Raw genomic sequence first — 55,680 nt, 5'->3', positions numbered from 1 at the left:
TCAATCTCTTCGACGGTCACCCCGGCCTGGCGAAGGGCGGTTTCCATGGCCCGACGCGCGCCGTTACCGTCTTCCGGGCCTGCGGTCAGGTGATAAGCATCTGCGCTGGTGCCGTAGCCCACCAGCTCGGCCAGCGGCGTGGCGCCGCGCGCCAGTGCGTGCTCCAGTGACTCGATCACGATAAGCCCCGCGCCTTCTCCCATCACAAAACCATCGCGGTCACGGTCAAAGGGGCGGGAAGCGGCTTCCGGCTGGTCGCTGGAGGCGCTGGACAGCGCCCGCGCTGCGGCAAAACCGGCCAGACTAACGCGATGAATTGCCGCTTCCGCGCCGCCGCAGAGGGCGATATCCGCCTCGCCGCTGCGGATCATCCGCGCCGCGTCGCCAATGGCCTGGGCGCCTGCCGCACAGGCGGTGACCGGCGCGCCGATGGGGCCCCGGAAGCCGTGGGCGATAGACACATGTCCGGCGGCCAGGTTGGCCAGAAAAGAGGGGATGGTGAACGGCGAGAGGCGACGCGGCCCGCGTTCATCAGTGGTATGTACCGCATTGGCGATCTCGCTGAACCCGCCGATCCCGGTGGCGATCACTGTGGCGGTGCGTTCCTGTTCGGCCTCGGATGCTGGCGACCAACCGGCCTGGGCCAGCGCTTCGCGGGCGGCGACCAGCGCAAACTCAATAAAGCGATCCATCTTTTTGCGCTCTTTCGCCGGGATGGTCGCCAGCGGGTCGAAGCCGTGCAGTGGATCGCTGTCAATGGACGGCACCTGGCCGGCCACTTTGCAGGGAATATCCGCGACCAGCTGCTCGCTGAGTCGGGTGATCCCTGATTTACCTGCCAGCAGCGACTGCCAGACGTGCTGTACGCCGCAGCCCAGCGGGCTGACAATCCCCATCCCGGTGACGACAATGCGTTTAACGGAAACGCCCATAGTTAACTCTCCTGTAGTATCAGTGTGCCGGCGGCTTTTTCATCAAGGGAACCAGCAGCGCGGCAAGCAAAAAACCCATCATGATGAGGTAGAAAGCATCGGAAAATGCCTGGGTTCGCGCCTCCCGCAGCGTCAGTGCGGAAAGATTTTTCAGTGCCGCCGTCTGCGCGGCATCCGGCGAGATCCCCTGGACGGCGAAGTTTGCCGCGCTGCGCTGAACAAAATCGCTCATTGCCAGGTTGGCGTTATTCAGATGGTCCGCCAGGCGGCTGTAGTGCAAATTGGTTCTGTCATTAAGCACCGTCCCGCACAGGGCGATGCCGATGGCGCCCCCGAGGTTGCGCATCAGATTAAACAGCCCGGAGGCCAGCTTCAGGCGCGCGGGCGGCAGGCTGCCCAGCGTCAGGGTCACCGTTGGCGCGACGGCAAACTGCTGCGCCAGTCCGCGAAACGCCTGTGGGAGCAGCAACTGGTCCGCCCCCCAGTCGTGGGTGATCGGGACAAAGCTATACATCGACACCGCAAAGCCGATCAGCCCGGCCATCAACAGCCAGCGCAGGTCGACGCGGTTGGCGAGCCACGAATAAAACGGAATAGACATGACCTGGAACAGGCCGGTGGAAAATACCGCCAGGCCGATCTCCAGCGCGCTGAAACCTCGCACGCTACCGAGATACAGCGGGGTTAAATAGATGGTGGCGAAGATGCCGACGCCGGCCATAAACGAGAAATAGCAGCCGAGGCTAAAGGTTCGGTCCTGCAGGGCCCGGAGATCCATCACCGGCTGCGGATGGCGCAGGGTGCGGATCACAAAGGCCACGCCGCAGAGTAGGGCGACCCAGGCGGTGGTCGTCAGGGTCGCGTCATCAAACCAGCCCCAGCGCGGACCTTCTTCGAGGGTATATTCCAGGCAGCCGAGGGACAAGGCCAGCAGCAGAATACTGAGATAGTCGGCGCCGCGCAGCAGAGTGGGGTCGGCGCTGTCTACTTTCACCAGCAGCGGTACCGCTACCGCGATGTAAATTCCCGGAACAACGTTGATAAAGAACAGCCAGTGCCAGTTGTAGTTTTCGGTGATCCAGCCGCCCACCGTCGGACCCAGCGTGGGGGCGAGGGAGGCCAGGCCGCCGATCGTCGCCGCGGCGATGACCCGCTGTTTGCCCTGGAAAAAGGCGAAGGCGGTGGTGAACACCAGGGGGATCATCGACCCGCCCGCCAGTCCCTGCAGGGCGCGGAAGGCGATCATACTCTGGATGTTCCACGCCCAGCCGCACAGCAGGCTCATCAGCGTGAAGCCCGCCGCGGAAGCGGCGAACAGCCAGCGGGTCGACATGACCCGGGCCAGCCAGCCGGAAAGCGGGATAATAATGATCTCGGCGATCAGGTAGCTGGTTTGTACCCAGACGGTTTCATCGTCGCCCGCCGACAGGCCGCCGCCGATATCCCGCAGCGAGGCGGAGACGATCTGGATATCGATAAGCGCGATAAACATCCCCACGCACATGCTGGCGAAGGCGAAGATCTTCTTTGCCGTCGGCATCGACAGTCCCTGCGGGGCAGACAGCGCCTGAACGGTGCTCATCGAGGGCTCTTCTCGTTCACGGTGACGATCACCGACAGTCCCGGGCGCAGGACGTCAAGCTTTGCCCCGTCACCTTCCAGCGCAATGCGGACCGGTACCCGCTGCACGATTTTAGTGAAATTGCCCGTCGCGTTCTCTGCGGGCAGAATGCTGAAGCGTGAGCCGGTCGCCGGCGCCAGGCTGGCGACATGCCCCTTAAAGGTATGGTTCGGCAGCACATCGGCGACGATGGTCACCGGCTGACCGGCACGCATATGCGCCAGCTGGTTTTCCTTGAAGTTGGCGTCAATCCACAGGCCGTGCGCGGGTACCAGGGAGAGCAGCTGCGTACCGCTGCTGACGAACGAGCCGGACCACGCGCGGCGGTTGCCAATCACCCCATCGAACGGTGCGCGAATGTCGGTATAGCTGAGGTTCAGCCTGGCCATCTCGAGGTTAGCCTGGGCCTGTGCCAGGGCAGCCAGGGTTTGCTGCTGGCGAGCATCCAGCACCGCCAGCTGACGTTCGGCCACGGTTTTATCCGCTTTGGCCTTCTCCTGCTCGGCGTGCGCCCGGCGGTAATCGGCGGAGGCGTTATCGCGGATCTGTGCGGAAATCGCGCTCGACGCGGCCAGGGCGTTATAGCGTCGGTTGTCGTTAGCCAGTTTTTCGGTTGCCGCCGTGGCGGCGAGTAACGAGGCCGCAGAGCCGGCAATCGTTGCCTGCTGTAGCTGGCGGGTGGCCAGGATATCGGCCAGCGCGGCCTGCTGCGCCGCCACTTCTCCGACGGCTTTAGCCAGCGAGGCGCGATAATCGCGGTCGTCAATGCGGATCAACAGGTCGCCTTTTTTCACCGCCATGTTGTCCTGCACCGCCAGCTGCTGGATATAGCCAGAGACTTTGCTGGAAATGGCGCTAATGTCGCCACCAACATAGGCATCATCGGTGGTCTGCATAAAGCGCCCGGTATGCCACCAGTAAGCGCCGTAGCTCGCTGCCGCCAGGGCGGCGACGCCGAGTGCCGCCAGGACGAGGACGCTTTTCTTACTGGCCGGATTCATTGCTGGCATCTCTGTAGGGTTCAGGCTGGAATTTTTGCCCGCTATCGCCTTCGCGTTTGCGCAGCAGATATTCATGACGGTATTTCATCATCGGCGAGGCGGCGGGCCCCGGTACCATGGTGTATTTACCCGGGATAATCTCTTCCCCGGTTGCTTTATCGACCATGATCGGATCTACCCGCCGCTGGGTGGCCGTTTCCACCAGCTGCATCTGACGGCCTTCGGGAGCGAAGTGGCGATTACCCCATTCCGCCAGCGCCAGCAATACCATGCGAAAATCGCGGCCGCTTTGTGTGAGATGGTATTCGTAGCGCGGCGGGGTGCTGCTGTAGCAAACCTTCTCCAGCAGCCCGTCGTCGACCAGCGCCTTCAGGCGGCGCGACAGAATATTGGGCGCGACGTTGCTGCTTTTCTGGAACTCGTCAAAGCGGGTAAAGCCCGCGAAGGCATCGCGCAGGATCATGATGCTCCAGCTGTCGCCGATGCGGCCAAGGCTGCGGGCAATGGGGCAGGGAGCGTGGCAAAGCGGTTCATTTTTCATGGGCTGTCCAGTAACCAGGTGGCTTTTGCCAGCAAATTGACATAGTCACTATCAAAATGCAAGTTACTATTCATGGTACCCAGGGGAGAAGCCGCTCCCTAACATTCTCATAACTTTTTAAGGTCAAATAAATAAGTTACGGTTATCCGGGGAAAGCACTCGCTCGCTGACGGTTAAGACAAATGTTTAACGAAGCGCTTGCGGACCTCCTTGTAGCCGTTATTTTCATAAAATTGATGCGCTCTGATTCTTTTTTCACTGCTTGAAAGCTCGATCTGAGTGCATTGTTTATCGCGGGCGAGGCGCTCTGCGGCATGGAGAAGTTGCTGGCCTATCCCTGATCCACGTGACGATTCCTCTATGACCAGCGCGGAAATTAATGCCCATAAACGGTTTTCATGTACCGGTAAAATAAAATTGATAACGATTACGCCACACACGGCGTTTTCTGTTTCTGCCACCAGCGCACTCATCATATTCTGCGGGGCAGTGATGCGTTGTTCTAAGATCGCCGTCTCCGTCTGATAGCCCAGCTGCAGAAATAGCGTTTTCAGCGAGGGGATATCTTTTGATTCAGCAGCTCTGATGTACACCATGATCTTCGACTCCAAATAGCATGTTATCGGACCGGGAGCGGGCCGGTGGATACCTTATTCCCCCGGTCCGCTCCCGTATACGCCACTCAGTCCATCAGACTGACCTGCGCGGCGACAATCCGCCAGCCATAGGGGAAGCGTACCCAGGTCTGCTGCTGGCGGCCAAGGCGCGCGCTGCCTTCGCGGGTGAACTCGGTGCTGCACACCGCCATATCCGCGCCAAAGGTGGTAATGGTGGTATGGCGCAGATCGCGGGCCAGACCGGCGGCGGGGCGGGCGGCGCGAAAGGCGCGGATCGCCTCGATGCCATACAGATTTTCGCCGGCTCCCAGCCGTACGGTGCGCGGGTCGTGCCAGAACAGCGCATCCAGCGCCTCGATATTATTGCTGACCAGCGCCTCTTCATACTGATAAAACGCCGCCGTCACCTCGGCGAGGATCGCCGGGCGGTCTACATTATCCAGATTGATCATGCTGCACTCTCCGCCACTCGGGCATCGGTAATGCCCATCGCTTCCAGCGCCCGCGCGGCGCGAAGACAGGCTTGTTCGTTAAACGGCGCGGCAATCAGCTGCAGGCCAATCGGCTTGCCGCTGGCGGTGCGCAGGGGGACGGTCACCACCGGCAGGCCGAGGAAGGAGATCGGTTGCGTTAGCATTCCCATGCTGGCACGCACCGGCAGCGGCTGGCCGTTAATCACCATCTCCGCCGCGCCTATCGGCGTGGCGCTGCATGGGGTCGCGGGGGCGATCAGCACGTCGGCCTGGCTGAACAGGGATTTCATCGCCTGGCGAGCATGACGGCGGAAACGCTGCGCCTGCAGATACCATGCGGAGGGGATCATCGCCCCGGCCAGCAGCCGCTCGCGGGAGTGGGGTTCAAAACGCTCTGGCGAGTGACGAAGATCCGCCAGGTACTGATTGCCGCCTTCGCTGGCGCTGATGATAAAGGCCGCCGAGCGGGCCAGCGCGGCATCCGCGAACTGCAGCTCGCTGTCGGCGCCCAGCGCGTGGGCGACCCGATCCACGGCCGCCCGGGCGTCGTCATCGCACCAGGTGGTGAAATAGCCGCCCAGACGCGCGCAGCGCAGCCCCTCCAGCCCCCGCTCCAGCAGATTGCCGGTGCGCTCGCTGGCTTTATCAGCCTGAAAGTCATCGGCCGGGTCGCGCCCCTGCAAGGCGTCATACACCGCGGCGAGGTCGGCCACCCGGCGGGCAAAGGGACCAATATGATCCAGACTGGCGACAAACGGATGGCTGCCGGAGCGCGAAAGGCGGCCGAAAGTGGGTTTCAGGCCAAAGATCCCGCACAGCGACGCGGGGACGCGGATCGAGCCGTTGGTGTCGCTGCCGAGGCTGAAATGAACCAGCCCGGCCGCCACCGCCGCGGCCGAACCGCCGGACGATCCGCCGGCGATCCGCGACAGATCGTGCGGATTGCGCGTCGCGCCATAGTGGCTGTTTTCAGTGGTAAAGCCGTAGGCGTAGGCGTCCATATTGAGCATCCCGCTGAGCAGGGCGCCGGCGCTGTGCAGCTGGCGCACCGCCCAGCTGTCACTGGTTGCTGGCGGCCGGTCGCTCAGCAGTTCCGCCCCGGCGAGGGTGGTATGCCCGGCGACATCAAACAGATTCTTTACCGCATAGGGAATGCCTGCCAGCGGCGGCAGGGGGCGCTTTTCCCGGCGCAGGGCGTCAATGCTGTCGGCCTCCGCCAGCATGCGTTGGACGGTGACCTCGGTCCAGGCGTTGATCTGCGGATTCACGCGGGCGATATCGTCCAGCGTCTGGCGGGCGATCTCCCGGGCGCTGAGTTCGCCATCGTGCAGCGCACGCTGGAGCTCGGCAATGGTGAAGTGATGAAGAGTCATGCTTTATACACCCCCGCAATCTCCTCGCGCGGCCCGAGGGGATAGTCCATCAGCGGCTGCGCCATGGCGGCGATGCGGGCAAACTGGCGCTCCAGCTCCTCACGACGGGATGCATCCAGCTCCAGGTGCAACAGGTGAGTCATCTGCGTCAGATACTCGCTCCAGTCTGGCTGTGTGGTCATGGTCTGCTCCTTAGTATCCGGCGGCGGCGCCGTTGCTGCGTGGATCGGTAGCCCCTTCAAGCAGGCCGTTGGGATGGCGGACAATGGCGCCGGCGTGGCCCATCGCTTCGCTGAAATCGGCCAGCACTTCCACTTCGTGCCCCAGCTCGCGCAGGCGAGCGATACAGGCAGGGGCAAAGCGTCCCTCCAGCTTCAGTGAGTCGGAGGACTGGCCCCAGGTGCGGCCCAGCAGCCAGCGCGGACGGGAGATGCTCTCCTGTAGCGGTACCCCCTGCAGGATATAGCGAGTAAACAGCGCCGCCTGAGTTTGCGGCTGACCGTCGCCGCCCATCGAGCCATAGACCATCACCCGGCCATCGTTCAGGCGGGCGGCGGCAGGGTTGAGGGTATGGAATGGCTGTTTGCCAGGGGCCAGCGCCAGGAGATGCTGCGGATCGAGGCTGAAGGCCGCCCCGCGGTTTTGCCAGACGATCCCGGTGTCCGGGAGCACCACGCCGCTGCCGAACTCGTGATAAATACTCTGAATAAATGACACTGCCAGTCCGCTGTTATCCACGACGCCCATCCAGACGGTATCGCCCGGGCCTTTGCCGCGGCCCCAGGGGGAAGCGCTGGCGTCGTCGATGCTGTCGGCCAGCGGCTGCAGGGCTTCCGGGGTGAGCAACTGCTGTACATCCACATCCAGATGGCGTGGATCGGTGATATGCGCATCGCGCAGGGCAAATGCCCGCTTGGTGGCTTCGACAATACGGTGCACCGTTTGCGCGTCGTCGGCATCGGCCATGTTCAGGCGGTCGGTGATGCCAAGGATCGCCAGCGACACCAGTCCCTGCGTCGGCGGCGCAAGATTCCACAGCGTGCCCTGCTGGTGCTGGAGCGTCAGCGGCGCCGGACGCCGGGCGCGGTGGGCCTGCAGGTCGCCGAGGGTGATCGGCATCCCCAGCGCGGCAATACCCTGCGCGAGACGCTCGGCCAGCGGCCCGCGATAGAAACTGTCGAGACCGTCGCTGGCCAGCATGCGCAGGGTACCGGCGAGGGCGGGCTGGCGAAAGCGGCTGCCGGGCCGCGGGGCCTCGCCCGATACCAGCCAGGTTTCGCTGAAGCCCGGCTGATGGCGTAACTCTTCCAGTTTGCTGGCGGTGGCGTGGGCTTGCGAGGCGGTGACCGGAATACCGTCTTCGGCATACCCGATCGCATCGGCCAGCAGGCGGGCCACCGGCAGCGCGCGGCCGGTTAAGTCCCGTGAAATACGCAGCGCCTCGTCCCAGCCGCTGACGGTGCCGGCGACGGTCAGCGCGGCCTGCGGTCCCCGGTGGGGAATATGCTGCTGTCCGGCGTAGGCCTCGAGGGTCGCCAGCGATCCGGCCGCCCCGCTGGCGTCAATGGCGATGGGGTCTCCCTCAGGCGGTACGATCAGCCAGAAGCCATCGCCGCCGAGGCCATTCATATGGGGATAGACGACGGCGATGGCCGCGGCGGCAGCCACCATCGCTTCAATGGCGCTGCCGCCCTCGCGCAGGATCGCCAGCGCGCTCTGACTGGCGAGGTGATGGGGGGCCACCGCCATGCCGTGGGTCGAAACGTTGCTACTGTGCATAAATTATCCTTTCTGAACGAATCACCCGCAGAACACTGCAAAAGCTGTTCCATCTCTGAACGTTTCGTTTCATTGATAAAAACAATGACCAGAATTTTCCCACTGGCACGCTATGTGTAAGGCATAGCAGATACAGTATGATGAGGGATGGATGATGAAACGAAAGTTACAGGGGCGCTATGCAACAACTCGATGAACGACTGAAAGGGCAATACGCCTCGCTGTCGCCGCAGGAGCAGCGGGTGGCGGATTTCATCTTTGACCACTTTGACGACCTGATAAGCTACAACAGCGCCGAGCTGGCGCAGCTGAGCGGCGTGTCGAAAGCCACTGTCAGCCGGCTGTTCAAGCGCCTCGGTTATGACAAATATAAGGATATGCGCGATGAACTGCGCACCCTGCGCCAGAGCGGTATGCCGCTGACCGACCAGCGCGACGCGGTGCAGGGTAACACGCTGCTGGCGCGCCATTATAAGCAGGAGATGGCGAACCTCACCCAATGGGTCAACGCGCTCGACGCCCGCCAGTTCGCCGAGGCGCTGACGGCGATGGTGGCCGCCCGCCGCATCGTGGTGGTGGGGATGCGTAATGCCTATCCGGCGGCGCTGCATCTGCGCCAGCAGCTGCTGCAGGCCCGCGGCCAGGTGCTGGTGCTGCCCCAGCCGGGTCAGAGTCTCAGCGAAGAGCTGGTCGATCTGACTGCCGATGATCTGGTGGTGATGATGGCCTTTCGCCGCCGGCCGCGAATAGTACGCCCATTGCTGCAGCAGTTGCAGCGCGACGGGGTGCCGGTCCTGTTAATGTGCGAGCCGCAGGCCCATAGCCTGTTTCCGCTCTCCCGCTGGCAGCTCTGCGCGCCGCTGGACAGCGTCTCGGCCTACGACAGCTATGCCTCGGTCAACAGCCTGATCAATCTGCTGGCCAATGCCTTTCTCCATGAAACGCTCGACAGCGGTCGTCCGCGCATCCACGATATCGCCACGCTTTATCAGCAGCTGGACGAGCTGGAACAACGCTGATGGGGCGCCAGCGTGGTGCTGTGCATCATTATGGTGCAATAAAAACCACGTGATGGCGCCGCCGCTCTCTGAATACTTTCCCGTTAACGCTTGTCCTTTCTCACTTTTTGTTTTAATTCCTCGCCAACTCTCGCCTCGTCTGTATCTGGCACATTAGTTGCAGAATCAGATTCAAAGAATCTTTTGTTTCATGCTAACGTAACGGGTAAACATCATGAAGAAACTGTTGATTGCACTGGCCGGGGCCGCTTGTCTCCTTTCGTCTGTTTCTGCCGCGCAGGCTGACCAGCTCCAGGATATTGAAAAACGCGGCGTCATTCGTATTGCCGTGCCTCAGGATTTTCCGCCGTTCGGCTCGGTGGGGACCGACCTGCAGCCGCAGGGGTATGACATCGATATGGCGCGCTATCTGGCGAAATCGATGAAGCTCAAGCTGCAGCTGGTCCCGGTGACCAGCGCCAACCGCGTGCCGTATCTGCAGACGGATAAGGTGGACCTGGTGATCTCCAGCCTCGGCAAGAACGCCGAGCGCGAGAAGGTGATCGACTTCAGCCGCGCCTACGCGCCATTCTTCCTCGGCGTGTTTGGCCCGAAAGGGGCGGAGCTGAAGGACGCGGCCGCGCTGAGCGGTAAAAGCATCGGGGTGACCCGTGGGGCGGTGGAAGATATGGTGCTGACCAGCGTGGCGCCGCAGGCAGCGCAGATTAAGCGCTACGAGGACAATAACACCACGCTGTCGGCTTACCTGTCCGGTCAGGTGGAGTATGTCGCGACCGGAAACCTGGTGGTGGCGGCCATCTCCCGGCAGAACGCCGGCAAAGCGCCGGTGCCGAGCTTTATGCTGAAGGACTCGCCGTGCTTTATCGGTCTGAAAAAGAACGAACCGGCGCTGAAGGCGAAAGTGGATACCCTCATCGAGCAGGGCATTAAGGACGGCACCCTCAACGGTCTGTCTGAGAAGTGGCTGAAAGCGCCACTGCCTGCCAGCCTCGGCGCGTAAGGTCTGGGGATGACGGAGCAACTTCATTTCTCTGAGCTCTGGCCGCACTGGCCGGAGCTGCTGGCCGGCCTGTGGGTGACGGTGCAGTTGACGGTGCTGGCGACGATCGGCGGACTGGCGATCGGCATCCTCGGGGCGGCGATCCGCAGCGGGCGCCCGGGAATGCTCAGCCGGGTATGGGGCGGATATGTGGAAATCATCCGTAACACGCCGTTTGTGGTGCAGCTCTTTTTTATCGTCTTTGGTTTACCGAACCTTGGACTGAAGATGACCGCCGGTGAAGCGGCGCTGCTGGCGATGGTGGTTAACCTCGGCGCCTATAGCACCGAGATCGTCCGCGCCGGTATTCAGGTGACGCCGAAGGGCCAGTGGGAAGCCGGTCGCGTGCTCGGGCTTAGCCGGACGCAAACCTTCGTTCGCGTCGTACTGCCCCCGGCGCTGCAGCGGATTTACCCGGCGCTGGTCAGCCAGTGCATCATTGTGATGCTCGGCTCGTCAGTGGTGTCGCAGGTCTCCTATGAGGAGCTGACCTTCGCCGCCAACCTGATCCAGTCGCGGACATTTTTGAGCTTTGAGGTCTATCTGGTGACCACCGGGATCTACTTAGCGTTATCGATAGCGATGCGCCAGCTGCTGATGGCGGCGGGGCGTAAATGGCTGGGGGTACAGGCCTGATGACCACTTTTACTGACTGGGACATTATCCGCAACCTGCTGCTGGCCGGTCGCTGGACGGTGCTGCTGTCGCTGGTCGCGTTCACCGGCGGGGCGCTGGTGACCTTACCGTTACTGCTGCTGCGTCTCACCGGCGGACGCCAGGTGAAACGGCTGATCCGCGGCTACATCGAGCTGTTTCAGGGGACGCCGCTGCTGATGCAGCTGTTTCTGGCATTCTTTGGCGTGGCGTTGTTCGGCATTGACGTCTCGGCGTGGACCGCCGCCTCGGTCGCTCTGACGCTCTACACCAGCGCCTTTTTGCTGGATATCTGGTTCGGCAGCATTCGCGCGCTGCCCAAAGGCCAGTGGGAAGCCTCGCGGTGTCTCGGGCTGAGCTTCGGCCAGACCCTGTACCGCGTGGTGGCGCCGCAGGCACTGCGCATTGCCATCGCGCCGACGGTGGGCTTTGCCGTACAGGTGATCAAAGGCACGGCGCTGGCATCGATTATCGGCTTTGTGGAACTGACCAAGGCCGGGACGATGCTGACCAACGTCACTTACCAGCCGTTTAAAGTGTTTGCCCTGGTGGCGCTGGGCTATTTCATTCTGTGTTATCCGCTGTCCCGCTACAGCCGCTATCTGGAGAACAAATTCAATGCCTCTCATCACCATTAATCAGATGCAGAAGTACTACGGCGACAACCATGTGCTGAAGGGCGTCGATCTGGATATCGACATGGGGGAAGTGATCTCGATCATCGGCCGCAGCGGCTCGGGTAAAAGCACGCTGCTGCGCTGTATCAATGGTCTGGAGGGCTACCAGGAGGGCAGTATCAAGCTCGGGGGCATGACCATCACCGACCGCGATTCACAGGCCCGGGAGATCAGCCGCTCCATCGGCATGGTGTTCCAGAATTTTAACCTGTTCCCGCACATGACGGCGCTGGAGAACGTCATGCTGGCCCCGCGGCGGGTGCTGAAGAAGTCCCAGACCGAATGCCGGGAACTGGCGCAGCGGATGCTGGAGAAGGTCGGTCTTGGCGACCGTCTGGATTACTATCCGGCCAATCTCTCCGGCGGCCAGCAGCAGCGCGTGGCCATTGCCCGGGCGCTGGCCATGTCGCCGAAAGTTTTACTCTGTGACGAAATCACCTCGGCACTCGACCCGGAACTGGTGGGTGAAGTGCTGAAGGTGCTGGAGCAACTGGCGGCGGAAGGTATGACGCTGATCCTCGTCACCCATGAAATGAATTTTGCCCGCGAAGTGGGCGACCGCGTGGTGTTTATGCATCAGGGACGCGTCTGGGAGCAGGGCGACAGCAAAACGCTGTTCGCCAATCCGCAGACCAGCGAACTGAAACAGTTTATCTCCTCGGTGCGCGGTCTTAACTAACGTAAGGAATGGCAGATGGATATCACTCAGTTTTCGCAAATTAACCCGCCGCAGCGCCTGCTGATGGGGCCGGGGCCGATCAATGCCGACCCGCGCGTGCTGCGCGCCATGTCGAGCCAGCTGGTTGGCCAGTACGATCCGGCGATGACCCACTATATGAATGAAGTCATGGCGCTCTACCGCGGCGTGTTTCGCACCGAAAACCGCTGGACGATGCTGGTCGACGGCACCTCGCGCGCCGGGATCGAAGCGATTCTGGTGTCGGCGATCCGTCCGGGTGACAAAGTGCTGGTGCCGGTGTTCGGCCGGTTTGGTCATCTGCTGTGCGAGATCGCGCGTCGCTGTCGGGCAGAGGTGCACACCATCGAGGTGCCGTGGGGCGAGGTCTTTACCCCGGATCAGGTTGAGGACGCGATCAAGCGCGTGCGCCCGCGCCTGCTGCTCACCGTGCAGGGCGATACTTCCACCACCATGCTGCAGCCGCTGGCGGAGCTGGGGGAGATTTGCCGTCGTCACGATGTGCTGTTCTATACCGACGCCACCGCGTCGCTCGGCGGCAACCCGCTGGAAACCGACGCCTGGCAGCTGGACGCGGTGTCCGCCGGGATGCAGAAGTGCCTGGGCGGTCCTTCCGGCACCTCGCCCATCACCCTCAGCCCGCGGATGGAAGAGGTCATCCGCCGCCGTCGTTGCATTGAGCAGGGGATCCGCACCGACGCCCACCACGATGGCGTCGACGAGATGATCTACTCCAACTATTTAGATCTCGGCATGGTGATGGATTACTGGGGGCCGGAGCGCCTTAACCACCATACCGAAGCGACCTCGGCGCTGTTTGCCGCCCGGGAGTGCGCGCGCCTGATCCTCCAGGAGGGACTCGACAACGGCATCGCCCGCCACAAACTGCACGGCGATGCGCTGCTGAAGGGTATCCAGGCGATGGGGCTCGAGACCTTTGGCGATCTGCGGCACAAAATGAATAACGTGCTGGGGGTGGTGATCCCCAACAGGGTCAACGGCGATCAGGTACGCAAGCTGATGCTGGAAGATTTCGGCATTGAAATTGGCACCTCGTTTGGCCCGCTGCACGGTAAAGTCTGGCGCATTGGCACCATGGGCTATAACGCGCGAAAAGACTGCGTGATGCAGACGCTCAGCGCGCTGGAAGCGGTCCTGAACTACCTCAAGTTCACCACCACTCAGGGCGCGGCGATGCAGGCGGCCTGGGATCACTACCGCACCGAGGCCACCCTATGAGTGATACCGCCCGCCAGCAGGCGGAGAGAGAAGCGGTTGCCAGCCGGGTGTTGGCCCGCGCCGATCGGCTGGCCACCCTCAGCGAAACCGCCGATGCCCTGACCCGGGTCTATCTGTCACCCGAACATCTGCAGGCCAACCAGCTGGTGGGCCAGTGGATGCAGGCTGCCGGCATGATGGTGTGGCAGGACAGCGTCGGCAACATCTGCGGACGCTATGAAGGACAACAGGAGGGGGCGCCGGCGGTGCTGCTGGGCTCTCATCTTGATACCGTGCGCAACGCCGGGCGCTACGACGGCATGCTCGGCGTGCTGGCGGCGATTGAGGTGGTCCAGCGTCTGCACCAGCAGGGGCGACGGCTGACAAAGGCTATCGAGATCGTCGGCTTTGGCGATGAAGAGGGCACCCGCTTTGGCATCACCCTGCTCGGCAGCCGCGGCGTCACCGGCACCTGGCCTGAAAGCTGGCTGTCACAGTGCGATACCGACGGCGTGAGCGTCGCCCAGGCGCTGGTGAATGCCGGACTCGATCCGGCGCGGATCGGCCACGCGGCCCGTCATCCGCAGGACATCGCCGCCTATCTGGAACTGCATATCGAGCAGGGACCGTGCCTGGAGCAGGCGGGGTTGGCGCTCGGCGTGGTGGAGGCGATTAACGGCGCCCGACGGCTGAACTGCCGTTTTACCGGCGAAGCTGGCCATGCCGGCACGGTGCCGATGCTCCATCGCAAGGACGCCCTCGCCGCGGCGGCGGAATGGATGGTGCAGGTGGAAAACCTGACCCGGCAGCGCGGCGGTAACCTGGTGGCGACGGTCGGCACCCTGCGCTGTGCGCCGGGCGCGGTGAACGTGATACCGGGCGAGGTGCAGTTGACGCTGGATATTCGCGGCCCGCAGGATGCGCCGCTGACGGCGCTGCTGGATGAGCTGCTGGGGGAGGCGCAGGCCATTGCCGGGCGTCGCCAGCTGAGTTTCGCCGCCGAGGAGTATTATCGCATCGCCGCCACCGCCTGCGACAGTCACCTGCAGGCGGTGCTGAGCGAGGCGGTAGTGGCGGTGCAGGGGCGTTCGCTGACGCTGCCGAGCGGCGCAGGGCATGACGCCATCGCTATCGCCGAGCGCTGGCCTTCGGCCATGTTGTTTGTGCGCTGCCTGGGGGGCGTCAGCCATCACCCGGCGGAGTCGGTCACCGCTGCCGACGTCGGGCTGGCTATCGACGCTTTCTCCCGGGCGGTAGAGAAGGTGGCCGACGCCTGATTGCGCCAGTTGCCGTGCCCCGGCTGGCGGCTTCACACCGCCAGCTGGTTGACCACCTCGGCGACGGAGGTGATGGCATGGATGTTGCCGATCCCCGCGCCCACCGAGATATAACCCTCATCAGTATTCCCCTCCAGCATGCCCAGCCGCATCCCGCGCAGACCGCCCATCGCCTGGGCCAGCTCGGCCTTTGAGGCGCCGGCACGATCCATGGCTACCAGTGTGTCGCTCAGTTTGCCGGGCAGCGCGCGGTAGTAGTCCGGCAGGGTACGGAACAGGCGCAGATCCAGACCGTTGGCGGCCACAATTTTCGCTTTCACCGAGTCGGGAACCCGACTTTCGATGGTGCTGATGAATACCGAACCGGCGAAGACGCCTTCCGCTCCCAAAGCATGAACGGCGCGCGCGCCCCGGGCGTCGGTGATCCCTCCGGCGGCCATCACTGGAACCCGCTGTACCGCGTCAACGATCAGCGGGACGATGGTGAAGGTCCCGAGGGCGGTACCCGGCAGCGTGCCGCCTTCGTCAAAGCCGGTGGCGACAATAATATCCGCTCCGGCCTGCTCCGCGCGGCGGCTGTTCTCCGGCGTCGGGTTGATGTCACGATAGATAATGGTGATCCCGGCGGCTTTCAGTTCGTCGAACAGCGCCGGTTTTAATGAACCGTCGCCGTAGCCGGTGTAGACCACCACCTTAACCCCTTCCTCTTTGATCACCGGCAGGATCGCCGGCGTCCAGATGTCGTTTTCCGCCGTCGGGATCAGGTTGACGCCAAAGGGTTTCTCCGTCAGCTGTTTAGTTTTGCGGATCTCTTCGCGCATTTTCTCGGCGGTGGCCTCCGGGGTGGAGACGGCGGTTGCCGCCGTCAGTCCGGCGTTCGGGCCCAGCACGCCAAGCCCACCGGCGTTGCCGACGGCCGCCACCAGACGAGCATCGGTTAGCCAGGAGAGCGGCCCTTGGACCACCGGTTTTTCAATACCCAGAATGCGGGCGACGCGGTTAGGTTGCATGATATTTTTCCTTGTATGTTAATAAGTTATAAATTTCTTCGCCCCAGCGGTGCGGCAATGAGGGTAGTGTAGGCGTCTTTATTGTTTTAAAAAATGAGCAAAAACTTTCATCACTGTTATTAAATTAGTAATAATGTGGGCAGGCGATGAGGCGGGAGACGGGCCGTTATGCAAATGAATCTGTTTGAAAATATTAAAATATTTATTGAAATCGTCGATGCCGGCAGCTTTGCCCAGGCGGCGGAAAATTTGCAGGTCCACCGACCGGCGGTGACCAAGGCGCTGCAGCAGCTGGAGCAGGAGAGCGGGGTCCGGCTGCTGCAGCGCACCACCCGGCGTCTGTATCTCACGCCGGAGGGGGAAGAGTTTTATCGCCGCAGCAAACCGTTGCTCTCCCAGGCCGACGATCTGCTGGAGTCGTTCGCGCCGGACCGGCCGATCCGCGGTCAGCTGCGCGTTGATATGCCGATCGCCTTTGCCCGGCTGCTGGTGATCCCGCATCTGCCAGATTTTTATCAGGCCCATCCGGAGGTGGAAATTGTCCTCAGCAGCTCCGACGTACGCCGGGATATGCTGCGCGATGGTCTGGATTGCCTGCTGCGGGTGGGGGATCTTGAGGATGGCGACTATGTGGCGCGTTCGCTGGGGGAGGTGGCGTTAACCACCTGCGCCAGTCCGGGCTATCTGGCGCGCTATGGGGCGCCCGCGACGCTGGAGGACCTGCAGTCGCATCTGGCGGTGAACTGGGTGAACAGCAGCAGCCGGCAGATTATGCCCTGGCGATTCCAGACCCCGGAGGGCATCAGGCAGATCGCCATTCCCGGTAAACTGGTGCTGGACAACTCTGAAGTCTTTACTGCCGCCGGGCTGGCGGGGCTGGGGATGCTGCAGGGGATGCGTTTCTTTTTGCAACCTTATATCGACAGCGGGCAGCTGGTGGAAATTTTGCCGGACTTTCCGGCGCCGCGTCGACCGTTGTCGCTGCTCTATCCGCACCGGCATCTGTCGCATAAGGTGCGAGTCTTTGCCGACTGGCTGCAGGGGCTGGTGGCAACGCTGGATCGATCGGTGTCGGCTTGACTCTGCCGACTGAGCGATTATATATAAAATGTGAATGCTATTAAGGCAATGAATCACAAAGCTGGATAACGACTTAACCTGTAAGGGAATGCTGATGAAACTCTGGAATAAAACACTGCTTGCTTCCGCCCTGTGTCTGACCCTGTTTGGCTGCGACGATGCGTCGAAAGTGGATAACAAACTGGATAAGGCCAAAGATAATGCGGAGCAGATGAAGGATGCCGCGGCGGACAAAGCGCAGGCGATTAAACAGGATGCGGATAAGCAAATCGATACGCTGAAAAGCCAGGCCGACGCCGAGGCCGACCGCCTGAAGGATCAGGCCAGCGCCATCAAGGCGGAGGCGGACAAGAAAGCGGATGCCATCGCCCAGCAGGCGAAAGCCCAGGCCGATGCCGTGAAGCAGAACGCTAAGCAGGAAAGTGACCGCATAGTCAAAGAGGCGGGTCAGATCAAAGACAACGCCATCGGCGACGCCAATCAGCTCTCGGCGGAAGCGGCGAGCAAAACCAAAGCCATCCAGGACAGTATCGCGGCGGACAAACAGAACACCACGCCACCGCCCGCCCAGCAGTAACTCACGGTGTTTGCCTGATCCGCCGCCCGGAAATATAGGGAGCGGAGCCTGATAGATTGCCCGGCGGCGCTGCGCTTGCGCGGGCCTACGCAGGGAGCGGGTTGGCTGCGCAATGACCGGGTATCACCCTTTTGTAGGCCGGGCAAGGCGCCGCCGCCGCCCGGCACGTGGACCGCAATAACTTCCTGCTCAGGGGTATCTTACGATACCCCTTTTTTATACCCGCCGCGGGTTCAACGGTTTGGCAGCAGGGTGCCTTTCAGGCCGTGTGGCTCGGAGCGCAGGTACTGCGAAGGGACGCGAACCTGGGCGCTGAGGCTGGCCGCGGCGTGCCACGGCCAGTGCGGATCGTAGAGTACCGCGCGGGCGAGGGCGATCAGGTCGGCATCGCCATCCTCCAGAGCCGCTTCTGCCTGCTGCGGGTCGGTGATCAGCCCCACGCCAATTACCGGGATGGCAACCTGCTGGCGAATGTCGTGGGCGAATGGCAACTGATAACCCGGTCCGACGGTGATCGACTGCTGCGGCGACAATCCGCCGCTGGAGACGTGAATATAGTCGCTGCCCAGCGCTTCCAGCTGCTGGCTAAACTGAATGGACTGCTCCACGTCCCAGCCGCCCGCAACCCAGTCGGTAGCCGACAGCCTGACGCCCACCGCCATGGTGTTGCCCACCGCCTTACGGATCGCGTTAAACACTTCCAGCGGATAGCGCAGACGGTTTTCCAGCGAACCGCCGTACTCATCACGGCGCTGATTGCTGAGCGGCGAGAGAAACTGGTGCAGCAGATAGCCGTGGGCGGCGTGCAGTTCAATCAGCTCAAAGCCCAGACGCTGGGCGCGCAACGCGCTGGCGACAAACGCCGCTTTGATGCGCGCCATATCGGCAAGGCTCAGCTCGGCGGGGGCGCGGTCGCCATCGTGAAACGCCACGGCGGAGGGGGCAACGGTTTGCCAGCCCCCCTCGTTGAGGGCCAGCTGATGACCACCCTGCCACGGGGCCGCGCAGGATGCCTTGCGTCCGGCGTGCCCCAGCTGGATCCCCAGGCGGATCGGCGACCAGGCCCGAATATCCTCTACCACCGCGCGCAGCGCGTTTTCGGTTTCATCATCCCACAAACCCAGATCCCCCGGCGAGATACGTCCCGCCGGCTCTACCGCCGTGGCTTCCAGAATTAACAGGCCGGCGCCGGAGAAAGCCAACTGACCAAGATGGATCCGGTGCCAGGAGGTGGCTCTACCCTCGTCGGCAGAGTACTGACACATGGGGGCAATAACGATGCGGTTATCCAGCGCCAGCTGACCAATACGCGTCGCGCTAAAAAGATGGCTCATGAGTACCTCGTAAAAGTTAGACAGGGTCTTGCATGGGGGCGAACAGTCACTGTTTATAGCACGCCTGTTTGCCCTCCTTTATTCGGATATTGCGTTTAAGCAGCCCGCTATTCGATAAACCACAGGCGGCGCCGGCGGCCCGTCGCCTGCTGCGAGACGGCACGGGCCATCGCGCTGCCAATCTCGGCGCTGGCCGTCAGCCCCTGCACAAAGGGACGATCGTGCATCAGCCAGGGAAGGGCGCCGAAAGCGACCCGTCCGCGCAGCGTCTCGGGCGCCTGCAGCGTGTAGTCATCGCCGACGTCCGGAATGTCGTCGCCGCAGGCCAGCAGCTGCTGGCGCAGCGATGGGAAGAGCAGATCCCGGGTTTTCAATGCTTGTTGCCCGCGGGCATCGATAAACACATCGAATTCACAGCGCTGCTGATGATGAACAATCAGCGTTCGGTGAGACTCGCGCTGCAGATCATAATCCTCGCCGAGCGCCACAATACGCAAAATACCGGCCTGGTGCAGGGCCAGCAGCCGGCGAATGGATTCCGGCGGGATGGCGGCATAGTTATCGATAAACACCCGGGCGAGCCCGCGCCGGAATCGGCGGCTGTCCTCGTCGTTGAGCTCCGGCACCACGCTTTCAATCGCCTCGTGCAGGCGGAGAATGGCATAGCGCCAGGGCACCGTGTGGTGTTCGCGCTTATTGCGCTCCACCTCCTGCAGATTGCGTTGCGCCCAGTGGAAAGGATCATGGGTGAGACGGTCGGCAAACCAGGCCTCGGCGATGCTGTCAGGCGTTAGCTGGCGCAGCCCCGTCGCCTCGCACCAGGCCGGGGCGGCATATTCCAGCTCCTGGACGACCAGCTCGAATACCCGATCCAGTAGCCCGTCACTGCCCCGGGCGACAGCTGCCTCAAGGGCGGCAGGGGTGGCGATCTCCAGCGGCTCCCATGGGATCGGACAGTAAAAATCGGCTTCCGGGAGCACCCCGCTGCGCGACATCAGCGTTATCTCCAGTGCCTCGCTGCCGGGGTGGAGGGTAAACTGGGTCGTTTTGTCGTTCTCAGTATGGAAAACACCATGCTGGGCCACCACGGCGATGGCGGCATCAATCGCGCTTAAAGAGGTCCCGAGGATCCCGACCCGACAGGGCGCGATCCGGGCGTCCATCAGGCCGGTCCACGGACTGGGGAAGTACTGTCGACTGGCGCGCTCTTCCTCAGGCCACAGATGGCCGGTGGCAATCGCCACCAGGTCGACGATAACCGGCGCTGCCGCGCTATCGGTGTGGATGGCGATCCCGGCGGGCTGGACGGCAATATCCGTCACTTCACAGGATTCACAAACGCTAACGATGAAGCCGGCGTCCCGGGCCCGCTCAGTGAGATACAGAAAACGGTCGCGATAGTACTCGCCGAGGATCACCCGCGGCAGAAACTGGCGCTCATGCAGCGTGTGCCGCTCGAGGCCGCGCGCCGCCAGCCAGGCGTCGCTGTGCTGCTGCAGCCATTGCAGATAGGTCAGGTCGATAGGGGGGATCTCAATGCTGGCGATGTTGGCCAGCATTTGTGCCGCCGTATTATCATCGCTGTAGGGCATACCCACCCCGGCCTGCGCCTCTTTTTCAAACAGGGTGATCGCCAGCGGCTCACCACGCTTCACCAGTTCATAGAACGTGTAAATCCCCGTCGGCCCCACGCCGACGATGGCAACTCTCTTCATGATTCTCTCCCTTCCTGTGGGCGGATGCGGCATGGACAGCGGTTCATTGACGCCAGCCTGTCTTTAATTCTGGTCGAAAATTGCCGATCCGGTGGGCCGTTACACGCAATTTGAAACAAATTAGCAGGCTAATAAACTTGCCGACGGTCGGGAAAAGGGTGTAATTAACAAAAGAGCAACTTTCTATACAAACAATTTACATAAGCGGTGACACCAGCTTGCTCTGCCGGACGCCGCGCAAGCTCCCGGCAACCCCGTCGGGATAGGGATGACAAGATGCATGGCTGGACTTCACGACAGCGCAACGCGGCGATTGCCAGTTTTTTAAGCTGGACGCTCGATGCTTTCGATTTCTTTCTGTTGGTCTTTTTACTGAGCGATATCGCCCACTCGTTTCACGTCGACCTTGAAGAGGTCACGCTTGCGATTCTGCTTACCCTGGCCGTGCGGCCGATAGGCGCGCTGATTTTCGGCAGGGCGGCGGAAAAGTATGGCCGCAAACCCATCCTGATGCTGAATATCGTCTTCTTCTCCGCCTTTGAGCTGCTCTCCGCCGCCGCGCCGTCATTGATGCTGTTTTTTCTGCTGCGGGTGCTGTATGGCGTGGCGATGGGCGGGATCTGGGGCGTGGCCTCTTCGCTGGCGATGGAGACGATCCCCGACCGCTCGCGTGGCCTGATGTCCGGCCTGTTCCAGGCGGGATATCCCTTCGGCTATTTGCTGGCGGCCGTCGCCTACGGCCTGCTGTTTGAACATCTCGGCTGGCGTGGGATGTTTGTGATTGGCGCCGCGCCGGTGCTGCTGCTGCCGTTTATCTATTTCTGCGTCGAGGAGTCCCCGGTTTGGCTGGCGGCCCGGCAAAGTAAAGCGAGCACGGCGCTGCTGCCGGTATTGCGTAGTCACTGGAAGCTGTGCCTGTACCTGGTGGTGCTGATGGCGGCCTTTAACTTTTTCTCCCACGGGACCCAGGATCTCTACCCGGTCTTTTTGAAAGTCCAGCACGGCTTCGAGCCTAAAACGGTCAGCATTATCGCCGTCTGCTACAACATTGCCTCGATTATTGGTGGCGTGTTCTTCGGTTCGCTGTCGGAAAAAATTGGCCGACGCAAAGCGATTATGATCGCCGCCCTGCTGGCGCTACCGGTCATCCCGCTGTGGGCTTTCGCCAGCGGCTCGCTGGCGCTGGGGGCGGGGGCATTCCTGATGCAGTTTATGGTGCAGGGGGCCTGGGGAGTGATCCCCACCTGGCTCAATGAACTGGTCCCGGCCAACACCCGGGCGGTGCTGCCTGGCTTCGTCTATCAGCTGGGTAATCTGCTGGCTTCGGTGAACGCCACGCTGCAGGCCTCCATTGCTCAACATCATGGGCATAACTATGGTCTGGCGATGGCCCTGGTGGCCGGGACGGTGGCGATTGTCATTACCGTCCTGACCTTCTTTGGTCGCGAGGGACGGGTGATTCAGCCCGCAGGAGCGGGGCATCGTCAGCCGCTCTCCACCAGCCGTTAACTTCTGCTACCGGGTGTCGTCAGGCGCCCGGTAGCGTACGTTAGCCGCGCAGACGAATTGCCGCCGCCTGGCGTTTCTCCAGCGAGCAGATCCCAATCCCCACCATGATAAACAGCGCGCTGAACAGATGCCAGGCATGCGGCTGGGTATGCAGGAAGAGGATGCTCAACACCCCGCCGGAGAGCGGGATGATATGGGTGTAAATTTCTCCCCGGGTGGCGCCAATCGCGGCGATACCTTTGTTCCAGAACAGATAGGCCAGCCACGACGGGAAAATCACCAGATACGCCAGGCCGCTGAGGAAAAACGGCTCGCGCCAGGCGGCCCAGTCCTGCGCCGGGTGGCGCATCAGCCAGAAGATGACGATTGGCAGCAGGATCAGGGCGCCGAGCAGCGAGCTGACGGCGACAAAGCCATTCGCCGGGATCCGGCGGTCCTTCAGACGTAATAGCGAGCAGTAGAGCGCCCAGCTCAGCGCCGACCCCATGGCCCACAGATCGCCGACGGAAAAGGTATGCAGCGAGGTGGCATGCAGTGGGTTCCCCTGGAATAACAGGATCATCACGCCAAGGGTGCTGAAAATGACCCCCAGCCAGTTGCGCGCCGATACCGGGTCACGAAAAATCAGCCGGTTAATCAGCAGCACCATGCTCGGCGTGGCGGACATATAGATGGCGGCATTGAGGGCGGAGGTGGTTTGCAGGCCAATATAGAGCGTAAGCGGGAAGCTGACCTGGCCACAGAGGGTTAACACCAGTACCGCCGGCGCGTTATCCCGTAGCAGGTGGCGGCTGGCGGCAATTTGCCGGTGGTAGAGCAGGCCCAGTAACAGCGCCGTCAACGCCCATCGCGCTTCTGTCATCAGGATCGGATCCACGCCCTGGACCAGCACGTGACCGACCACGTAATTTCCCCCCCAGAACAGGGCGGCCAGCGTCAGTAATAAATAGGGCATGCTGATTCCTTGCGTCGCTTATCACTGTACTAGATGGTAACTTTAATAATTTTATAATATCAATATTTTTATAGTGGTCTTTTTGTTATTTATTAAAAAACCATATTTTACAATGTTATATTCGTTATCCATAAATTTTCGTTGCCGCGTTGTTAACGGTACTATACCGTATAGTCGCCATGCATTTCACAGGGACAAATTCATGCGTAACACAGAAAATGGGGTCATTGGTAGTGACCAGACCGCGGTGATGGCCAAGCTGGCACTGGATGAGTTAATTGACCAGCTTCTGCACAGCAACGCGCTATCGCTGAAGCTGACGGCCAACCCGCTGGTCGCCGACAGAGCCTGGCATCTGACTGAGAATACCTGCATCCGCGCCTTCTCCGCTGACGATCCACAGGCCAAAAAGCGCGCTCATCATGCGCTGTTCATCCTCTATCAGTCCTGGCTTGCCGACCCGCTCTCGCCAGCGGCAGCCAATCAATTTCATCCGCTGCTCTCCGGGATCAGAAATTACATTGAGTCTGAGTGGCTGCGGGCGGAAAGCAAACGTTTCCATCGCCAGAGACCGGTGCTTAATGCCGGCAATATCGTCGACGAACTGCGCGCCTTATGCCAGCAGCACCCGGCGTCTCATCATCCGCTGTTCGATTTCCTTGCCAGCGAGGCCTCCGCGGCGCAAATCGACTATTTCTTCAAAAGCGACAGCGCGCTGAATCTGCTGTTCTTCGATCTTGTGGCGATGGGGTTGGTGGGTTCGCTGCCAGAAACCCGCGCGGAGATTGCGCAAAATCTGTGGGATGAGATAGGTCAGGGCAGCACTGAGATCACCCACGTCAATCTGTATAAGGATTTACTGAAGCGGCGGAATATCGCGTTGCCGGACAATCATTTTGCCCACCTGTACGACTGGCAGGGCCTGGCCGGGTATAACGCCTTTATGCTGGGCGGCGTAAACCGTCAGCATTATTACAAATCGCTGGGGGTCATGGCGATGACCGAGCTGCTCGACCCACCGCAGTATGAAAAACTGGTGGCGGGCTGTCGGCGGATTGGGCTTTCCGATCGCGATGTGCATTACTATGCCGAACATATCACCGTCGATATCGGTCATGCGGATGGCTGGCTGAACAATGTGATTGTGCCGATTGGCAAAAAACATCCGGCGGCGATGGAGGAGGTCTACTTTGGCGCCGCGCTGCGCCTGCAAACCTGCAACGATTACTATGATTGCCTGCTGGCGGCCCTGCAGTCGCTGGACGGCCGCGCATCATCTCACAAGGTACCGCCTTCTGAGTAAATAAGCGCTTTGGCCGCGCTCCAGGCGGTGATCCCCGGTGGGATCTCCCGGCATTCGGCGGACTCGGCCTGCTGGGCGGCGATGGCGCCATCGATGAGCATCACCATCATCATGGCCACCCGCTCGGCAGGTTCCGGTTTTAACACCTGCAGGAGGATATCGCGGAAGAACTGCCAGAGGAGCGACTTGAACCGGGAGCACTGCTCCCGGATCGCTGGCGATGACGCGCCATATTCAAACAGTGCGCGGGTAAACATGCAGCCGTGGAACGTGTCGCAGGTAAACCAGCGATGGTAGTAGTCGAACACGGCAAACAGCTTCTCCCGCGCGCTGGCTTTATCCGCCGTGATCTGCGCCAAATCCTGCATAAATTCGCTCTCTTTCTGCTTGAGGATAGCCAGAATGAGCGCCTCTTTATCGGTGTAATAGCGGTAGAAGGTCATTTTGGAGATGCCGGCATGTTCAGCAATCCGCTCGATGCTGGGCGACTGATATCCTTCGCGATTAAACAGCGCGCTGGCGTGGCGGAGAATGTCCGCTTGTTTTGGCTTCATGCGTTTTCCTGTCGAATGGTTCGCTGTCACGACTGCCGGTGACACGGCCGTCCTGCGACAGCGGTGCATTATGCCGGATCTTGCCGCCAGACGGGCAAAAAGTAAATCAGCCGCGGTTTATGCGGCGTCGGTGTTTTTGAATAAGGTTACAAGGATGAAGAAGAACATTGCCTTTTTTGACTTCGATGGCACGATAACCCACGAAGATACTTTTACCCCTTTCATTTATCAGTCCCTCGATGCGAAAGCCGTTCGTCGGGGCAAGCTGCGTCTGTTACCGCATATTCTCGCCTGGAAAATGGGTTGGCTCTCAGCCTCTGCTATCCGGCAAAAAGTCTTTCATTATGCTTTTGCTGGAAAATCGCAGCCTGAGATCCTGCAACGTGGCAACGATCATAGCCAGGTGTTTATTCCCCGCACGCTGCGGGAGAACGCGATGCAGCGTATAGCCTGGCATCAGGCGCGAGGAGACACCGTGGTGGTGGTCTCAGCCTCGCTGGATGTCTATCTTCGTCCGTGGTGCCAGCAGCACCATCTCGAACTGCTGTGCAGCGAAGTTGAATTTCAAAACGGGGCAGCGACCGGAAAGTATCAGGGCGGAGACTGCAGCGGCCTGGCGAAAAAGGCGCGCATCCTGGCGAGCTACCCCCTGGCCGATTACGAGGAGATCTTCGCCTACGGCGATACGCCGGAAGATTTCGCCATGCTGGCGCTGGCCACCACTAAAATCTATCGCTGGGATGAGGCTCCACCATGAGCCTGGCAGCGTCAGGCTGCGCAGGTTAAGATGGCCCCGCCATTGCCCGTCTCATTAAGAAGAAGAGAAGAGATGATATTACCCCTGACCACGCCCCGGCTGCTGCTGCGCCGGTTCAGAACGGAAGATCTGCCGTCTTTCAGCCATTATCGCAACCTGCCGGAGGTGGCCCGCTTCCAGAGCTGGACCCACTATGGCATGACAGAGGCGACAGCCTTCTATGAACAACAGCGTTCGCTGGCCTTTGCTGAAGAGGAGAGCTGGTTCCAGCTTGCCGTAGAGATCCAGGCCAACGGTGCGCTGGCGGGGGATGTGGGGATCCACTTTTTCGATCAGGGCAGACAGGCCGAGCTGGGGATGACCTTTTCCCCGGCGTATCAACATCAGGGGTATGCCCGGGAAGCCATTCATGCGGTGATGGCCTTACTCTTTGAACAGTTAGCCCATCACCGGCTGATGGCGGTGGTTGATACCCGCAATTCCGGCGCGATCAAACTCTTGGAAGGGCTGGGCTTTCGTCGCGAGGCGCATTACCGGCAGAATATCTTTTTTAAAAGCGAGTGGGGCGATGAGTATCTGTACGCGCTGCTGCGCAGCGAATATCAGTGAAGTGACGGGCGAGCCGTCACTTCTGTCTATGCTCTACAACACCCAATTCGACTGTCTCAAGGGATATGAGCATATAGGAGGTAAAGTCGACTTGTTCTCCATCGATAAGATTGATCATCGACCCTGAACCACAGAATGCAGCTTCGTCACGTATAAGGCAGAATGACAATTTTTTCTTCACTCCCTTCTTTTTTTCTTGTAAGGAAATGTTGTTATCAATGACTGCATATCCATGGGCATTAATTGTCTGAATATTATACAGATGTACAGGCTGCAACTCGCTAAGGTTAACAATGCCATAGACATCCTTAGAGCGCTGGATACTTTCTTTACTCAAAGTGTATTTTTTCTTTTTCCATATTCCTGTTTTTTCATCAAAGAAGACTTTTTCAGGAAGCAACCTGTTTGGGCCGTATCCATCATGGATGACATCGACAGAAAACCAACAAAACCAAGTGTAAAACGGTGGATTCTTTATTTTTAATGATGTGTATTCACTCGGATAATAGTTTTTAAATGAAACTTTATCACATGTGTTATTCCCGCTACCATTAGATATGGCGTTATTATAATTAACAAACCTGTTTTTATTGAAGTCAGAGGGTACATGTATTGCCGGTGTGATGGAGCTTACGGCTTTTTGTGATAAAAATATCAATATTAGTAAAATTATAACTCCCCTCATCATCCTCTCCTCAACTGTTCTGATTCGGGTTCTTCATTAACCAACAAATTATTGCTGTCCGGGAATTTTTGCTCAGTAAGTACGGCTATCGCACTACCGTATGCGCAGCAGCGTTCATTAAAACCATTTAATCCTTGATATTGTTCATTATCAATTTGTGCGGGTAAATTAACGGCAGCACTGGCTTGCCAGAAGGCCTGACTACGATAGTAAATTTTTACCCCGTTTCTTCTGGTATTGACGCTACATCGCTCGAGTATATGTTCGTTATCAGCGTAATATGCCATATTTCTTGACGCCCAGTAAAATCCTGCACTGCTAGTCGCCTCATGGTTATCGCTGCTGACATTATTCCTCCAGCTAATAATGTTCTCAGGAATGTTGTTTTCTGTATCAGATAGGTGATTGTCGGTGTAGCGAATGCCCCGGTGTGAATAAAGACGATTATATTCATTTATCAGAGTATCTTTGATGTTTACAGGATATACTCGTCCTCTGAAGCTAAAATATTCGAAATAATTTAGTGGGCTGGTTAGCTGTAACAGGCCTCGGCCATACCACGGGTAGTACCAAATATTATAGCGACGAACGACCTGATGCGTGCGTGGATCCCTTTCCGTATAGCGATAACCTTCCTCCATTGTTCCCAGCCACCCCGTCTCCTGAATCCCGTTTCCCAGAAAGCAAGCGAGTCGGAGTGGGGTGGTTATCAGGTGTTTCTGCATTGCTCTGTTAATGTGCGTGCGGATATTATCCGCAAGGCTTCCGACGCCATCCCGGTAGATGATGGCTTCCCATCGATAATCATTCTGTCCAGCCATTCTTAACAGATTGCGCGGAACAATTTGCTTCAATTCTGATTTGCTAAGCCAGCAGCACCTGCGAAAATGGGTAATGAAGGCCACTGGATGAAAATGCCATAGTCGATCTGCGCCAAGCGTGCCCGTATCAAAGCACAGTGCTGAAACATGACTTTTCAACCGCTCATAGTCATCATCAGACATAGCCTGAGTATCGTCGTTTTTGTTTTTTAGCCAGGAATAACGCTCATCAAAAGTGTCGGCGTTCCATTCGAGTGGAAAATGACAAACCAGACGGCTGCTCAGATCGCTAAGGTTCCCACTCTCCTGTAATCCCGTGATAAAGTCGGAATTACACTGGCTGTTATTGTCCATGTCATCGTCCACCATTCGCCAGCCCTTCCAGTGCGGGAAGTCGGCATCACTGAATTTTTTGATGTCAGAAGAGGCCAGATTTACAAACCCTGAGCCTCCGGGGAAATTGACAGTACGCCACAACGGGGCGATGGCAGGGATGAGAGTTTCATATTCAGTACTAATGATCCGACCAAAGCGGAGTAGTTCAAAGCCCGCAGAAGGATTCTGCGGGTACAGACGTTTGGCTGTCCAGTATAGATTGTATTCATATTTCAGACCTAATCTTCTTATGTCGTCAATTTGGTTAGCATCTATGTTTACTAGAGGCTCTCCCACCGTATCGAAGTGTGCCCCGATGGTGGTATTCTGCCTGCGAGTAATCATCGAACAGTCACCTTTTTCGAAGGTCATACTGACAAACAGTGGTTCGGCACTGGTATGAACGAGATTTAGGCGGTCGGTATCTGCTGAGGCTGCGTCAGCTACAGATTCGTAAAACCGAGTCCCAGCAGGCAGATAAAAATGAATATCACCATAAACCGTATCGGTTCTGCCATCGCGGGTGACATCCAGTTCGGGTAGCATGCGTCCGGTTAGTTTCAACATGTTTTCATTGTCACAGAAAATCTGAAAGTGAAAGGCATTATTTTCATCCACCATCCCATTCTGTCCTATGCGATCCTTGCGCCAGACTCTGCCTTCCTCCCTTATTGCGGGATTCAGTCGGTCTCTGAGGTGCATATACAGGGAGTAATACAAGACGCTACAACTTTCCCCGATCTCGGTTTTATGCTTTAACAGAACATACCCATCATCAGTTCTGCCATTAATATTCAGCGGAAATGCATCCCGTCTTTCTGTGTTTGATGGCGCCCTGAAAGAGACAACTTCTCCATCTGCAATCGCGCGTACAAATTCGATGCGATTATAACCTTCATCAGGATTGTCGGTGTGGAGAACATGTACACCGCCATGCCATGACGCGGATCTGTTTACAGGAAAACCCCGGTTTAAATCAGTGGGCATCATTCTTTCCACCCATGATGCATCACATTCTCCTTCATTCCGGGGACGTATAAATGGCGGGCTTATTATCATGCTGACTCCCTGTCTGCTTTGTTGAGGCTATAAAAGTACAGAATAGCGCAATTTTATTTAATTAAGTACTGTGCGTTGTTAAATAAAAAATTCACTTGAATGAATTTATTAGCTGACGTTATCAACTCTATGATTTTCATTACCTGAGAACGGAAATAATATTACCGGCAGAATATCTTTTTTAAAGGCGAGTGGGGCGATGAGTATCTGTACGCGCTGCTGCGCAGCGAATATCAGTGAAGTGACGGGCGAGCCGTCACTTCTGTCAGCGCTGCAGTTAGCTATGCTGGCGGATAAAGCGCGCGCGCCACGGTTTTAGCACCCACAGCGCGAGGGCGGCGGTGACAAAATCAAGGCCAATCGCGCAGCTGAAGACGACATGCCAGCCGTGGGTGTACTGATAGAGCAGTGCCGCCAGCGGGCCGCCGAAGATTGACCCGATGCCCTGAGAAATATACAACCAGCCATAGTTGGTGGCGGCATGCTCGCTGCCGAACGTATCGGTGAGTGTCGACGGGAAGAGGGAGAAGATCTCCCCCCAGCCAAAGAACACCACCCCGGAGAGCAGGACAAACAGCAGCGGATCTTCCCGGCACGCCAGCCAGAGCATCATCGCCACGCCTTCCAGCGCAAAGGCGATAAACATGGTTTGCTCGCGGCCGAAGCGGTCGGAAATAAAACCAAACAGCGGCCGGGTTAAGCCGTTGGTGAAGCGGTCTATCGTTAACGCCAGCGGCAGCGCCGCCATGCCAAACACCACCGCCTGGCTAATGCCGAAATCCTCGGCGAACACCGCCATCTGCGAAGTGACCATCAGCCCGGAAGTCGACATCATCGCCATCATGGCGAACATCAGCCAGAACAGCGGCTGGCGCAGCATTTCCCGGGAAGTAAACGATCTGCTGCTCTGCGCCACCGTCTGACTGACGGGCTGGGAGACAGCGGGCGGCGGCAGCTTCAGCCCCTGACTGGCGAGGAAGCCGACGAGGGCGAAAAGGATCCCGAAAGTCGTCATCGTGTGTTCGAGGCCGTTAGTGGTCAGCGACAGGGAGATGGGGAAGGTGGTTATGATGGCCCCCATCCCGTAGCCCGCCGCCACCGCGCCGGCGGCAAACCCCCGCTGCTGTGGGAACCATTTGACCATCAGGCCGACAACGCCGATGTAGACGATCCCGGTCCCGAGCCCGCCCATGCAGCCATAAACCAGCCAGAACGTTGCCAGGCCGTTCACCTGCGCGGAAAGCACCCAGCTCATTCCCGCCATCACCGTGCCAATAGCGATCAGCCGCCGTGGACCAAATTTTTCCACTAACCGCCCCTGAAACGGGGAAAAGAAGGTCTGCAGGATGATCAGCAGGGAGAAGGTGACCTGCAATTCTGGCAGACCCACGCCAAGCTTGGCGGCCAGGGGTTTTGTCAACAGCGTCCAGACATATTGCGGACTGGAAATGGCGGCCATACAGATCAAGCCCAGCACCAGCTGGCGCCATTTGCCATATTTCGGGGTAACCAACGGTTCACTGAGTGTCGTCATGTTGTTCTCCGTTTTCAGTTAGCAGGTTTCCGTGAAACGCATCCACCCTGGATGCCTCACGGAAAGGGGAAGGTGGCGACCGCAGAGTGACGACGTGTTGTGGCCATACGGCATACGATCTTGTCCACATCGCGGTATACAAGCGCAGAGCATTAAACGTGCCACATCAAATAATCATTTATATTCAGCAAGTTAATGTGATGAGGTGGTAACTGACGGGATGCAACGTGGTGAATGGGCGGCACTGAGGCGGTGCAAATGGGTCATCGCGGTGCGTGGGAAACGTTCGTGGCAAATCCGCAGAATGTCGGCGCATGCGCTCTGCGTTTTCCTGCACCAAAGCCATGCAATGCCCCAACATCACTCCCCATTTTTGGGAATCGATGCGTCCGCTGGCGGCGAAACGCGGCTGTGAGCGGCCTCTGGCTCCTGGCATGGTGCTTGCAAGAACATCGGCAGAAAGCAGCGCAACAGACAATTCAGATCACACAATAGCTGGCTAGGGTTCCGGTTCACCGCGGTGAACGTCTGGTCCGAGAGCTGGCGACCTCGGCGAGGTTACACGGCGGGATAAAAGCCCGGGAGACAGCAGCACCGTTGGGTGTCGCGCTGCTCCGTTTCTCGTGCTAACCAGAGGTCCACCATGAAAACATCGCCGCTCCTCCGCTCACTTGTCCTGTCGCTGACGCTGCTGACCAGCGTCCCGTCGTTTGCCGCCGTCAAAAAAGAGTTCAACGTCTGCTGGACCATCTACGCCGGCTGGATGCCCTGGGGAACCATCAGTAACGAAAAGATCATTGATAAATGGGCCAGCAAATACGGCATCAAGATCAATATCGTCCAGCTCAACGATTACATCGAATCCATCAACCAGTACACCGCCGGGCAGTTTGACGGCTGCACGATGACCAACATGGACGCGTTGACGATCCCGGCGGCGGGCGGTGTCGACAGCACGGCGCTGATCACCGGCAGCTACTCCGACGGTAACGACGGGGTGGTCCTGAAGGGGACGGATAAAAAGCTCAGCGACCTGAAAGGGATGTCGGTGTATCTCCCGGAGCTGTCGGTATCCCACTATCTGCTGGTGCGCGGCCTGGAAAAAGCCGGGCTGCAGGAAAAAGACGTCAAGGTGGTGAATACCTCCGATGCCGATATCGTCTCGGCCTTCGGCACCAGCGGCGTGCGGGCGGCGGTGGCCTGGAATCCACAGCTGTCAGTTATCAAAAAGACCCCGCAAACCAGCGAAGTGTTTAGCTCCTCGCAGGTGCCCGGCGAGCTTATCGACATGATGGTGGTGAATACCCAGACCCTGAAAGATAACCCCGCGCTGGGCAAAGCCCTGACCGGCGCCTGGTTTGAAATGATGGCCAAAATGAAGGCCGGGGATACCCAGGCGTTGAGCGCCATGGCCGCCGACTCCGGCACCGATCTTGCCGGCTACCAGGCACAGCTGAAAACAACCCATCTGTTCTGGACACCGGCCGACACCCTGGCGTTTATCTCCTCGCCGGAACTGGCGAAAACGATGCAGCGAGTGGCGCAGTTCTCGTTCGATAAAGGCCTGCTGGGTGAAGGGGCGCAGAGCGCGGACTTTATCGGCATGACCTTCCCGGGAAATGTCACTCTCGGCGATGCCGCCAACCGCAAACTGCGCTTTGACGACAGCTACCTGAAGCTGGCCGCCGCGGGCCAACTGTAATGATTACTGCCGGGAGACCACGCCATGCGCCACATTAACCGTTATCCCCAAAAGGGGATGCGCCTGACGCTGATGCTGCTGCCTTTTGTCGTGCTGATCGCCGCCTGGTTTATTGGATCGGCGGTGCGGCTGGAAGCCAATCCGCAGGACAAGTTGCTGCCAGGCCTGTCGCAGATGGTGGCAGCCATTGACCGGATGGCGTTCACCCCGGACAAACGCAGCGGTGAGTATCTGCTGTGGGCCGATACGCTGATCAGCCTGAGCCGTCTGTTGACGGGCCTGGCCGTCTCGTCGCTGATCGGCCTCGGTATCGGCATCGCCGCCGGCGTCTTCCCGATGTACCGTGCGGCGCTGTCGCCACTGCTGACGGTGGTGTCAATGATCCCACCGCTGGCGATCCTGCCGGTGCTGTTTATCGTCTTCGGCCTGGATGAGCTGTCGAAAGTGATGCTGATCGTCATCGGCATTACGCCAATGCTGGCGCGCGACCTGGAGCAGCGGGCGAAGGAGATCCCGGCGGAGCTGTTTATTAAGGCGCAGACCCTCGGCGCTAATAGCTGGACCCTGGTGCTGCGGGTGGTGCTTCCCCAGCTGCTGTCGCGGCTGATCACCTCTCTGCGCCTGCTGCTGGGCTCAGCATGGCTGTTCTTGATCTCCGCCGAGGCCATCTCCGCTACCGCCGGGCTGGGGTACCGCATTTTCCTGGTGCGGCGCTATATGGCGATGGACGTGATTATTCCCTATGTCATCTGGATCACGTTGCTGGCATGGCTGATGGATCTGGCGCTGCGCCAGCTGCACAAAGCCTGTTTCCCGTGGGCGGAAGGAGGCCGGGGATGAGTTTTATCGACATCAAAAACATCTGGCAGGAGTACGGCGACCACGTGGTGCTGGAGCGCATCAATCTGCAGGTGAAAGAGGGCGAGTTTTGCTCGATGGTCGGCGCGTCCGGTTGTGGTAAATCGACCTTTTTACGCCTGCTGCTCGGTCAGGAAAAACCGACCCGTGGCGACATCCTGCTCGATGGCCAGCCGCTGGCGGCAGAGCCGGATCGCAGCCGCGGCGTGGTCTTCCAGCGCTATTCGGTGTTTCCGCATCTCAACGTGCTGGATAACGTCGCCATCGGCCTGGAGCTGCCGGCGTCCCCGCTGCTGGGGCGCCTGTTTGGCGGCAGAAAACGCGAGGCCCGGCAACAGGCCCAGTACATGCTGGAGAAAGTGGGGCTGGGGCACGCTCTGGATAAATACCCGTCGCAGTTGTCCGGGGGGATGCAACAGCGGCTGGCCATTGCCCAGGCGTTCGTGATGCAGCCTCGGGTGCTGCTGCTCGATGAGCCCTTCGGCGCGCTGGATCCCGGCATACGTAAGGATATGCACGCGCTGCTGCTCCAGCTGTGGAGCGAAACGCGCATGACGGTGTTTATGGTCACCCACGATCTGGCCGAAGGCTTCAACCTGGGCACCCGGCTGCTGGTGTTCGACAAAGTGCGCATCGATCCGCAGGCGCCTAACGCCTGGGGAGCGCGCATTACCTACGATATCCCGCTCAATGAGGCGCGGATGGCGCAGCTGGCCACCGGTAGCGACACCAACGTTTACGCATTAAGGAGATAAATTGATGACCGTACTTTTTCACGCCACTCCCAGCCTGCGCGAAGAGCGGCTTCCCGGCGGGGCGCACACCTCGCTGATTTTGCGCAAAGGGCAGATCCTGCGCCTGACCGATATCGACGGCGGGGCGAACGTCAGCATGATGATGCTCAACCCTCATGAGAAAAGTGAGCGCCTGAACCTGCCGGATACTCTCAAGGGCCAGCATACCGCGCGCCTGACCGCCGGACACTGTTTCTACTCCGATATGGGCCGGGTGCTGGCCGGGATCGTCGCCGACAGCTGCGGCTGGCACGATCCGTTCGGCGGGGTCCTCAACGCCGAAGAGACACACGACAAATATGGCGCTGGCCGCTACCAGGAACTACGTAATGGCTTCTACCGCAACGGCGTCGATAACCTGCTGGTGGAGATGGGCAAATGGGATCTCGGTCTGGAAGACCTGCTGATGGTGGTCAACTTCTTCAGCAAAGTCACCGTCGATGAAGAGGGCCGTTTCCAGTTTGTTGCCGGCAACAGTCGCGCCGGGGATTACGTTGAGCTGTTTGCCCCGATGGACGTCCTGCTGGTGCTCACCGCGCTGCCACATCCCCAGGATCCGGCCACAGAATATGCGCCCCGTCCGGTGCAGCTGAGCTGGTATCAGGCCGACGATGAGGACGCGGCCACCGAGGCGCTCCTGACCCGCGATGAGAATCAGCGTGCGTTCCGCAATACCCAATTTTTTGCCCTGTAAGGAGGCGTTCATGACCGTTATCACCAGTAACCGACGCCCGGAAGAGGCCGTCTATCGCCATGTGATCCCGGCCGGGGAACCCTGGCTGTTTGAGGTTAAAAAAGGGCAGACCCTGCGCCTGCTCGATCTCGAAGGCAATCAGGCGATTGATACCCTGTTTTACAACGCCGACAACCCGCGCGAGCGCTACGATGCGCAGCGCACGCTGCGTCGCCAGGGGAACGCCTACCTGACCGCCGGCAGCGTGCTCTATTCCAACCTCGGCCATCCGCTGATGACCATCGTGGCCGATACCTGCGGGCGGCACGATACCCTCGGCGGCGCTTGCGCCCAAGAGAGCAACACCGTGCGCTACGCCCTCGACAAGCGCTATATGCACAGCTGCCGGGACAATTTTCTCTGCGCCTGTCTGCACGATGGCCGCCTGCATAAGCGCGATATCGGCGCCAACATTAACTTCTTTATGAACGTGCCGGTGACGCCGGAGGGCGGTCTGACCTTTGCGGATGGCATCTCGGCGGCGGGAAAATACGTTGAACTGCGCGCGGAGTGTAACGCCATGGTGCTGATCTCTAACTGTCCGCAGCTCAACAATCCCTGCAACGGCTGGAACCCGACCCCCGCCGAGGTGCTGGTATGGAACTGACCCGCTGGCAGCGCTGGCGTTTGCTGGCCTTTCGGCTGTTCGCCGTTCGCGCCGACCGCCTGAATCACACGCCGACGCGCCACGTTTAAGCGCCGGTTCCCCCGGGGACGACCTCAGGGAAAGACGAATTGTTGCGGGACGACCCGCTACGCTGTGAGTTCCGCTTATGTTTGATACCTTACTGATTGCCAACCGCGGGGCGATAGCCTGCCGCATTTTACGTACCCTGCGCGCCATGCAGGTGAAGGGGGTTGCCGTTTATGCCGAAGCCGACCTGAGCAGTCTGCACGTCCGCGAAGCGGATGAAGCGCTCAGCCTTGGCGAGGGCCCGGCAGCGCAAACTTATCTGGTGGTAGAGAAGATCATTGCCGCCGCGCTGCAGAGCGGCGCCCGCGCTATCCATCCCGGCTACGGCTTTCTGTCGGAAAACGCCGCCTTCGCCGAAGCCTGTGAGGCGGCGGGACTGGCGTTTGTTGGCCCAACCCCGCAACAGCTGCGTACCTTTGGCCTGAAACATACCGCTCGCGCGCTGGCGAAAGCGGAGGGCGTGCCGCTGCTGGAGGGCAGTGAACTGCTGGCCGACAGCGAGGAAGCCTGCCGGGCGGCCGAGGCGGTGGGCTACCCGGTGATGCTCAAGAGTACGGCGGGCGGCGGGGGAATTGGCATGCGCGTCTGCCGCGACGCCCGCGAACTGAGCGAGGCGTTTGCCACGGTGCAGCGGCTGGGGCAAAACAACTTCAGCGATGCCGGGGTGTTTCTCGAAAAATATATCGAACGCGCCCGTCACCTGGAGGTGCAGATCTTCGGCGACGGTGAGGGGGAGGTTATCGCCCTCGGCGTGCGCGACTGCTCGCTGCAGCGGCGTAACCAGAAAGTGATTGAAGAGACCCCGGCGCCGAATCTGCCGGAAGGGATGGCGCAGGCGCTGTGTAGCGCGGCCATTGCCCTCGGGAAAGCGGTGAACTACCGTAGCGCCGGGACGGTGGAGTTTGTCTACGACAGTGCGGCGCAGCGCTTCTATTTCCTTGAGGTCAATACCCGCCTGCAGGTGGAGCACGGCGTTACGGAGCAGGTGTGGGGCGTGGACCTGGTGCGCTGGATGATCGCCCTGGCCGCAGGGGATTTACCGCCGCTGAGCGAGCTGGCCGCCGGGCTACAGCCCCGGGGCCATGCTATTCAGGCGCGAATTTACGCCGAAGATCCTGGCCGCCAGTTTCAGCCTTCGCCTGGACTGTTAACCGACGTCTGGTTTCCGCCAGCGGACGGCGCCACCCTGCGCATCGACCGCTGGGTGGAAGCCGGCTGTGAAGTGCCGCCGTTTTTCGACCCCTTGCTGGCGAAAGCTATCGTCTGGCGCCCCAACCGCGATGAGGCAATTGCCGGCCTGGCGCAGGCCCTGGCGGAGACCCGCCTGTATGGCGTTGAAACCAACCGCTTATACCTGCAGCAGATCCTCGGCTTTGCGCCGTTTACCGCCGGAGAACCCTGGACCCGCTGCCTGGAGCAGTTGCGCTACCGGGCCGATACCGTGGAGGTTCTGAGCGCCGGCACCCAGACCAGCGTCCAGGACTATCCGGGACGTCTGGGGTACTGGGCGGTGGGTGTACCGCCCTCGGGCCCGATGGATGACCGGGCGCTGCGCCTGGGCAACCGTCTGCTGGGCAATGCCGAAGGCGACGCCGCGCTGGAGATCACCCTTAACGGACCCACCCTGAAATTTAATACCGCCGTACAGGCGGCGGTCTGCGGCGCGCCGCTGGCCGTCACGCTCGATGGCGCCGGGCAGGACATGAACTGCGTATTCACTATTCCGGCGGGGGCGACCCTCAGGCTGGGGGCAATAAACGGACCAGGCGTCAGAAGCTATCTCTGCCTGCGCGGCGGTATTCAGGTGCCGGAGTACCTGGGCAGTAAAAGCACCTTTACCCTCGGTCAGTTTGGCGGCCACGGCGGACGGGCGCTACGCGCTGGCGACGTACTGCATCTTGCGCCTTTGGCTGAGACAGGGGAAGGCGCGGCGCTTCCCGCAGGGCTGCGCACCGCGCTGACGGACGTCCGTACGCTGCGGGTGATTTATGGTCCCCACGGCGCACCGGAGTTCTTTGCCCCGGCGTATATGGCGACCTTTTTTGCCACCGACTGGGAAGTGCATTTTAACTCCAGCCGCACCGGCGTGCGCCTGATCGGGCCTAAGCCGGTCTGGACCCGTGACAGCGGCGGCGAAGCCGGGCTGCATCCGTCGAATATTCATGACAACCCCTATGCCGTGGGGGCCGTGGATTTTACCGGCGATATGCCGGTGATCCTCGGGCCGGACGGCCCAAGCCTCGGAGGCTTCGTCTGCCCGGTCACGGTTATCGAAGCCGATCTCTGGCAACTGGGCCAGCTTAAGGCGGGGGATAAAGTGCGCTTTGTGGCGGTGGACGTCCCCACCGCCCGGCGGCTGGCGGCAGGTCGTCGCGCGGAGCTGGCGACCCTGCAGGCGCAGGACGTTGCCTGGCAGCCTGTGCCGCTCACCTCGCCGGTGGTGATGACCTGCGGTGACGCCGACAAACGTCTGGTGGCGCGCCTCTCCGGCGATACCCATCTGCTGCTGGAGGCCGGTGAGGCGGAGCTGGATCTGGTGCTGCGTTTTCGCATCCATGCCCTGATGCAGGCCCTTGAAGGGCAAGCCCGGGAAGGGATCATCGATATCACGCCGGGGATCCGCTCGCTGCAGCTGCATTTCCAACCGGAAACGCTGGCGCTGGAGACCCTGCTGGCGTGGGTCAGCGGGGAGTGGACCACGGTCTGCATCAGCGACGATCTGCAGGTTCCAACGCGGGTCGTGCATCTCCCGCTTTCCTGGGACGATCCGGCCTGCCGCAAGGCGATCGACAAATATATGACCACCGTCCGCCCGGACGCCCCGTGGTGCCCAAGCAACCTCGAGTTTATTCGCCGGATAAACGATCTGCCGGATGAGCAGGCCGTATGGAACACGGTGTTTGACGCCAGCTATCTGGTGATGGGCCTCGGCGATGTCTATCTCGGCGCGCCGGTGGCCACGCCTCTTGATCCGCGCCATCGGCTGGTCACCACCAAGTACAACCCGGCGCGAACCTGGACGGCGGAAAACTCGGTGGGCATCGGCGGGGCGTATCTGTGCGTCTACGGCATGGAAGGCCCGGGCGGCTATCAGTTTGTCGGCCGCACTCTGCAGATGTGGAATCGCTATCACGAGGTGGCCGATTTTGCCGGCAAGCCTTGGCTGCTGCGCTTTTTCGACCAGCTGCGTTTCTATCCGGTTTCGGCGGAAGAACTGCTGGAGATTCGCCGCGATTTCCCGCTCGGTCGCTATCCGCTGCGCATCGAACACAGCACGCTGCGGCTGGCGGAATACCAGCAGTTTCTCGCTCGCGAGGCGCAGAGCATTGACGCATTTCGCGACCATCAGCAGCGGGCGTTTAACGCCGAACGCGATCGCTGGATCGCCAGCGGCCAGGCCCATTTCGACAGTCAGGAGAGCGCGGCAGAAGAAGCGGGCGATGCGCCGCTGCAGCCGGGCGAGCAGGGGGTGGAAAGCCCGGTATCCGGTAATTTGTGGCAGGTACAGACCGAGGCCGGTCGTCTGGTGCGCGCCGGTGATGTGCTGGTGGTGCTTGAGTCGATGAAAATGGAGATCCCGCTGCTGGCGCCGTGCGATGGCAGGGTTCAGCAGGTCAATGTGCAGCCAGGCAGCGCGGTGCGTGCCGGGCAACGGGTGGCAGTGATTATTGAGGAGAAGGCATGATGCAGCAGACGTTTGATTTACGCCTGGCGACCCTGGCGGCGAACTATCGTAACGGCAACACCACCCCGCGGGCGCTGTTGGCGGCGATCCGCCAGCGGGCGGAAGCGCTGAATCCCGAATTTAATCTGTTTATCCATCTCCTGAGCGAAGCGGAGCAGGCGCCGTTTCTCACGGCGCTGGAAGGCCATTCGCCAGAGACGCTCCCGCTGTATGGCGTGCCGTTCGCGATCAAAGATAATATTGACCTTGCGGAGATCCTCACGACCGCTGCCTGCCCGGCGTTTGCATACCGACCGACGCAAAGCGCGACCATTGTCGCGCAGCTGATTGCGCTGGGAGCGGTGCCGGTGGGCAAAACCAATCTCGATCAGTTTGCCACCGGCCTGAACGGAACCCGTTCGCCGTACGGACGTTGCCGCAACGCGTATCACCCGGATTACCCCTCCGGTGGCTCCAGCGCCGGCTCCGCGCTGGCGGTAGCCCTGGGTGTCGCCAGCTTCGCGCTGGGGACCGACACCGCTGGCAGCGGTCGCGTTCCGGCCGGGCTGAATAACCTGGTGGGGCTGAAAGCGACGAAAGGGTTGATCTCCACCGCCGGGGTCGTCCCTGCCTGTCGCACGCTGGACTGTGTGACCTTTTTCAGCGCTACCGCCGACGAGGCCAGCCAGCTGTTGGCGCTGGTTGCCCGGACCGATCCGCAGGATAGTTACAGCCGCCGCAATCCTCAGTGGAACAGCCGGCAGGCCTTTGGCAGGCCGTCCGCCGGGTTTCGCTTTGGCGTCCCGCAGGCGCTGAACTTCCTCGGTTGCCGCGCCAGCGAAGCGCTGTTCGCCCAGGCCGTGCAGCGGCTGACGGCGCTCGGCGGCGTGCCGGTAGCGATCGATTTCGCGCCACTTCTGGCCGCCGCCCGCCTGCTGTATGACGGACCGTGGGTTGCTGAACGCTATGCGGTGGCAGGGCCGCTGATTGAACAGCAGCCGGATGCCGTCCTGCCGGTGATTCGCGACGTGCTGGCGAAAGCGCCTGATATCGACGCGACGGCGACCTTTAAGGCGATGTATCAGCTGCAGGGTTATAAAGCGCAGTGCGATGCCATCCTTGATACGCTGGACTGCGTGCTGACGCCAACCTTTCCGCGCCCGGTGACGCTCGACGAGCTGGCGGCGGAGCCCATCGCCCGCAACGCCGATCTGGGCTACTACACCAACTTTATGAACCTGCTGGACTATGCGGCGGTGAGTGTGCCGTGCGGGTTTATGCCTGACGGATTGCCCTCCGGCGTCACGCTGTTTGGCCGGGCCTTTACCGATCAGTATTTGCTGAGCCTGGCCGACGCCTTCCAGCGCGCGGAGCGGCTGCCTCTGGCTGGCGGCGCGCGGCTGGAGAGCCCGCCGCCTGCGCACCCCGCGGGCCATGATCGGATGGCCCTGGCGGTATGCGGGGCGCATCTGGCCGGTCTGCCGTTAAACGGTCAATTGCTGACGCGGGGCGGCCGGTTGCTGCAGGCGACCCACAGCGCGCCACGCTATCGTTTGTACGCCCTCGCGGATGGCAAGCGCCCGGCGATGGTGCGTGACGAGCGCGACGGGGCCGCGATAGCGGTGGAAGTGTGGGAGATACCCAGCGCCGAGGTGGGGTCACTGCTGGCCGCTATTCCCGCGCCGCTGGGGCTGGGACAGGTTGAGCTGGCCGATGGCCGCTGGGTGACGGGTTTTATCTGCGAAGCCGCCGGGCTGGGAGATGCCACGGAGATCACCGCCTGGGGCGGCTGGCGTCAGTGGCTGGCCAGGTAAACGGAAAATCCTCTGCGGTATCGCCGCAGAGGGAACCCTTGCTTACAGCGGGCTGTTCTCATCGAGCTGGGTGACGCTCCAGACGCGGGCGTGCGTGTCATCGATGCGATAGTAGCTTTTTACGCTCGCCGTGCCGCCGATGGCGTAGCCCACCAGAGCGACAATGTTGAGCTGATGCCCTTGCTTATCGGTAAACGCATAATACTCATCCAGCACATAACCGCTGGCGCTGGCCGCTGATTCCAGACGATCGTCCCTGGCTTTCAGGTCCGGGGTATAGTCGGCGATGGTTTTCCCTACAAAGTTTTTGGCAACGTCCTGCTTTTCGTCATCGCTGACGATAAACGCCGCGCTGGCAGGAAAGTGCTGAACCACGTCAGCCAGGGTTGGTTTCGGCGCGGCAGTGGGGAATAACGTGTGATCGATGGTGTAGGCCTGTAGCCAGCAGGAGAATAACGCCGCTTCCGCCGCGCGGCCATCCGGGTCGGAAAGCCCGGGCAGCGCATCGACGGTCTCTCCCGCTTTACGCAGCGCAATGAAATCGGCACAGGAAGAGACCCGTGCCTGATTCTGGTCGCTCAGCACCAGCGTCAGGGGAGACTGGTTAATCTCAAGCTCGCCCGCCGCCAGCACCGGCGTGCTCAACAATAACGTCACCGCCATACCGATAAAATATTTCATCACATAGCCTCCATGAATATCGTCGTATCCTGATCCGAGGTGACAGGGAAAGCAAGCGATGGATGACGTTTTTTCCGCACGTCCGGGCGATGGCTCCCGGACGCCAGGCGACGGCCGGGGAAGGTTACTGATGGTGTGGGGCGGGATAAAACGCTTCCGCTGTCCATTGCGCTGATGGCTGGCGGTATTGCTGCCAGAACAGATCGGCAATCTCCCGGGCTTCGGCGGAGCCCGGCGTGACGTAGGCCCCCACCGTCACGATGGAAAGATGAATATTTTGCGCTTTCAATACCGGGAAAAGGCCATGCGTCAGATTAAGCAGCCCGGCTTTGCCGACGCTCAACGTCAGATACTCCGGGTGGGGCTGAGTGGCAAACATCCCGCCAGTCAGCAGGATCGCGCCTTCTCCACGCGCGGCCATCCGCGGAGAGACCGCTTTGATGGCGGCATATACCGCGCCAATATTGGTGGTGAGATCCTGGATGAAGCCTGCCACCGACTGGGTCTCCAGATTACCGTCATGCATGGCCGCGGCATTGAAATGCAGCACATCCACGCCGCCGGTTTCCTCCTCTACCTCACGAATGAGTTCCGCGATACTGATGATATCGCTGGCGTCCGCCACGCGGCCTTCCGCGGCAAATCCTGCCGCTCTCAACTGGTCGGCCTGCGCCGCCACATTGCTTTTATTGCGAGAGGACAGCATCACCCGGAATCCCTCACCGGCAAACCGTAAGGCCGTCGCCATTCCCATCCCAGGACCGGACCCAATACTCAAAAACGTTTTCATAGGCTTCTCACACTGTAAGTTGAAGAGCCGCTATGTTAATAGCCGAACAGATCGCTGATAATTAGCCTTATTTGCAAATGATTAATGTGCAGGGTGCAGGAATCATGTTCGATGATTTTGATGAGCTGATGGCGTTTGTCTGTGTGGCTGAGGCAGGGAGTTTTATCGGGGCCAGCTTCAGGCTGGAGCGGGATGCATCGGTGATTTCCCGCCGGGTCAGCCACCTTGAGAAAAAACTGGGCGTCCGGTTGCTGGTGCGTACCACCCGCAGCGTAACGCTAACTGAAGCCGGAACCTGGTTTTTGCAGCGCGCCCGCACGGCGCTGGATGAGCTCAGCGCCGCCAGCCGGGAAGTCGGGGACTTTGCTGCCACCCCGCAGGGAACGTTGCGGGTCTCACTGCCGGTGACCTTTGGCCGGGAGCTGATTGCCCCGATGTTTCCTGATCTCCTGCAGGCGTATCAGGATATTCGCCTTGATGCCCATTTTCTCGATCGACGGGTCGATATTGTCGCGGAGGGGTTTGATGCGGTGATCCGCCTGGGAAACGTGCGGGACAGTACCTTAACCGGGCGCGAGCTGGGGGCATTTCGCAGCCAGCTGATTGCTTCGCCGGCCTATCTGCAACGCTACGGTGAACCGACTCATCCTGAGCAACTGGCAGCCCATCGGTGTCTCGGCTTTACCCACCATCCGGACTGGCCCTACTGGATCCTCGAGAATGGTCGGGAGCATATCCAGGTGACGCCAGCTGGCCCCCTCACCACCAATATCAGTGAAGCGCTGCTGACGGCGGCCATTCGCGCAACCGGGATCGCATTGCTGCCTGGATGGATGGTTAATCAGGCGGTGCAGTGCGGGGAACTGGTCCGCGTGCTGCCCGACTGGCGCAGCGCGGCGCGGGTTAGCGTTTATGCCCTGATGCCGCCCGGCACGCTGGTTCCCGCCAAGACCCGAGTATTTATCGACGCGGTATGCCAGCAGCTGGCGTCATCCCCGCTGTGGCAGGACGAGTTGAAGCGATAAACGGGGGGAGGACACCTCATGGCAGACGCTGTCAGATAAAGATCCTTTGCAGATTGACATCATCACTCCCGCGCCTTCAAGTGTTGAACAGAGTGATCAATAACGGGTGATGTGGGTTAGGTGTGATTGTTGTATGATGCCGGCAAGGATAGCCACTTAAACATTGAGGGATTAATGATGACGGTTTACCAGCTTAGTACCCGAATAAACTCTAATGTCCCGACTGATTCTTTGCTTTATGACCTCTGTATTTATCGTATGGACTCTCACAGGAATAAATATCTCCTGGTAGATGTGAAACAGCAGCCGTTTCCTGGAACTTATGAAACACAAACTCATATGACCGGAAATATAGATGAGTCACTCTCGACAATTTATATTATGGAAATGAATCTTTACCGCAAAACCATGTTGCATACGGTCTGTGTGACCCCCGTTCCATTCACCAAAATGTACACACTTGAAGCCTTTGCATCAGGTAACGCCTGGTCTCCGGTAAAGCGAGAGAACCTCTGTTATTTTGAGACAAAAGGAACAATGAAACCTGCAAGCGAGGGTGGGGAAACAAAGGAGATAAGAATCACTATCCCGGAACGTCCATTTATTGCACAAGAGTATCCCATAGGTTCACCACAAGATCCGTTTGAAAAAAAGAAGATAGAAGCAGAAATTCAGGACAGATTCTACAGTCTCTCATATCCTTCTCAATCAGGAGCGAGCGTGTGCGGTCCTGCTGCATTCTTTTACTGTCTGCAACAAGACCGTCCTGATGTATATGCCCAGGCCGCCAGGGAACTGTGGCGATATGGGAAAACCAAAATCGGTGAACTTGAGATAGAGCCAGGTGAGGGATGTCGCCATCCCTCGGGTCATTTTTATGACAATATCTCTGGCCTTGACTGGATGACGCTGGCTGGTCTGAGGGATTCAGAGAATGCAGTGCTGAGCTTCGATACTCTCGATTCTCCAGTAGCAGGGATCACCATGTGGCCAACTCTGACGACATGGTTTGAAAAAGCAGGTTATGAAAGGGTGTTCAGTAATGTAGGAATCACACAAGCAGGTATTCAAGGGATTCGTGACTTAAATGAATATATTAATAAAGGTTATAAAGTTGTTACCCTTATCAACGATAGTTTATTAAGAGATAGTATGTTCGAGCATACAACCTATCCCACCCACTGGATTGTCTGGAATGGACCTGTGACCCAAGGGAATGACGGTTTTGTAGGATTAAATCTTTTCTCATGGGGAGATGTGTCACAACAAATTAAGTCTCGAAAAGATTTATCTTTCTTCATTCGTCGATTCTTTGGGGGGGTGGTTTTTAAACCACTGGTATAGTTATGATATGCATACGTTCTTTGCTAATCTTATTTCTTCTGTCTATTTCTGGCTGCAAGTTATTAAGCCCAAACGCTGAGTATATCCCAGGTAATGAGGCATTAACAGAAGCACTAGTAGGGAAGCCGTATTTTTTTAAAATTAAGATTCTGGGCGGGCGCGTTATTGGTGGGCCGCAAAGAAAAGTAGGGAGTGTTGTTCCCGATGATGCAGGTATTTCTTTACGTAATTGTAAATTGCCTGAATCGGTAATTACAATGGCCACAACGGATACTACAGATCATAATTGTGTTGAAGTCTATGGTGTCGCAACCAAACCTGGCCCCATAAAAATAACTATTAATGGTGGAATGTATGGAAGCATGATAGCTCCAGCAAGCTATTTCAGTAAAGGCTATCTGCTGAACGTGGTTAAGCCCTGATGAAGAGAGCAGTTTATTTTAGTGGGGTACTGATGATCCCCACCATGTCACACCCGATGGCTGGCATTATGGCCCTGCTGGTGAATATTGTTGTTACCGCCACGGTTTATGCTGTCATCAAAAAAGATATTCCGCGTGATGTGATGGTTACTCATGATCACGAAGAAGAGGATATCGACCTTGATGATATTAAAGTGAGCTAACTTACCCCTGTATTATTTTATCAATGGCGTTGAGCTAGTCCTGCAACTCAGCCCATAACCGAGTGGTCCTCAGTTATGGGCTGAGTTGCGTCAGGTAGACGCCTGGGTAAAAGTGGAGCAGGGTGAACATTGTTGTTGCAAAAATGTGAACGCTTCAGTAGCCTTGTCTCTTTCGGAGACAGGAAATGCTCGTCACTGATTCACTTCTTGCTTACACCCTCGCTGCCACACTGCTTACCCTGACGCCAGGTCTTGATACTGCTCTTATTCTCCGCACGGCGACCGCTGAAGGTGGACGCAAAGCCTTGCATGCCGCGTTAGGCATTGATCTTGGATGCTTTATCTGGGGCGCGCTGGTGGCCTTTGGTTTAGGTGCGCTACTGGCGGTTTCTGAATTGGCTTATACCTTATTGAAATGGTGCGGAGCAGGATACCTTTGTTGGCTGGGCATCCAGTTGCTCTTGCGCCCACGCCAGCAATTTAACACCCACCCGGCCGAATCCAATTCCACGAGTAACTGGTTCCTGCGTGGGATGCTGGGGAATGTGCTTAACCCCAAAATGGGCGTCTTCTACGTTTCGTTTTTGCCCCAGTTTATCCCCGCCGGGCATTCACCCATCAGCTGGACCTTTCTCCTTGTCACCATCCATGTATTGATTGGGACGCTGTGGTCATTAACGCTGATTACTGCCACTCGCTATGCCGCCGGCATCCTGAAAAAACCAGCCGTGGTGAAATGGATGGACCGGACAACCGGCTGCCTGTTTCTGTTGTTTGCCGCGAAGCTGGCCCTGAGCCGGCGGTAGCCACGCAGGGGCGTATGCCCCTGTTTTTTCTTTAAAAAATGAGCAACCCGCGGAGGGTATACTACTTAGTGATGAAACGATCGCGCGCGAACGTACGCTTAGCCAGTTTCTTTTGCAAAACGATGACAATAATTGGGGTTGCTGATGCGGTAATTGCACATACCGCCAACAGCGTGTCCATATTTTGTCGCGCCATGCGATGGTCAGGTAACAAAAAAGCAGACAGGAAAAATGCGGCAGTTGTCATCAGATACATCATGGATGTCTGTAATGAAGAGAATCCCGCTCGTTGGTTGTTATCAGGAAACTGAATCGTCACCGCCGACGATGACACCAGACGACTGTAAGCTGCGCCGAGAAATAACGTAATAAATAGCGCCGGATGCGGATAGCCCAGGAGGGGTATCAGCAAGCTCAGGATAAAAACGAGGGCCGACCCGGTCGCCACACTCAAAGCAGAAAAACGAGAGGTTAATGCGCCTGTCATTCTGGTAGACAGATACCCCGCCAGACCCCCGCCGAAGAACAACCAGGGCAGCAGACCTTGAGAAGCCCCCAACAGCTGCGTCATTAATGGCGCCAGGACAGGAATGATCAGCATTGGACTAAACTGTACCAGCGCATTACCGGAAGCAAACAGTAAAGTATCTACATCGAGGGGCAGCGCGTGGGATGTGTCGAAAGTGACGGGATCCTGAGGGATGATGGAGACGATCAGTGGCAATGCCAACCAACACAGTGTGCAGATTAACCACAACGCGACATGCCAACCGTAATGAGTACACAAAAATAGTACAGCGGGCATCCCCACAATGCTGACCATCGAAAATGACGCAATCACCGTCGCCAACATTTTTCCGCGCAAGTCAGCCGGCGTGTGGTTTATCAAAATAGTGATCCCCACAGCCATTGTCGTACCTCCAACCAGTCCTGCGAAGAAGCGCAATGTAAGAAGAAGAGGAAAACGGGTGGTGAATGTCGTCAACAGTGTCGCCATGGCTAGCAGTACCATATTAGCGATTAAAAAACGCTTCTTATTGCAACGATCAATCCAGTAAAAGGCGATAATTCCCGACAGGACGGCTCCAGAGGTGTACATACCGGATACATAGCCTGAGAAGGTGACGGGAACAGCGAAATCTGCAGCCATAAATGTAAAAACAGGGCTGAACATCATATATTCCAGCGCATTAGTAAACTGGACAAAAGCGATTACCATAGCAATCCGAATGAGCGTCTTTTGATTAAATGTTGTGGTGACCAGTGGCATAGCAAGCGACCTGTGGATGAAAGATATCCTAGCTTAACTGCTATCAAACTTGTCGATTAGATGGTAAAAATGGCACTCATTATTATCATATGTGGGATAGTTGATGCGGCCAGTTCTGGACTTTAATGCGCTGAAAATCTTCATTGCTGTGGTGGAAAGAGACAGTTTTGTCGGGGCATCGAAAGCCCTTGAAATGCCGACATCAAATGTGAGCCGTTGCATTTCTCAGTTAGAAGACAAACTGAATCTTCAGCTCATTGAGCGCAGTACCCGACATATGAAACTCACACAGGCGGGGCATCTACTCTATACCCGGGCGAAGCCATTACTGGAAGCACTTGAGCAAACTGAAACCGAATTAACGTTGCGACAAATGCAATTCAAGGGGCCATTACGTATCTGTATTCCCAATGAAATCGGTCCTGTATTGCTGGGCTCTGTTGTTGCTGATTTCGCCTGTCAGCATCCGGATCTGGAGATAAGTTGCGTCACAAATTTGTCGGGTTATGAATCCCTGCGAGATGATCTGGATTTAGCTGTCATTGTTAGCCGTGGTCAGATGGATGACAGTGACTACATCGCCCGTCATCTGGTGACGATCCCTTGCACCATCGTTGCGGCCCCCTCCGTCATCCAGCGTTATGGCACGCCTTCTCGTATACAGCAATTTGAAGAATTACCCTGTATTACAACGGTGAATGCGCTTAAAGGCGCTCCCTGGCAGTTTGTGAATAAAAAGGGCGGATTCGAGACGATCAAGGTTAACGGTCGCTATCGGGTCAACAGCGGAGAGATGGCAGGGCGAGCGGCCATCTCAGGTGTCGGTTTTGCCATTCTGTCGAAACAAGCCTGCCAACCCTATATTGATGATGGGCGGTTAATCGAGATTGAATTTGAACAATCGGCAGCCCCCTTGCAATTGTTCGCCCTGTATTCAGATCGGCGTTACTTGCCGGCAAAAACAAGGGCGCTTATTGATTTCATGCATCAGAGATTGAATCGTTAACAAGAGGCCATCATCAGCGCGCCAGGGAGGCGCTGTTCCATTCAGCCAGCCGACTCAAGCAACAAATCTCTAAGATACCCCTCCAGCAGAGGGGCACAAATTCGCGTTTCATACGACATCATCCCAGCCGGTGGATGGAGCAACCAGGCACTAAATGGCGGGATCGGATAATGGCTTAAGAGGGGGATGAGCACGCCGTCTTCCATTTCTTTTCTGCAAACCGGACTTTGCAAAACACCAATGGCATGTCCCGCTAATAACCAGGTGAGGACACTGCGCCAGTGTGTGGACTGAAATTGAATATTGACGGGAACATTAATGAGTTGATCTTCGGAAGCGATCAATTGAATGCGATTACTGGCGAATACGCCAGAAACAGCAGCAAATGGATAATCTGTCAGCGCATCCGGCGTGTCAGGATGACCCATTTTCGCCAGCAGAGCCGGAGAGGCCACTAGCACTCTGCGCACGGTGCCAAGCGGACGTGCGACAAAAAAGCCTTCGGAGACATCACCTAACCTCAGTGATAAATCGACCCCCTCGGTGACGGGATCGATGACGCGGTCGTTAAAAATGACATCGACCTGCAGCTCCGGATGCTCGTTCTGAAGCTGCAACAATGCAGGCATCAGCAGGCTTTCTCCAGCGGAATAGGGCGCGGCAATACGGATTTTGCCTTGCAACCCCTGATTTTCTTCATTCACAGAAAGAGCATGCTCTGCCGCCTGAATGGCCGTTTTGCTTCGCTCATAAAACACGTTACCGCTGTGCGTTAGAGACATGTTACGCGTGTTGCGCCTAAGCAAACGTGTCCCAAGATGTGCTTCCAGTTTTTCTATTCTTTCACTCACGGCGGGCTGGCCAATGCCGAGATCGCGGGCTGCAGCCGACATGCTGCCCCGTTCAACCACCCTGATAAATATGCGCATTGCTGAGAAGAGATCCATTCACCAATTATATTGGCTTTACCGATAAATGTAAGTGGGAGCAGGCATCTACTGCTTTCCTGCGAAATGATGAAAAATCCAGACTCAAGGCTGAGTCAGGCTAAATTTCAATCTATTTTATTGATTTATTGGTGGAAAATAATCATGTCAGAGATAAAGCTTTTTATGTTCCAGTCAGGAACACAGCATTGTCGATATCAGCATATCCGGATGAATCAAGGTGTGGGAGAGCATTATGAGATCCCTGTCCCCTGGTTTCTGCTGACCCATCCGGATGGTTTTACGCTGATTGACGGCGGTCTGGCTGTCGAAGGATTGAAAGATCCCAGTGGTTATTGGGGAAGTGCTGTAGAGCAGTTTAAACCGGTGATGTCAGAAGAACAGGGTTGCTTGGAACAACTTAAGAGGATTGGCATTGCCCCTGAGGATATCCGCTATGTGGTCCTGTCCCATTTGCACTCTGATCATACGGGAGCAATTGGTCGCTTCCCCCATGCTACGCATGTTGTTCAGAAGCAAGAGTATGAATATGCCTTTGCTCCTGACTGGTTTACTTCGGGAGCCTATTGCCGACGTGATTTCGATCGTCCCCAACTTAACTGGCTTTTTCTTAACGGGTTGTCCGATGATCACTATGACCTTTACGGTGATGGCACGCTGCAGTGTATTTTCACCCCAGGGCATTCACCGGGCCATCAATCTTTTCTTATCCGCTTACCCGGTGGTACAAATTTTACGCTAGCGATTGATGCGGCTTATACCCTAGATCATTACCATGAAAAGGCGCTCCCGGGGCTAATGACGTCAGCTACTGATGTCGCTCAGTCAGTGCGAAAGCTGCGTCAGCTTACCGAGCGATATCATGCAGTATTCATACCCGGCCACGATCCTGAAGAATGGAAAAAAAACAGGCTTGCTCCAGCCTGTTACTATTGAATCATTCCACGCTGATCGCCAAAAAGCGTCTGTTAAGCAGGGCTGTCAGCTTATCTTGTTCGAAATGGCCCTGGTGATGGCCGGGGCCATTTCTGCGGGCAAGCTCAGGGCTTCACGTCCAGCACGACATGACTGAATGTTTGATAGGTTTTTTCGTCCGGCGCGGGCGGGATGTTGGCTTTTTTCAGCGCGGACATCACCTGCGCGCAGAATGGCCGATCGCCGCTCTCGACCGTTGGATCCTGCACTGTCCCGTCACGCTGTAGCGTAAAGCGCACCGAGCATTTTTGCCCTTGCCAGGAGGCCGGCTGGTCTATGTTAGCGAAGATAGCCGCCTGGATCCGCGCCAGATAGCGTGAGGCATTGGCCTGGGGTGAAGTATCGGAACCCGTTTGATAATCGCGAAGCATCTTATCCACTTCCGCCGATATTTTAGCGTCTTCGGCGCTGTCCGGCGCAGAAGCACGACCCGAGCAGGCGGAAAGGAGTAAAGAGAGGGTGCAAACGAGCACCGCGTTGATCTTCACGGTCATGGTAAGCCTCCTTGCTGGTGGTAGTACCGTCGTGTACGAGGCGGTTATCCTCTGTTATTCCGCGATATTATTCAAACGCTGATTGCATGGCACACGTTTTCAGTGACAGTGTCACTCATTTTTTACTTTCGTCGCGGGTGGTGATGCCATCCAGTCGCGAATAATGTCACCGTATAGTTGTTCGGCCTCCGCCAGTCGGCTGAGCAGGCAGTACTCGTCGGTTTGATGCGCCATCGACGGCTCGCCGGGGCCGAGAATAATACAGGGCGGATCGCCCAATGCAGGCAGCAGCAGCGAGGCGTCGGTAAAGTAGGGCACCACGCGCGGCGCAATCGGCTTAGCGTGCAGCGGCTGACAGCGTTGGTAAACCTGCTTTATCCACGCGTGATCCTCCCGGCTCAGGACGGCGGGCAGGTCGACCAGCGTGGAGACGGTGACGCTTTCGCCAAGCAGCGTCGTCAAGCGCTCCCGGATAGTGGCGTGCTGTAAATTGGGCGCGCTGCGGATATCGACATCAAAACGCGTGCGGTCCGGTACGGAATTAATATTGAGTCCGCCTTCTATGCGTCCGACGTTGAGGGTGGGTTGCTTCATTAGCGGATGCGGCTCGCCTGGCGAAAAATGCTGAATCTTACCCAGCGCATCCGCCGCAAGATAGATAGCATTGATCCCCAGCTCCGGCATCGCGCCGTGGGCGGTTTTCCCCCGCGTTTCGCAGCGCAGCCAGAGCGCGCCTTTATGGCCGATAACCGGATAGTTGGCGGTGGGCTCACCGACGATCAGCGCGCCCACCTCCGGCAATGTCGCGGAGGCGATCAGCGCTCGCGCGCCGTCGCAACCGGTCTCTTCTCCGCCGGTTATCAGCAATACCGCGCCGCGTCCGGCGAGGATCGCTTCCCGCTGCTGAACGCAGGCGACGGCAAACGCCGCTATCGCCGCTTTCATATCGCTGGATCCGCGGCCATAAAGACGCCCGTCTTCCATCTGCGAGCCAAAAGGATCGTACTGCCAGCGGGCATTTCCCAGCGGGACGGTATCCAGATGTCCGGTAAAGGCCAGCGGTTTTCCGCTCTTCGCCCCGGGAAGGCTGGCGATAAGATTGCAGCGTCCCTCGCCGAACGACGACAGCGAAACCTCAAAACCGCTATCGTCAAGCCAGTCGGCGAAGAACCGCATGCAGTCGGCTTCGCTGCCCGGCGGGTTAATGGTGTTAAAGCCCAGCAGCTGCCGGGCGAGCTCAAGGGTCGCGGTCATCAGCGGCGTTCCGTCAGCCAGTCGAGGCAGTTAATCCACAGCTGGCGATAGCCGGGCCACTTGGCAAACTCTTCCGGCAGCCAGTGCGCCGACATATCGCTGGTCCACACCAGCGAGCGACCCTGCTGATATTCGCGAACAGCCAGTAGCGGATGATCGGTACCGGCCACGGTCGCCAGCAGTTTGCCTTCCGGGTGCATTTCAACTTCGTTATAGCCCAGCAGCCACGGCCATTCGCCCGGAATATCGTTAAACAGGGGGTGAGACTCCGTCACTTCGGCATAGCAGCCTTCCGGGGTTTCAATGCGATCGTCCCAGGCCAGGCAGCCTACCGGCAGCACTTTCTCCACCGCGGTATGGCGGTAGCGCGCGCCGCCGTTGATTCCCTGGAAGCTGTAATAGCCGCCGATCATCATCAGCGCTCCCCCGCCGGCCACGTAATCATGCAGGAGCGTTAAACGGTTGGCGGTTCGGCGGCTCTTCAGCCAGGTGTCCGGATGCAGCAGCAGCGTATTGGCGCCAATGTCCGAAAGAATAATCGCATCCCACTCCTGCAGCGCGTCCAGCGTCAGCGGAAAGTCGGTCGCCGCCGCGTGGGCGGGCATATAGGTAATGGCATAGGGACTGTCGGCGAGCGCGGCCAGAAAGTCCGTTGCGCCGGTGTGCCAGGTGGCGGTGGCAAACTGGTCGAAGCCTTTAACGTGCGTTGACGTGCTGGTCCAGGACTCACCGACCAGTAAGATTTTTTTCTGCATGATGACGTTTCCTTTTATCCGCCAAAGACCCGCTGGGGGTTTCCAATCATTAAGGTTTCAAGTTGTTCGCCGCTGATGCCGTGGCGCCGCAGACGCGGAACAAAATGCTTGAGTATGTAGCCGTAACCGTGGCCGCCGTAGCGGGTAAGCATGGTTTTCAGGAAGACGTCCTGCGACAGCAGAATTTGCTGGATATAGCCGTCGTCAATCAACTCGCGGATCGCGCGGGCATTCTCCTCGTCGGAGGGCGACTGCGCCGATTCGTCGGCGTAGTAATAGCTCATGCCGATCATGTCGTATTCGAGAAATGCCCCACGCTGCGCCAGTTCGCGCTGGTAGCGCTTATCGGCAAAGCTGGGATTCATATGGCACAGCACGGTATGGCGTAAATCGGCGCCTTCCTGCTCGAGAATATCCAGCACCCGATGGCCCAGCCGCTCCCAGCCAGGCAGATGGACCTCGATCGGCACGCCGGTCGCGGCGCTGGCCCGACCCGCAGCGCGTAGGGATTTCTCCTCATCCGGCGTAAAGCGGCTGGAGATACCGATTTCGCCGATAAGTCCGGCGAGCACCTCCGGTTTCTCCTCCGCACCGCCAAGATCGTAAATCAGCCGCTCGGTCAGCTGTTCGACGCTGCTGATTTTTACCCACTCGGGGTGCGAAGGCTCCAGATAGAGCCCGGTACCCATAATGATGTTCAGACCGGTCAGACGCGCGATACGCGCCAGCGCTTTCGGATCGCGGCCAATGCCGATATTGGTCGGGTCGACCACCGTCTCTCCGCCAAGGGCGCGAAATTTAGTCAGCTCGTCAATCGCAACGTCGACATCAAACAGCTGACAGTTATCGCGGCTCATCAGCGGGTTGAGCGACAGTTCGCCAAGGTTTTCCATTTTCACCGGCATTTCGGCAAGATGGCGATCGCTACAGCAGCAGGGCGGCACCCATTTGCCGGAGGCATCCAGCAGAATATGCTCATGCATCAGGGTAACGCCCATTTCGGTAATCGGCAGCGGGCCAAGCACAGTCATCACGTAACCGCTGCTGACGCCAACCGGCAGCGGGGAGGGATGGCGAAAAATTGATCCTTTCATCAGCTATCCTTTTGCCGCGGAGCGTGTCGGGTTGAGAATGCGGGTGTTCAGCCAGATAGCCAGCAGGATAATGGTGCCGGTAGCTATCTGGGTGTAAAACGGCGAAATATGCGACAGGATCAGCCCGTTCTGAATGACCGCAATCGACAGCGCGCCCAGCAGCGTGCCAATAATAGTCCCGAAGCCGCCAAACAGACTGGTGCTGCCAAGCACAACGGCAGCAATGACCTGCAGTTCAAAGCCTTCGCCCTGGTTGGAAGAGCCGCTGCCAAGGCGTGCGGTAATGATCATCCCCGCCAGCGCGGCGGCCATTCCGCTGATGACATAGACCTTCATGGTCACCGCTTTGGTGTTAATGCCGCTGCGTCGCGCGCCTTCGGCGTTGGCGCCGATAGCGGTCACGTAACGGCCAAAGCGCATATGGTTGAGAACGATATGCCCGATCACCAGAATCATAATGCCGATCAGCGCGGGCATAGGGATACCAACTACCCACGCGCGTCCGATAAAGGTAAACAGGCTGTCAGCCGGCACCGGAATCGAGTAGCCCTGGGTGACCAGCAGCGCGATGCCGCGAACCACGGCCAGGGTGGCGAGCGTGACGATAAACGCCGGAATGCCTTCATAGGCAATAAAGAAGCCGTTGATGGCGCCAACGAATCCGCCGAGCAGCAGGCCGCCAAGCAGGACCACCGGCCACGGCAGCCCCCAGTTATTCAGCGCGATAGCGGAGAGTGCGCCGACCAGCGCCAGGGTGGAGCCCACCGACAGATCGATACCGCCGGTGGTAATGACCAGGGTCATTGCCGTTGCGACGATCAGCAGCGGGGCGCTCTGACGGATAATGTTGAGCCAGTTGGTGCCGGTGAGAAAGTTGCTGGTGATCAGCGAAAACACCACGCAGCAGAAGACGAAAAAGAGCGCGATGCTGACCACGCCTGAGTGGTTATGAAGCAGGCGGCGCGGCAGCGAATGCTGGATCATGCGTGAGCTGCTTAAGTTCATGATACTCATCCTGTTACCTCAATGTGCTGCCGCAGAGCGGGCGGTGAATTTTTCGCCCACAATCAGGTTAACGATATCGCTCAGGCTGGTGTCGGACACCCGTCTGTCGGCGACGTTGGTACCTTCATACATCACCATGATCCGGTCGCAGACCAGGAATAGGTCCTGCAGGCGGTGGGTAATCAGAATCACGCTCACCCCGCGAGCGGAAACGCGGCGAATGAGCTCCAGAACCGCTTCAACTTCCGCGACGGCCAGTGCGGCGGTGGGTTCATCCATAATCAGTACTTTCGGGTCAAAGGCCGCGGCGCGGGCGATGGCTATAGCCTGGCGCTGGCCGCCGGAGAGATTTCGCACCAGCAGGCGAGTATCCGGAATGGAGATCCCGAGCCCTTTAAGCATCTCCCTGGCATCGGCGTGCATTTTGGCCTCGTCCAGAAAGGGGATGCCGAGGAGCGATTTCATTGGCTCTCGGCCCATAAAAAGATTGCCCGCGACGTCGACCGTGTCGCAGAGCGACAGATCCTGGTAGACCATCTCGATATGGCAACGGCG

The 55,680-nt window shown here is 58.6% G+C and carries 53 protein-coding genes, 3 pseudogenes and 1 riboswitch (2 of these 57 cut by a window edge); of the genes and pseudogenes, 28 read left to right on the top strand and 28 right to left on the bottom strand.

The window, feature by feature from the left end:
• The 10 genes and pseudogenes from fabF to hpxW all read right to left on the bottom strand — a co-directional run.
• On the bottom strand, nucleotides 1-932 hold the 5' portion of the coding sequence (gene fabF, locus CWM54_RS05615) for a beta-ketoacyl-ACP synthase II (RefSeq protein WP_100696342.1). The gene continues 343 nt to the left of window position 1, outside the view; only the first 932 of its 1,275 coding nucleotides appear in the window; it begins with the start codon at nucleotides 930-932; its stop codon lies beyond the left edge, outside the window.
• A gap of 19 nt (nucleotides 933-951) precedes the next feature.
• Nucleotides 952-2,514 (bottom strand): DHA2 family efflux MFS transporter permease subunit, encoded by a 1,563-nt coding sequence (locus CWM54_RS05610; RefSeq protein WP_100696340.1) that lies wholly within the window; start codon nucleotides 2,512-2,514, stop codon nucleotides 952-954.
• Nucleotides 2,511-3,554 (bottom strand): HlyD family secretion protein, encoded by a 1,044-nt coding sequence (locus CWM54_RS05605; RefSeq protein ID WP_100696338.1) that lies wholly within the window; start codon nucleotides 3,552-3,554, stop codon nucleotides 2,511-2,513. The genes CWM54_RS05610 and CWM54_RS05605 overlap by 4 nt, the downstream gene beginning before the upstream one ends.
• The gene (locus CWM54_RS05600; protein ID WP_100680272.1) at nucleotides 3,538-4,095 is read right to left on the bottom strand and encodes a winged helix-turn-helix transcriptional regulator; all 558 of its coding nucleotides are present in this window, start codon (nucleotides 4,093-4,095) and stop codon (nucleotides 3,538-3,540) included. Before CWM54_RS05600 ends, CWM54_RS05605 begins: the two co-directional genes overlap by 17 nt.
• Nucleotides 4,092-4,190: pseudogene (locus CWM54_RS29185) on the bottom strand (hypothetical protein); the annotation flags it as partial. The pseudogene CWM54_RS29185 and the gene CWM54_RS05600, both read right to left, overlap by 4 nt.
• Nucleotides 4,191-4,268: 78 nt before the next feature.
• Entirely contained in the window at nucleotides 4,269-4,691 is a 423-nt protein-coding gene (locus tag CWM54_RS05595; RefSeq protein WP_100696336.1) for a GNAT family N-acetyltransferase, read from the bottom strand.
• Between the two features lie 86 nt (nucleotides 4,692-4,777).
• The gene (gene hpxZ, locus CWM54_RS05590; RefSeq protein ID WP_002905421.1) at nucleotides 4,778-5,164 is read right to left on the bottom strand and encodes an oxalurate catabolism protein HpxZ; all 387 of its coding nucleotides are present in this window, start codon (nucleotides 5,162-5,164) and stop codon (nucleotides 4,778-4,780) included.
• Nucleotides 5,161-6,558, bottom strand: coding sequence for an AtzE family amidohydrolase (locus CWM54_RS05585; protein WP_100696334.1), 1,398 nt, complete (start codon nucleotides 6,556-6,558; stop codon nucleotides 5,161-5,163). The genes hpxZ and CWM54_RS05585 overlap by 4 nt, the downstream gene beginning before the upstream one ends.
• A complete protein-coding gene (gene hpxX / locus CWM54_RS05580; RefSeq protein ID WP_074385810.1) occupies nucleotides 6,555-6,740 on the bottom strand; it encodes an oxalurate catabolism protein HpxX in 186 nt (61 codons plus the stop codon). Before hpxX ends, CWM54_RS05585 begins: the two co-directional genes overlap by 4 nt.
• A gap of 10 nt (nucleotides 6,741-6,750) precedes the next feature.
• Nucleotides 6,751-8,337: an oxamate amidohydrolase gene (gene hpxW / locus CWM54_RS05575; protein ID WP_100696332.1), complete on the bottom strand. Its 1,587-nt coding sequence runs from the start codon at nucleotides 8,335-8,337 to the stop codon at nucleotides 6,751-6,753.
• A 179-nt stretch (nucleotides 8,338-8,516) separates the two neighbouring features.
• Between hpxW and hpxU the strand changes: the two genes are divergently transcribed.
• From hpxU to hpxK, 7 genes are all read left to right on the top strand, one after another.
• Complete coding sequence (gene hpxU / locus CWM54_RS05570; RefSeq protein WP_008804829.1) at nucleotides 8,517-9,356, top strand: MurR/RpiR family transcriptional regulator HpxU; 840 nt, start codon at nucleotides 8,517-8,519, stop codon at nucleotides 9,354-9,356.
• A gap of 214 nt (nucleotides 9,357-9,570) precedes the next feature.
• A complete protein-coding gene (locus CWM54_RS05565) occupies nucleotides 9,571-10,356 on the top strand; it encodes a transporter substrate-binding domain-containing protein (RefSeq protein WP_100696330.1) in 786 nt (261 codons plus the stop codon).
• 9 nt (nucleotides 10,357-10,365) lie between these two features.
• The gene (locus CWM54_RS05560) at nucleotides 10,366-11,031 is read left to right on the top strand and encodes an amino acid ABC transporter permease (RefSeq protein WP_004176117.1); all 666 of its coding nucleotides are present in this window, start codon (nucleotides 10,366-10,368) and stop codon (nucleotides 11,029-11,031) included.
• Nucleotides 11,031-11,687 (top strand): amino acid ABC transporter permease, encoded by a 657-nt coding sequence (locus CWM54_RS05555; protein WP_004179948.1) that lies wholly within the window; start codon nucleotides 11,031-11,033, stop codon nucleotides 11,685-11,687. The genes CWM54_RS05560 and CWM54_RS05555 overlap by 1 nt, the downstream gene beginning before the upstream one ends.
• A complete protein-coding gene (locus CWM54_RS05550; protein WP_061154541.1) occupies nucleotides 11,668-12,405 on the top strand; it encodes an amino acid ABC transporter ATP-binding protein in 738 nt (245 codons plus the stop codon). Before CWM54_RS05555 ends, CWM54_RS05550 begins: the two co-directional genes overlap by 20 nt.
• 15 nt (nucleotides 12,406-12,420) lie before the next feature.
• Nucleotides 12,421-13,662: a pyridoxal-phosphate-dependent aminotransferase family protein gene (locus CWM54_RS05545; protein WP_100696328.1), complete on the top strand. Its 1,242-nt coding sequence runs from the start codon at nucleotides 12,421-12,423 to the stop codon at nucleotides 13,660-13,662.
• Nucleotides 13,659-14,918, top strand: coding sequence for an allantoate amidohydrolase (gene hpxK, locus CWM54_RS05540; protein ID WP_100696326.1), 1,260 nt, complete (start codon nucleotides 13,659-13,661; stop codon nucleotides 14,916-14,918). Before CWM54_RS05545 ends, hpxK begins: the two co-directional genes overlap by 4 nt.
• Before the next feature lie 32 nt (nucleotides 14,919-14,950).
• On the opposite strand, the gene CWM54_RS05535 is transcribed toward hpxK, so the two are convergent.
• On the bottom strand, nucleotides 14,951-15,928 hold the full coding sequence (locus CWM54_RS05535) for an NAD(P)H-dependent flavin oxidoreductase (protein ID WP_002905232.1): 978 nt from the start codon (nucleotides 15,926-15,928) through the stop codon (nucleotides 14,951-14,953).
• A gap of 174 nt (nucleotides 15,929-16,102) precedes the next feature.
• Between CWM54_RS05535 and CWM54_RS05530 the strand changes: the two genes are divergently transcribed.
• Complete coding sequence (locus tag CWM54_RS05530) at nucleotides 16,103-17,008, top strand: LysR family transcriptional regulator (protein WP_165785910.1); 906 nt, start codon at nucleotides 16,103-16,105, stop codon at nucleotides 17,006-17,008.
• Nucleotides 17,009-17,096: 88 nt separating this feature from the next.
• Nucleotides 17,097-17,585: a hypothetical protein gene (locus CWM54_RS05525; protein WP_025712450.1), complete on the top strand. Its 489-nt coding sequence runs from the start codon at nucleotides 17,097-17,099 to the stop codon at nucleotides 17,583-17,585.
• Between the two features lie 233 nt (nucleotides 17,586-17,818).
• Here the strand turns inward: CWM54_RS05525 and CWM54_RS05520 are convergent, their stop codons facing one another.
• Nucleotides 17,819-18,919 carry an NADH:flavin oxidoreductase/NADH oxidase gene (locus CWM54_RS05520; protein WP_100696324.1) on the bottom strand — a complete coding sequence of 367 codons (1,101 nt, stop codon included), beginning with the start codon at nucleotides 18,917-18,919 and terminating at the stop codon, nucleotides 17,819-17,821.
• A 107-nt stretch (nucleotides 18,920-19,026) separates the two neighbouring features.
• Nucleotides 19,027-20,634 (bottom strand): FAD-NAD(P)-binding protein, encoded by a 1,608-nt coding sequence (locus CWM54_RS05515; protein WP_100696322.1) that lies wholly within the window; start codon nucleotides 20,632-20,634, stop codon nucleotides 19,027-19,029.
• A gap of 276 nt (nucleotides 20,635-20,910) precedes the next feature.
• Between CWM54_RS05515 and CWM54_RS05510 the strand changes: the two genes are divergently transcribed.
• Nucleotides 20,911-22,143 carry an MFS transporter gene (locus CWM54_RS05510; RefSeq protein WP_061154549.1) on the top strand — a complete coding sequence of 411 codons (1,233 nt, stop codon included), beginning with the start codon at nucleotides 20,911-20,913 and terminating at the stop codon, nucleotides 22,141-22,143.
• 40 nt (nucleotides 22,144-22,183) lie between these two features.
• Here the strand turns inward: CWM54_RS05510 and CWM54_RS05505 are convergent, their stop codons facing one another.
• Nucleotides 22,184-23,098 carry a DMT family transporter gene (locus CWM54_RS05505; RefSeq protein ID WP_061154550.1) on the bottom strand — a complete coding sequence of 305 codons (915 nt, stop codon included), beginning with the start codon at nucleotides 23,096-23,098 and terminating at the stop codon, nucleotides 22,184-22,186.
• A gap of 202 nt (nucleotides 23,099-23,300) precedes the next feature.
• Between CWM54_RS05505 and CWM54_RS05500 the strand changes: the two genes are divergently transcribed.
• Entirely contained in the window at nucleotides 23,301-24,401 is a 1,101-nt protein-coding gene (locus tag CWM54_RS05500) for an iron-containing redox enzyme family protein (protein ID WP_100696320.1), read from the top strand.
• Here the strand turns inward: CWM54_RS05500 and CWM54_RS05495 are convergent.
• Entirely contained in the window at nucleotides 24,377-24,955 is a 579-nt protein-coding gene (locus CWM54_RS05495) for a TetR/AcrR family transcriptional regulator (RefSeq protein WP_100680260.1), read from the bottom strand. The two genes, CWM54_RS05500 and CWM54_RS05495, sit on opposite strands and share 25 nt — an antisense overlap.
• A 154-nt stretch (nucleotides 24,956-25,109) precedes the next feature.
• Here CWM54_RS05495 and CWM54_RS05490 point away from each other — a divergent pair, with 154 nt between their 5' ends.
• Together CWM54_RS05490 and CWM54_RS05485 are read left to right on the top strand one after the other, a co-directional pair.
• Nucleotides 25,110-25,712: an HAD-IB family hydrolase gene (locus CWM54_RS05490; RefSeq protein WP_032735635.1), complete on the top strand. Its 603-nt coding sequence runs from the start codon at nucleotides 25,110-25,112 to the stop codon at nucleotides 25,710-25,712.
• Nucleotides 25,713-25,742: 30 nt separating this feature from the next.
• Nucleotides 25,743-26,321, top strand: coding sequence for a GNAT family N-acetyltransferase (locus CWM54_RS05485; RefSeq protein ID WP_165785677.1), 579 nt, complete (start codon nucleotides 25,743-25,745; stop codon nucleotides 26,319-26,321).
• A 16-nt stretch (nucleotides 26,322-26,337) separates the two neighbouring features.
• Here the strand turns inward: CWM54_RS05485 and CWM54_RS05480 are convergent, their stop codons facing one another.
• The gene (locus tag CWM54_RS05480; RefSeq protein ID WP_227520700.1) at nucleotides 26,338-27,009 is read right to left on the bottom strand and encodes a hypothetical protein; all 672 of its coding nucleotides are present in this window, start codon (nucleotides 27,007-27,009) and stop codon (nucleotides 26,338-26,340) included.
• Nucleotides 27,006-29,261 carry a M23 family peptidase gene (locus CWM54_RS05475; RefSeq protein ID WP_165785886.1) on the bottom strand — a complete coding sequence of 752 codons (2,256 nt, stop codon included), beginning with the start codon at nucleotides 29,259-29,261 and terminating at the stop codon, nucleotides 27,006-27,008. Before CWM54_RS05475 ends, CWM54_RS05480 begins: the two co-directional genes overlap by 4 nt.
• Before the next feature lie 159 nt (nucleotides 29,262-29,420).
• Here CWM54_RS05475 and CWM54_RS05470 point away from each other — a divergent pair.
• Nucleotides 29,421-29,501 (top strand): annotated as a pseudogene (locus CWM54_RS05470) (N-acetyltransferase); the annotation flags it as partial.
• Nucleotides 29,502-29,538: 37 nt separating this feature from the next.
• Here CWM54_RS05470 and oxlT read toward each other — a convergent pair.
• Complete coding sequence (gene oxlT / locus CWM54_RS05465) at nucleotides 29,539-30,795, bottom strand: oxalate/formate MFS antiporter (protein WP_100696316.1); 1,257 nt, start codon at nucleotides 30,793-30,795, stop codon at nucleotides 29,539-29,541.
• A 488-nt stretch (nucleotides 30,796-31,283) separates the two neighbouring features.
• Nucleotides 31,284-31,382: riboswitch (guanidine-I (ykkC/yxkD leader) on the top strand.
• A gap of 56 nt (nucleotides 31,383-31,438) precedes the next feature.
• On the opposite strand from oxlT, the gene CWM54_RS05460 reads away from it, so the two are divergent.
• The 7 genes from CWM54_RS05460 (at nucleotide 31,439) to atzF (ending at nucleotide 41,054) form a co-directional block, all read left to right on the top strand.
• A complete protein-coding gene (locus CWM54_RS05460; RefSeq protein ID WP_100680256.1) occupies nucleotides 31,439-32,497 on the top strand; it encodes a putative urea ABC transporter substrate-binding protein in 1,059 nt (352 codons plus the stop codon).
• Nucleotides 32,498-32,521: 24 nt separating this feature from the next.
• On the top strand, nucleotides 32,522-33,337 hold the full coding sequence (locus CWM54_RS05455; protein ID WP_023297641.1) for an ABC transporter permease: 816 nt from the start codon (nucleotides 32,522-32,524) through the stop codon (nucleotides 33,335-33,337).
• Nucleotides 33,334-34,110, top strand: a complete 777-nt coding sequence (locus CWM54_RS05450; protein WP_100696314.1) for an ABC transporter ATP-binding protein — start codon at nucleotides 33,334-33,336, stop codon at nucleotides 34,108-34,110. Before CWM54_RS05455 ends, CWM54_RS05450 begins: the two co-directional genes overlap by 4 nt.
• Nucleotides 34,111-34,114: 4 nt before the next feature.
• A complete protein-coding gene (locus tag CWM54_RS05445; RefSeq protein WP_100696312.1) occupies nucleotides 34,115-34,843 on the top strand; it encodes an urea amidolyase associated protein UAAP1 in 729 nt (242 codons plus the stop codon).
• A gap of 10 nt (nucleotides 34,844-34,853) precedes the next feature.
• Nucleotides 34,854-35,489, top strand: coding sequence for an urea amidolyase associated protein UAAP2 (locus tag CWM54_RS05440; protein ID WP_008804848.1), 636 nt, complete (start codon nucleotides 34,854-34,856; stop codon nucleotides 35,487-35,489).
• Nucleotides 35,490-35,655: 166 nt separating this feature from the next.
• Nucleotides 35,656-39,261: an urea carboxylase gene (gene uca, locus CWM54_RS05435; protein WP_100696310.1), complete on the top strand. Its 3,606-nt coding sequence runs from the start codon at nucleotides 35,656-35,658 to the stop codon at nucleotides 39,259-39,261.
• Nucleotides 39,258-41,054: an allophanate hydrolase gene (gene atzF / locus CWM54_RS05430; RefSeq protein ID WP_100680252.1), complete on the top strand. Its 1,797-nt coding sequence runs from the start codon at nucleotides 39,258-39,260 to the stop codon at nucleotides 41,052-41,054. Before uca ends, atzF begins: the two co-directional genes overlap by 4 nt.
• A 42-nt stretch (nucleotides 41,055-41,096) precedes the next feature.
• Here the strand turns inward: atzF and CWM54_RS05425 are convergent, their stop codons facing one another.
• Both CWM54_RS05425 and CWM54_RS05420 read right to left on the bottom strand, forming a co-directional pair.
• Entirely contained in the window at nucleotides 41,097-41,735 is a 639-nt protein-coding gene (locus tag CWM54_RS05425) for a hypothetical protein (protein WP_100680251.1), read from the bottom strand.
• A gap of 124 nt (nucleotides 41,736-41,859) precedes the next feature.
• A complete protein-coding gene (locus tag CWM54_RS05420) occupies nucleotides 41,860-42,525 on the bottom strand; it encodes an SDR family NAD(P)-dependent oxidoreductase (RefSeq protein WP_100696308.1) in 666 nt (221 codons plus the stop codon).
• 104 nt (nucleotides 42,526-42,629) lie between these two features.
• Here CWM54_RS05420 and CWM54_RS05415 point away from each other — a divergent pair, with 104 nt between their 5' ends.
• From CWM54_RS05415 to CWM54_RS05400, 5 genes and pseudogenes are all read left to right on the top strand, one after another.
• Nucleotides 42,630-43,550 carry a LysR family transcriptional regulator gene (locus tag CWM54_RS05415; RefSeq protein WP_100696306.1) on the top strand — a complete coding sequence of 307 codons (921 nt, stop codon included), beginning with the start codon at nucleotides 42,630-42,632 and terminating at the stop codon, nucleotides 43,548-43,550.
• 177 nt (nucleotides 43,551-43,727) lie between these two features.
• Nucleotides 43,728-44,894 (top strand): hypothetical protein, encoded by a 1,167-nt coding sequence (locus CWM54_RS05410; RefSeq protein WP_100680575.1) that lies wholly within the window; start codon nucleotides 43,728-43,730, stop codon nucleotides 44,892-44,894.
• A gap of 2 nt (nucleotides 44,895-44,896) precedes the next feature.
• Nucleotides 44,897-45,316, top strand: coding sequence for a hypothetical protein (locus tag CWM54_RS28010; RefSeq protein ID WP_133123744.1), 420 nt, complete (start codon nucleotides 44,897-44,899; stop codon nucleotides 45,314-45,316).
• 11 nt (nucleotides 45,317-45,327) lie between these two features.
• Nucleotides 45,328-45,519, top strand: a pseudogene (locus CWM54_RS05405) (PTS fructose transporter subunit IIC); the annotation flags it as partial.
• A 185-nt stretch (nucleotides 45,520-45,704) separates the two neighbouring features.
• Nucleotides 45,705-46,325 carry a LysE family translocator gene (locus tag CWM54_RS05400; RefSeq protein WP_100696304.1) on the top strand — a complete coding sequence of 207 codons (621 nt, stop codon included), beginning with the start codon at nucleotides 45,705-45,707 and terminating at the stop codon, nucleotides 46,323-46,325.
• A gap of 61 nt (nucleotides 46,326-46,386) precedes the next feature.
• Here the strand turns inward: CWM54_RS05400 and CWM54_RS05395 are convergent, their stop codons facing one another.
• On the bottom strand, nucleotides 46,387-47,595 hold the full coding sequence (locus CWM54_RS05395) for an MFS transporter (RefSeq protein ID WP_100696302.1): 1,209 nt from the start codon (nucleotides 47,593-47,595) through the stop codon (nucleotides 46,387-46,389).
• 103 nt (nucleotides 47,596-47,698) lie between these two features.
• On the opposite strand from CWM54_RS05395, the gene CWM54_RS05390 reads away from it, so the two are divergent.
• Nucleotides 47,699-48,601: a LysR family transcriptional regulator gene (locus tag CWM54_RS05390; RefSeq protein WP_061154570.1), complete on the top strand. Its 903-nt coding sequence runs from the start codon at nucleotides 47,699-47,701 to the stop codon at nucleotides 48,599-48,601.
• Nucleotides 48,602-48,642: 41 nt separating this feature from the next.
• On the opposite strand, the gene CWM54_RS05385 is transcribed toward CWM54_RS05390, so the two are convergent.
• Complete coding sequence (locus CWM54_RS05385) at nucleotides 48,643-49,530, bottom strand: LysR family transcriptional regulator (RefSeq protein WP_100696300.1); 888 nt, start codon at nucleotides 49,528-49,530, stop codon at nucleotides 48,643-48,645.
• 159 nt (nucleotides 49,531-49,689) lie between these two features.
• Here CWM54_RS05385 and ahlK point away from each other — a divergent pair, with 159 nt between their 5' ends.
• The gene (gene ahlK, locus CWM54_RS05380; protein WP_165785710.1) at nucleotides 49,690-50,484 is read left to right on the top strand and encodes an N-acyl homoserine lactonase AhlK; all 795 of its coding nucleotides are present in this window, start codon (nucleotides 49,690-49,692) and stop codon (nucleotides 50,482-50,484) included.
• 104 nt (nucleotides 50,485-50,588) lie between these two features.
• On the opposite strand, the gene tolA is transcribed toward ahlK, so the two are convergent.
• The 6 genes from tolA to CWM54_RS05350 all read right to left on the bottom strand — a co-directional run.
• Nucleotides 50,589-51,017 (bottom strand): cell envelope integrity protein TolA, encoded by a 429-nt coding sequence (gene tolA / locus CWM54_RS05375; RefSeq protein WP_061154573.1) that lies wholly within the window; start codon nucleotides 51,015-51,017, stop codon nucleotides 50,589-50,591.
• A 111-nt stretch (nucleotides 51,018-51,128) separates the two neighbouring features.
• Complete coding sequence (locus tag CWM54_RS05370) at nucleotides 51,129-52,271, bottom strand: M20 family metallopeptidase (RefSeq protein ID WP_100696298.1); 1,143 nt, start codon at nucleotides 52,269-52,271, stop codon at nucleotides 51,129-51,131.
• Nucleotides 52,271-53,026: a glutamine amidotransferase gene (locus CWM54_RS05365; protein WP_100696296.1), complete on the bottom strand. Its 756-nt coding sequence runs from the start codon at nucleotides 53,024-53,026 to the stop codon at nucleotides 52,271-52,273. Before CWM54_RS05365 ends, CWM54_RS05370 begins: the two co-directional genes overlap by 1 nt.
• A 14-nt stretch (nucleotides 53,027-53,040) precedes the next feature.
• Nucleotides 53,041-54,120, bottom strand: coding sequence for a phosphotriesterase (locus CWM54_RS05360; protein WP_100696294.1), 1,080 nt, complete (start codon nucleotides 54,118-54,120; stop codon nucleotides 53,041-53,043).
• Nucleotides 54,121-54,123: 3 nt separating this feature from the next.
• Nucleotides 54,124-55,125, bottom strand: a complete 1,002-nt coding sequence (locus tag CWM54_RS05355) for an ABC transporter permease (protein ID WP_165785885.1) — start codon at nucleotides 55,123-55,125, stop codon at nucleotides 54,124-54,126.
• 18 nt (nucleotides 55,126-55,143) lie between these two features.
• Nucleotides 55,144-55,680: the 3' portion of an ATP-binding cassette domain-containing protein gene (locus CWM54_RS05350; RefSeq protein WP_165784150.1), read on the bottom strand. Its footprint extends 210 nt past the window's final position; only the last 537 of its 747 coding nucleotides appear in the window; its start codon lies beyond the right edge, outside the window; it ends in the stop codon at nucleotides 55,144-55,146.

This window comes from Klebsiella sp. D-Nf1 (genome assembly GCF_002810515.1).
GTDB lineage: Bacteria > Pseudomonadota > Gammaproteobacteria > Enterobacterales > Enterobacteriaceae > Klebsiella > Klebsiella variicola.
This window is presented reverse-complemented; position numbering and strand designations above follow the sequence as displayed.

What these genes read in the sequence shown, in the direction of transcription:
- CWM54_RS05530 (WP_165785910.1), top strand. Translation starts at nt 16,103, where the DNA reads ATGAATCTGTTTGAAAATATTAAAATATTTATTGAAATCGTCGATGCC.
- CWM54_RS05390 (WP_061154570.1), top strand. Translation starts at nt 47,699, where the DNA reads ATGCGGCCAGTTCTGGACTTTAATGCGCTGAAAATCTTCATTGCTGTG.
- CWM54_RS05595 (WP_100696336.1), bottom strand. Translation starts at nt 4,691, where the DNA reads ATGGTGTACATCAGAGCTGCTGAATCAAAAGATATCCCCTCGCTGAAA.
- hpxU (WP_008804829.1), top strand. Translation starts at nt 8,517, where the DNA reads ATGCAACAACTCGATGAACGACTGAAAGGGCAATACGCCTCGCTGTCG.
- CWM54_RS05600 (WP_100680272.1), bottom strand. Translation starts at nt 4,095, where the DNA reads ATGAAAAATGAACCGCTTTGCCACGCTCCCTGCCCCATTGCCCGCAGC.
- CWM54_RS05420 (WP_100696308.1), bottom strand. Translation starts at nt 42,525, where the DNA reads ATGAAAACGTTTTTGAGTATTGGGTCCGGTCCTGGGATGGGAATGGCG.
- CWM54_RS05395 (WP_100696302.1), bottom strand. Translation starts at nt 47,595, where the DNA reads ATGCCACTGGTCACCACAACATTTAATCAAAAGACGCTCATTCGGATT.
- CWM54_RS05400 (WP_100696304.1), top strand. Translation starts at nt 45,705, where the DNA reads ATGCTCGTCACTGATTCACTTCTTGCTTACACCCTCGCTGCCACACTG.
- CWM54_RS05560 (WP_004176117.1), top strand. Translation starts at nt 10,366, where the DNA reads ATGACGGAGCAACTTCATTTCTCTGAGCTCTGGCCGCACTGGCCGGAG.
- CWM54_RS05440 (WP_008804848.1), top strand. Translation starts at nt 34,854, where the DNA reads ATGACCGTTATCACCAGTAACCGACGCCCGGAAGAGGCCGTCTATCGC.
- CWM54_RS05535 (WP_002905232.1), bottom strand. Translation starts at nt 15,928, where the DNA reads ATGCAACCTAACCGCGTCGCCCGCATTCTGGGTATTGAAAAACCGGTG.
- CWM54_RS05460 (WP_100680256.1), top strand. Translation starts at nt 31,439, where the DNA reads ATGAAAACATCGCCGCTCCTCCGCTCACTTGTCCTGTCGCTGACGCTG.
- CWM54_RS05485 (WP_165785677.1), top strand. Translation starts at nt 25,743, where the DNA reads ATGGCCCCGCCATTGCCCGTCTCATTAAGAAGAAGAGAAGAGATGATA.
- CWM54_RS05515 (WP_100696322.1), bottom strand. Translation starts at nt 20,634, where the DNA reads ATGAAGAGAGTTGCCATCGTCGGCGTGGGGCCGACGGGGATTTACACG.
- CWM54_RS05510 (WP_061154549.1), top strand. Translation starts at nt 20,911, where the DNA reads ATGCATGGCTGGACTTCACGACAGCGCAACGCGGCGATTGCCAGTTTT.
- CWM54_RS05495 (WP_100680260.1), bottom strand. Translation starts at nt 24,955, where the DNA reads ATGAAGCCAAAACAAGCGGACATTCTCCGCCACGCCAGCGCGCTGTTT.
- CWM54_RS05425 (WP_100680251.1), bottom strand. Translation starts at nt 41,735, where the DNA reads ATGAAATATTTTATCGGTATGGCGGTGACGTTATTGTTGAGCACGCCG.
- CWM54_RS05545 (WP_100696328.1), top strand. Translation starts at nt 12,421, where the DNA reads ATGGATATCACTCAGTTTTCGCAAATTAACCCGCCGCAGCGCCTGCTG.
- CWM54_RS05445 (WP_100696312.1), top strand. Translation starts at nt 34,115, where the DNA reads ATGACCGTACTTTTTCACGCCACTCCCAGCCTGCGCGAAGAGCGGCTT.
- CWM54_RS05415 (WP_100696306.1), top strand. Translation starts at nt 42,630, where the DNA reads ATGTTCGATGATTTTGATGAGCTGATGGCGTTTGTCTGTGTGGCTGAG.
- CWM54_RS05565 (WP_100696330.1), top strand. Translation starts at nt 9,571, where the DNA reads ATGAAGAAACTGTTGATTGCACTGGCCGGGGCCGCTTGTCTCCTTTCG.
- CWM54_RS05555 (WP_004179948.1), top strand. Translation starts at nt 11,031, where the DNA reads ATGACCACTTTTACTGACTGGGACATTATCCGCAACCTGCTGCTGGCC.
- CWM54_RS05450 (WP_100696314.1), top strand. Translation starts at nt 33,334, where the DNA reads ATGAGTTTTATCGACATCAAAAACATCTGGCAGGAGTACGGCGACCAC.
- CWM54_RS05385 (WP_100696300.1), bottom strand. Translation starts at nt 49,530, where the DNA reads ATGCGCATATTTATCAGGGTGGTTGAACGGGGCAGCATGTCGGCTGCA.
- hpxZ (WP_002905421.1), bottom strand. Translation starts at nt 5,164, where the DNA reads ATGATCAATCTGGATAATGTAGACCGCCCGGCGATCCTCGCCGAGGTG.
- CWM54_RS05355 (WP_165785885.1), bottom strand. Translation starts at nt 55,125, where the DNA reads ATGAACTTAAGCAGCTCACGCATGATCCAGCATTCGCTGCCGCGCCGC.
- CWM54_RS05490 (WP_032735635.1), top strand. Translation starts at nt 25,110, where the DNA reads ATGAAGAAGAACATTGCCTTTTTTGACTTCGATGGCACGATAACCCAC.
- uca (WP_100696310.1), top strand. Translation starts at nt 35,656, where the DNA reads ATGTTTGATACCTTACTGATTGCCAACCGCGGGGCGATAGCCTGCCGC.
- CWM54_RS05500 (WP_100696320.1), top strand. Translation starts at nt 23,301, where the DNA reads ATGCGTAACACAGAAAATGGGGTCATTGGTAGTGACCAGACCGCGGTG.
- CWM54_RS05370 (WP_100696298.1), bottom strand. Translation starts at nt 52,271, where the DNA reads ATGACCGCGACCCTTGAGCTCGCCCGGCAGCTGCTGGGCTTTAACACC.
- tolA (WP_061154573.1), bottom strand. Translation starts at nt 51,017, where the DNA reads ATGACCGTGAAGATCAACGCGGTGCTCGTTTGCACCCTCTCTTTACTC.
- hpxW (WP_100696332.1), bottom strand. Translation starts at nt 8,337, where the DNA reads ATGCACAGTAGCAACGTTTCGACCCACGGCATGGCGGTGGCCCCCCAT.
- CWM54_RS05360 (WP_100696294.1), bottom strand. Translation starts at nt 54,120, where the DNA reads ATGAAAGGATCAATTTTTCGCCATCCCTCCCCGCTGCCGGTTGGCGTC.
- oxlT (WP_100696316.1), bottom strand. Translation starts at nt 30,795, where the DNA reads ATGACGACACTCAGTGAACCGTTGGTTACCCCGAAATATGGCAAATGG.
- CWM54_RS05605 (WP_100696338.1), bottom strand. Translation starts at nt 3,554, where the DNA reads ATGAATCCGGCCAGTAAGAAAAGCGTCCTCGTCCTGGCGGCACTCGGC.
- CWM54_RS05610 (WP_100696340.1), bottom strand. Translation starts at nt 2,514, where the DNA reads ATGAGCACCGTTCAGGCGCTGTCTGCCCCGCAGGGACTGTCGATGCCG.
- hpxX (WP_074385810.1), bottom strand. Translation starts at nt 6,740, where the DNA reads ATGACCACACAGCCAGACTGGAGCGAGTATCTGACGCAGATGACTCAC.
- CWM54_RS05475 (WP_165785886.1), bottom strand. Translation starts at nt 29,261, where the DNA reads ATGATAATAAGCCCGCCATTTATACGTCCCCGGAATGAAGGAGAATGT.
- CWM54_RS05520 (WP_100696324.1), bottom strand. Translation starts at nt 18,919, where the DNA reads ATGAGCCATCTTTTTAGCGCGACGCGTATTGGTCAGCTGGCGCTGGAT.
- CWM54_RS05365 (WP_100696296.1), bottom strand. Translation starts at nt 53,026, where the DNA reads ATGCAGAAAAAAATCTTACTGGTCGGTGAGTCCTGGACCAGCACGTCA.
- CWM54_RS05410 (WP_100680575.1), top strand. Translation starts at nt 43,728, where the DNA reads ATGACGGTTTACCAGCTTAGTACCCGAATAAACTCTAATGTCCCGACT.
- hpxK (WP_100696326.1), top strand. Translation starts at nt 13,659, where the DNA reads ATGAGTGATACCGCCCGCCAGCAGGCGGAGAGAGAAGCGGTTGCCAGC.
- CWM54_RS05585 (WP_100696334.1), bottom strand. Translation starts at nt 6,558, where the DNA reads ATGACTCTTCATCACTTCACCATTGCCGAGCTCCAGCGTGCGCTGCAC.
- CWM54_RS05550 (WP_061154541.1), top strand. Translation starts at nt 11,668, where the DNA reads ATGCCTCTCATCACCATTAATCAGATGCAGAAGTACTACGGCGACAAC.
- CWM54_RS05505 (WP_061154550.1), bottom strand. Translation starts at nt 23,098, where the DNA reads ATGCCCTATTTATTACTGACGCTGGCCGCCCTGTTCTGGGGGGGAAAT.
- CWM54_RS05480 (WP_227520700.1), bottom strand. Translation starts at nt 27,009, where the DNA reads ATGATGAGGGGAGTTATAATTTTACTAATATTGATATTTTTATCACAA.
- CWM54_RS28010 (WP_133123744.1), top strand. Translation starts at nt 44,897, where the DNA reads ATGATATGCATACGTTCTTTGCTAATCTTATTTCTTCTGTCTATTTCT.
- CWM54_RS05455 (WP_023297641.1), top strand. Translation starts at nt 32,522, where the DNA reads ATGCGCCACATTAACCGTTATCCCCAAAAGGGGATGCGCCTGACGCTG.
- atzF (WP_100680252.1), top strand. Translation starts at nt 39,258, where the DNA reads ATGATGCAGCAGACGTTTGATTTACGCCTGGCGACCCTGGCGGCGAAC.
- CWM54_RS05525 (WP_025712450.1), top strand. Translation starts at nt 17,097, where the DNA reads ATGCTGATGAAACTCTGGAATAAAACACTGCTTGCTTCCGCCCTGTGT.